Consider the following 57,671-nt stretch of genomic DNA (forward strand, 5'->3'; position numbering starts at 1 on the left):
AGTGGAGCCAGAAAGGGCTGGGGTACATTATAACACCACTGTTTTGCATCCTGTTGATCCGGCTGATTTACATAGAAACCAAAGTGAAGTCCCGTCTTATTTTGTAAATAATCTGGTGGTTGACCCAGGGTATGATTTTGAGGGAGGAAATACTTGGAAACAAAATAAAGAAAGCTATTTTGACTTTAATGAAAGGGATACTAGGGATAGTTTATTAACTAATATCTATTCTAACATCATGACGCGCCAAATAGATACTTTAGGATTAACAGATGTCTTAAACAACGATTTTAGTCCCTCTTCTTCTGCTTCTGATGTTGTTGATGCAGGTTCAAGTGTTACTTCTTGGGGGATAACTTTCGATATGGATAATGCATCACGACCTTCTGGCAGTGCTTTTGATGTGGGAGCATATGAGTTTCAGTCTAGCGGGACTCCTTTGAAAGCCCAATTAACGGAAGATGTTGACCTGTTTGATGTACTTGTTGAAGAGCAAGCACAAACATTGTTTTACCCTAATCCCACAAGCTCTTCTTTTAGATTGGAAAATAGTAGTTATGAGGACGTTGTTATTCAACTAATAACTACCGAAGGAAGAATTATTCATACAGGTAATTATAAGATAGGAACAGCTTTTAATGTTGAAGAATACACTGCTGGACTTTATTTTTTGAGATTGATTACATCAGATAAGACTGAAGTGCACCGTTTAATAATTAGATGATAGAAAACAAAAACTCCCTAAAAAAATGCTTTAGGGAGTTTTCTATAAAGGGTTTGGTTGGGTATTTAAATTTAAACTCTTGGCAAATCACCATCACCTTTTAAAGGCAAATTTGATTTCCCCATTAGGAAATTGTCTACATGGTGAGCGGCCTCTCTTCCTTCAGATATTGCCCAAACGATTAAGGACTGTCCTCTCCTTTGGTCACCAGCAACAAAAATACCTGGAACATTGGTTTTGTAATCTTTTACTGAGGCATTAATATTGGTTCTAGTGTCCATTTCCAACCCCAACTGATCAGCTATCGTTGTTTCTGAACCTGTGAAACCAAGTGCAAGAAGTGCTAAATCGCATTTCCATTCTTTTTCCGTTCCTGCTACTTCTTTTAAGATAGGTCTTTGTCCTGGTACTTTTTCCCAGAAAACCTCAGATGTAACTAGGCCTTTTAAATTACCATTCTTATCACCAATAAATTTTTTGGTTGAAATGCTAAAGACACGTTCAGCACCTTCTTTGTGGGATGTGCTTGTTCTCAAGCGCATAGGCCAAAATGGCCATGGCTGCCCCTCAGGTCTTGCTGTGGTTGACTTGGGCATAATCTCAAAATTTGTTACCGAAACTGCTCCATGCCGAATTGAAGTTCCAATGCAATCGGAACCAGTATCCCCGCCACCAATAACAACCACTTTTTTTCCTTTGGCAGAAAGTTCCTCTCCTTCATATGGAATACCGTCAACTTTTCTATTGTTTTGCGGGAGAAAATCCATGGCTTGTACCACACCTTTTAAATCAGAACCGGGTATTGGAAGGTTTCTTCTAACTGTAGCGCCACCACAAAGGACAATGCTGTCATATTCCTTTTGAAGCTCATCCGCTTTAACGTCAACCCCAACATGGACACCAGTTTTGAAAATGATTCCTTCTTTTTCCATGACTTTGAGGCGTCTGTCAATTACATTCTTTTCCATTTTGAAGTCTGGAATTCCATAACGTAACAGTCCACCAATTTTTTCATCACGTTCCAAAACAGTAACGGAATGCCCTGCTCTATTTAATTGTTGAGCCGCGGCGAGTCCGGAAGGACCAGACCCTACGACTGCTACTTTTTTACCTGTTCGGGTTATAGGGGGTTCTGGTTTTATCCAGCCGTTTTTAAAGGCGGTTTCAACAATATTTTTCTCAATATTCTCAATGGAAACAGGGTCCTCATTAATACCCAATACGCAAGCCTCTTCACAGGGAGCTGGGCATAATCTACCGGTAAACTCCGGGAAATTATTAGTTGAATGTAGAATCTTAGTGGCTTTTTTCCACTTGCCTTGATATACGGCATCATTAAAGTCGGGAATAAGATTGCCTAATGGACAACCACTATGGCAAAATGGAATGCCACAGTCCATACATCGTGCGCCTTGATCCTTTAATTCCTTTTCTTTTAAGGGAACAGTAAATTCCTTATAGTTTTTGATTCTTTCCTTAACAGGTGCATAGGCTTCATCCTTCCTGTCAAATTCCATAAATCCCGTCGTCTTTCCCATGGCTCAAATTATAAGGTTTGTACTTTTTCTTTTTCTAATCGTATTAATGCTTGACGGTATTCTTCGGGAAAAACTTTCACGAATTTTGGTAAACATTCTTCCCAATTTTCAAGAATGTCTTGGGCTAAAGGACTCAATGTAGCATTGTAGTGGTTTTCAATGAGTTCTTTCAATTGTTTGACATCATTGTCTTCTTCAACAGATAATAAATTCAGCGTCTCGCCATTACATCTTTTCTCAAAAGAGCTGTCTTTGTCAAAAACATAAGCAATTCCGCCACTCATTCCTGCTCCAAAATTTCTTCCAACAGCCCCTAAAATTACCGCAACTCCTCCTGTCATATATTCACATCCATGATCACCAATACCTTCTACTACGGCTTTGGCTCCTGAATTTCTCACACAGAAGCGTTCACCAGCTTTACCATTAATATAAGCTTCTCCTGCGGTAGCTCCGTATAAAGTGACATTTCCGGTTATAATATTTTCCTCAGGTTTCAGTGTAGATGTATAGGGTACTTTAATGATTAGTTTTGCTCCTGAAAGTCCTTTTCCCAGGTAATCATTGGTGTTTCCGTTTACTGCCATGGTAAGCCCTTTTGTTGCAAAAGCGCCAAAACTCTGCCCGGCCGAGCCAGTAAAATTGAGTTTTAATGTGTTTTCAGGTAGACCGTCCGCACCATAAATTTTTGAAATTTCATTACTGATGATGGCTCCAACAGCACGATCTGTATTGTAAATTGGGAAATCCAACGAAATCTTTTCTTTTCTGAACAAAGCGGGATGTGCTTGGGCTATGATATCAAATTCCACGGATTTTTCAATGCTATGAACTTGCTTCTGAGTATTATGGAATTTGGTTCCTTCAGGAACATCCACTTGATAAAGGATAGGACTTAAATCAATACCAGCAACCTTGTAGTGTTCAATCGCCTTTTTCCTATCTAACTTTTGTACTTGACCAACCATTTCATCAATAGTCCTGAAGCCGAGTTTGGCCATAATCTCTCTTAATTCTTGGGCAACAAAATACATGTAGTTGACTACGTGCTCTGGTTTGCCTTTGAATTTTTTACGAAGCTCTGGATTTTGGGTAGCGATGCCCACCGGGCAGGTGTTTAGATGGCATACACGCATCATGATACACCCTGAAGCGACCAAAGGCGCCGTAGCAAAACCGAATTCTTCTGCCCCTAAAAGACAAGCTATGGCAACATCTCTTCCCGTTTTTAGCTGTCCGTCACATTCTAGAACTATACGGTTTCTTAAATCGTTCAAAACCAAAGTCTGTTGCGCTTCGGCAATTCCCAATTCCCATGGAAGTCCCGCATGTTTTAATGATGTAAGAGGAGATGCTCCTGTGCCTCCATCAAATCCAGATATAAGAATAACATCCGCTTTTGCTTTTGAAACTCCGGCCGCAACGGTGCCTACGCCAACTTCAGATACTAATTTTACATTAACCCTTGCCTCTCTGTTGGCAGATTTTAAATCGTAAATTAATTGGGACAAATCTTCAATGGAATAAATATCATGATGTGGCGGTGGGGAAATTAAACCAACATATGGGGTGGAATTTCTCGTTTTTGCTATTTCAGGATTCACCTTTGGACCTGGGAGTTGACCTCCTTCTCCTGGTTTAGCCCCTTGGGCCATTTTAATCTGAATTTCTTTAGCATTGGTCAGATAGTTGGAGGTAACTCCAAACCTACCTGAAGCAACTTGTTTTATGGCGCTGTTCCTCCAGTCGCCTGTTTGATTTTTATAAAAACGAGCCGAATCTTCTCCACCTTCACCAGAGTTGCTTTTTCCACCAATTCGGTTCATGGCAATCGCTAAATTTTCATGGGCTTCCTTGCTTATGCTTCCATAGGACATGGCACCGGTCTTAAACCTTTTTACAATTTCGGTCCATGGTTCTACTTCCTCAATAGGAATTGGGTCATAGTTTGAAAATTCAAACAACCCGCGGATGGTCATCAAGTTTTTTGATTGCTCATTAACCAATTTGGAATACTCTTTATACGTATCCGGCTCGTTATTGCGCACCGATTTTTGAAGTTTGGCAATACTTAATGGATTGAACATATGTTTTTCACCATCCCTTCTCCAACGATACTCTCCGCCAATCTCAATATCAAGATTGGCTGCTAACTCCTGAGTTTTGAATGCTTTTTTGTGGCGTTTTGCTATCTCCTTTTCAATTTCATACAAACCTATTCCTTGAATACGGGTTGGCGTATTGGGAAAGTATTTGTCTACCACTTTGGTATTTATACCTATGCATTCGAATAATTGGGAACCTCTGTATGAATTCAAAGTTGAGATTCCAATTTTATTCATCACTTTTAATATTCCTTTTCCAATGGCCTTGTTGTAGTTTTTTATAGCCTCATCAAAAGTGTATTCGGTAATATCATTCTCTTGAATTTGTTCCCCAATGATCTCATTGACCAAATAAGGGTTTATGGCACTTGCACCAAAACCGAAGAGCAACGCAAAATGATGTACTTCTCTTGGTTCCGCAGATTCAATAATGATACTGAGTTTAGAACGTTTTCCTAGTTTGCTAAGCCCACTATTTACGAATGAACAAGCCAGCAATGCAGGTATTGCTGCCATTTCGGTACTTATCATCCTATCTGAAAGAATAATAATGTTGGCTCCTTCATCTATAGCCAATGAAGCTTGATCCAAAATAGAATTTAGAGCTTCTTCCAGTCCATTGTGGCCTTTGTCAATTTCATAAAGAACAGAAATGGAGACTACTTTGTAATCTGGACTTGCATCGTAGTTTTTGATTTTGTCCAAATCCTCTTTGGAGATGACGGGATTTTGAATCTTTAGTTTTCTACAGTGATATTCTGATATGTTAAAAATATTTTGATCACTACCTAGTGTTAGGCTAATATCGGTAATTAATTCTTCCCTAATTCCGTCCAAAGGCGGATTGGTTACCTGTGCAAATAACTGTTTAAAGTAATTGTATATGAGTTGTGGGCGCTCAGACAATACTGCAATAGGGGTATCTGAACCCATAGATCCAATAGGTTCCTTGGCATATTTTGCCATTGGCAAAACAATAGTATTAATATCTTCTAAGGTATAACCAAAAGCAGCTCTTCGGGTTTCAATAGGGAACTCTCCATAAAAAACAGGACAATCATTATAAGGAATATCCTTTAGATGAACAAGATTGCTTTTCAACCATTTTTTATAAGGATGCTTTTTGGCAATGGCTTCTTTAACTTCTTCATCATTGATTATGCGGCCTTCTTCCATATTTACCAAGAACATTTTTCCTGGCTCCAGTCGTCCATGAAATTCAATATCTTCTGGCTCCAACTGAACAACCCCGGTTTCGGAGGACATGATTACATACCCTTTTTTGGTGACCGAATATCTAGACGGGCGCAATCCATTTCTATCTAAAACAGCACCTATATAATTGCCATCAGTAAATGGAATTGAAGCAGGTCCGTCCCACGGTTCCATTACACATGAGTTATATTCGTAAAATGCCCTCTTTGATTCTGACATTTCCGTGTTTTTCTCCCAAGCTTCTGGGACCAGCATCATCATGACTTCCGGAAGGGAACGACCAGTCATTAATAGCAATTCTACAACCATGTCCATACTGGCAGAATCTGATTTTCTAGGTAAAACTACCGGAAGTATCTTTTTGATATCCTCACCGAACCAATCACTTTTTAATAGTTCTTCTCTGGAACGCATTCTAGATACATTTCCTCTAAGGGTATTTATTTCTCCGTTATGGCACATATAACGGAAAGGCTGCGCTAAATCCCAAGTTGGAAATGTGTTTGTAGAAAAGCGTTGGTGAACTAGTGCTAAACGGGTAACCACTCTAGGGTCTAGAAGGTCTTCGTAATATCTGCTTATGTCATGAGGGACCAATAGCCCTTTAAAAATGATAATCTTGGTGGAAAGGCTTGGTAGGTAAAAGAATTGACTCTGTGAAAGCTTACTTTTGATGATGGCATGTTCTGTAATCTTTCTTGCGATAAAAAGCTTCAAATTGAATTGAAAATCATCTACAGAATCACCTTTTCCAACAAATACCTGCTTTACAAACGGTTCTGTTTCGGCTGCAATTCTTCCGGGTATGGAGCGGTTTACTGGAGCATCTCGCCATCCCAATAATTGTAATCCTTGATTTTTAATGTTTTCTTCAAAGGTTGAAACACAGAAATCTCGTTGGTTATCTTTTTGTGGCAGAAAAACATTGCTTACGGCATAATCACCAGCTTCTGGTAAATCGAACTTACATACTTCGGTAAAAAAGTCATGGGGAATATCAATTAGAATGCCGGCGCCATCACCAGTTTTACCATCTGAACTTACGGCACCTCTATGTTCTAGTTTATCTAATATCTCTAAAGCCTTATGAATAATATCATTGGACTTTTTTCCCTTTAGGCTACAAATGAAACCTGCACCACAGTTATCATGCTCAAATTCTGGTAGATATAATCCCTGTTTCTCTAACGTCATCATTATGGTATTTCTTCAAAAATATCATTTTATGTGAGTAAAATACAAGGTTTTGGTTCAATTGTAGATAAATCATCAACGTTTGGAATGAAACGTTAAAAAATATTCAAAATCAAAATTTGGGCATTGTTAATTTATGATTATCTCAAAAACACTAGTTGAAAATGGAGTTGCCTAAAGAAAAGAAGGGGTTGTTTTGAGTATACACTCAAATAAACTAAGTCGACCTCAGTTCTAACAGGGCTATAACTTAGAAAAAGAAAAAATAATCAAAGATGACCTATGATTTTAAAGGGTATAAGAAATTACAATGTTTTCTAATCTTTCAATATGCTTCTGGAAATCACAACTTTTTGAATTTCTGAAGTACCTTCATAAATCTGGGTGATTTTTGCGTCGCGCATCATTCTTTCCACATGATAATCCTTAACAAAACCGTTACCGCCATGTATTTGGACAGCTTCAACGGCGGTTTCCATAGCAACTTCGGAAGCATAGAGTTTGGCCATGGCACCGGAAAGCGTGTAGTCATTTCCATTATCCTTGTCACAGGCAGCTTGATAAACCAAATGGCGAGCTGCTTGAATTTTGGTATGCATATCGGCCAATTTAAATGCTATGGCTTGATGATTTGCAATTTCTGTTCCGAAGGCTTTACGTTCCTTTGAATATTTTTTGGCAAGTTCATATGCTCCAGCTGCTATTCCAAGTGCTTGTGCAGCAATGCCTATTCTACCACCGGCAAGGGTTTTCATGGCAAATTTAAACCCGAAACCATCCTCACCAATACGATTTTCTTTAGGTACTTTAACATCATTGAATAATAGAGAGTGTGTATCACTACCTCTAATACCCAGTTTATTTTCCTTAGGACCAATTTCAAAGCCATCCATTCCTTTTTCAACAATTAAGGCGTTTATTCCCTTATGTCCTTTTTCCACATCTGTTTGTGCTATAACCAAATAAACTTCTGCAGTACTACCGTTTGTAATCCAGTTTTTGGTTCCATTAACAACATAATGGTCACCTTTATCTATAGCGGTAGTTTTTTGCGAGGTTGCATCACTGCCCGCTTCAGGTTCAGAAAGACAAAAAGCCCCTATAATTTCTCCTGATGCCAAGCGAGTCAAATATTTTTTCTTTTGAGCTTCAGAACCAAAAGTTTCCAATCCCCAACATACTAAGGAATTGTTCACAGAAACTACTACTGAAGCTGACGCATCAACTTTAGATAGTTCTTCCATGACCAAAACATATGAAAGAGTATCAAGTCCACTACCACCATACTCTTCATTGACCATCATCCCTAAAAAGCCCAGTTCTCCCATTTTTTTCACTTGCTCTGTGGGAAATTTTTGCGCATCATCGCGTTCTATTATCCCGGGCAACAATTCATTTTGGGCAAAATCTTTTGCCGCTTGCTGTATCATTAACTGTTCTTCAGAAAGTGTAAAGTCCATGAAATTGAGAAATAAATAAAAATTGTATGCAAATATAGCCTTATGCTATGATTTTTTTGATAAACGGCATTAAAAAATGAGAATGATACAATGTTGTTCGTCGATTTATTAAAAGAGATGATTGTTTTTTGAATATTTTTCTAGGAATTAGATTATGTGGGAAAACTCATTTTGAATATCTTTAGCAAAGTAGACTGTTTTAAACAAAAGAAATTTCAACTAAATAAACCAACTAAACATGGAAACCATTCTCATTGCCATATTTGTTATTGGATACCTTGCCATTACCCTTGAACATAACTTAAAGATTGACAAGCTGATTCCCGCATTGGCAATGATGGCTATTCTTTGGGCAATGATGGCCTTTGGTATAGATGGGTTTACTACTTGGTTCGATTCTGGAAAACATGCTTTAATGGAAGGGTTCTCTTCTTTGGGGCATGAAGATAAAATGCATGTTTTGGAGGAGACGTTATTGCACCACTTAGGAAAGACCTCTGAAATATTGGTTTTCCTCTTAGGAGCCATGACCATTGTAGAGATTATTGATTATTTTGATGGTTTTGCAACTATAAAATCTTTTGTAAAAACAAGAAGTAAAAGAAAGATACTTTGGATTTTCGCTTTTCTGGCGTTCATTCTTTCTGCCATTATTGATAACCTTACCGCAACAATAGTTTTAATATCTATTCTACAGAAAATAGTTAAAGTTAGAAATGATAGATTATGGTACGCTGGTTTAATCATAATCGCGGCAAATGCTGGGGGCGCATGGTCTCCAATTGGTGATGTTACCACAACTATGTTATGGATTGGGAATAAAGTGACAACAGGTAAGTTGATAGGCTATCTGTTATTGCCATCCTTAATATGTATGTTGGTGCCAACCTTTATTGCTTCTTTTCTACCTGCTTTCAAAGGTAGTATTGATGTTGAGGAAACGGAACCTGCAAAATCAAAATTTGGAGCAACAATGCTGTATTTGGGACTTGGAGCAATAGTATTTGTTCCTATTTTTAAAACAATAACGCATTTGCCACCCTATGTGGGCATGATGTTGTCTTTGGCGGTAGTGGCAACTTTTGCAGAGATTTACAGCAATTCCAAGATTACCATTTCGTCTGTTGATCCTGAAAGCGATGCAGAAGCGCATCACAGTCCAGTACATAGTGCCTTAACTAAGATTGAGTTACCAAGTATATTATTTTTCCTCGGAATTTTAATGGCTGTTGCAGCTCTAGAATCCTTAGGATTGTTATTTAATTTTGCCGAAGGTCTTAAGCAAAGCACTCCCCTTATAGGAACTGAGATTGCGGGAACACAAATTTCGGATTTAGTTGTTATACTACTGGGTGTTGGATCAGCTGTAATAGATAATGTTCCACTTGTAGCTGCCAGTTTAGGGATGTTTTCTGAACCAGTGGATAACCCATTATGGCACTTTATAGCCTATTCTGCAGGGACAGGTGGAAGTATGTTAATAATTGGCTCCGCGGCAGGTGTTGTTGCCATGGGAATGGAAAAAATTGACTTCTTTTGGTACTTTAAGAAAATAGCATGGCTTGCATTCCTTGGATTTATCTCGGGAGCTATTTGCTTTGTTGTAATGCGATATTTTTTCTAAAAAATACTTTAGCTCAAAAATCTCCGTTATTATTGCAACTTAAATTGGGGATTTTATATGATTACTTTTCAAGATTTAGAAGAAGGGGCTGAGATGGGTGCATCTATTTCAGAAGAAAAAACCCTTTCTGTTATTGATTTAATAGTTAGTGGAGGAACGGGTAGTATCGTTATTATCATGGTGCTTTTTGTACTTCTCTTTGTGGCTATGTATATTTATTTTGAACGCATTTTCGCGATTAAAGCGGCTTCAAAAATTGACAAAAACTTTATGAATCAGATTCGTGATCATATCACGGGCGGTAAGTTGGAAGCAGCAAAGATTCTATGTGCACAAACAGATTCTCCCGTTGCCAGATTAACTGAGAAAGGCGTATCAAGAATAGGTAAGCCATTAGATGATATAAATACCGCAATAGAAAATGCCGGTACTTTAGAAGTATACAAACTAGAAAAAAACGTAAGTGTATTGGCTACTGTAGCCGGTGCAGCACCAATGATTGGGTTCTTAGGAACCGTAATTGGTATGATTTTAGCTTTCCATGAAATGGCAAGTAGCGGTGGCCAGGCGGAAATGGGTTCATTAGCTTCAGGAATTTATACTGCAATGACAACAACGGTTGCTGGACTTGTAGTAGGTATTATAGCCTATATTGGTTATAACCACCTAGTTAATAGAACAGATAAGGTGGTTCACAAAATGGAGGCTAATGCGGTTGAGTTTTTGGATTTGTTGAATGAACCTATCTAGAATTTCATTATGAAATTAAAAGGAAGAAATAAAGTAAGTCCAGATTTTAGCATGTCATCAATGACGGATATAGTGTTTCTGTTATTGGTATTTTTCATGTTGACTTCCAATGCTCCCAACGCTTTGGATTTGCTGTTGCCAAAAGCCAAGGGAAAGTCCACAAACACACAGAATGTTTCAGTAACTATTAATAAGAACTTGGAGTATTTTGTGAATAATGAACAGATAAACGAGGAATACATTGAAATTGAATTAAAAAAGGCACTTGAAGGTCAAGAAAAGCCTACAATCATTCTAAGAGCAGAAGAAAGCGTGGCAATTAAAGAGGCCGTCAACGTAATGGATATTGCTAATAGAAATAGTTACAAGGTTATCTTGGCTGTGCGGCCAAAATAATGTCATTTTTAGATACGAGACACAAGAAAAAATCATTCACGCTTACAACTCTTCTTTTAAGCGTGCTATTGCTATTGCTTTTTTATATTGGAATGACCTATATGGACCCGCCAATTGAAAATGGTATAGCCATAAATTTTGGCACCATGGATTTTGGTAGTGGTAAGGTGCAACCTACGGAAAAAGTACGTTCCGAACCCAAAAAGGAAGTGATAAAACCAATGAAAGAGGTTCAGGAGCAGGCTCAACCAAAAGAAGCTGCTCCAGAAGCATCGGTTGAAAAGGTATTAACCAGTGAGAACGAGGAAACCATCAGAATAAATCAACAAAAAGAGGCCAAACGTAAAGCAGATGAAATTGCTAAAAAAGCAAAGGCCAATGCTGAACGAGTTGAACGAGAGAAAAAACAAGCTGAGGAGCGAAAACGACAAGAGCAAGAATCAAAAAAGAAAAGCCTTGATGCCTTAATAGGGGGGATTGGAAAATCTGACGGAAAAACAACTGGAAGTGAAGGAGATGATGACAAGGCCGGGGACAAAGGGAAGCCAGATGGTGATCCGTATGCTACCAGTTATTATGGAGCCCCAGGAAGTGGGAGTGGAACAGGAGGATACGGATTAAACGGACGTTCTTTGATAAGTAAAGGAAAAGTGCAACAAGAATGCAATGAAGACGGTCGTGTTGTAGTAAGAATTGTGGTAGACAAAAATGGAAAGGTAATAAAGGCAACTCCGGGGGTAAAAGGAACTACAAATAATGCACCTTGTCTATTGGAACCGGCAAGAAAAACAGCATTTCTTCATAAATGGAACCTAGATTCCAATGCGCCATCCCAGCAGACTGGTTTTGTTGTTGTCAACTTTAAGTTAGGTCAGTAAATGACTTATAAAGAAACTTTGAATTGGATGTTTCAACAACTTCCAATGTATCAACAGAAAGGTGCGGAAGCCCTAAAAAACAAGCTGGACAACATTCTTTATTTTTCTGAAGTTCTAGGAAATCCCCATCAGAAATTTAAAAGTATACACGTAGCGGGCACAAATGGAAAAGGTTCTTGCAGTCACATGTTGGCGTCTATTCTTCAAGAGGCAGGATATAAGGTCGGCCTGTATACATCACCCCATTTAAAGGATTTTAGGGAACGAATCAAGATTAATGGGAAAACTATTGGCAAGGATAATGTAAAAAACTTCATAAAAACCCATCGAACCTTTTTAGAAAGCAATGAACTTTCCTTTTTTGAGATGACCGTTGGAATGGCCTTTCATTTTTTTGCGGAAGAAAAAGTGGATATTGCTGTTGTGGAAGTTGGTTTGGGAGGCAGATTGGATTCTACAAATATTATTGTTCCGGAAGTTTCCTTAATTACTAATATTGGGTTAGATCATACCCAAATCTTAGGAGGCACTTTGGAAAAAATAGCCTTGGAAAAAGCGGGTATAATAAAAAGAAACGTTCCCGTGGTCATTAGTGAAAGGCAGTCTGAAACTGAAGGGATTTTTAAGTTGATTGCTGCACAAAAAAAATCGGAAATTGTTTTTACTGATGAACTTCCAGCTAAAACGTATAAAACGGATTTACTGGGCAACTATCAACAGAAGAATATTCAAGGTGTAGTAGCTTCAATCAAAAAACTGAAAAATTTAAAAGTTGAAGACGCTCATATAAAAGCAGGGCTTAAAAGATGTGTTGATAATACCGGTCTTTTGGGAAGGTGGCAGATTCTTGGTAAAAAGCCAAAAATTATATGTGATACGGCACATAATAAAGAGGGGCTTAGCTTAGTGCTGGAGCAAATAGGAAAATTGGAACCTAGGCAGATCCATTTTGTACTTGGTTTTGTAAATGATAAAGCTTTAGATGATGTACTTTGTTTGTTTCCTAAAAATGCAGAGTATTATTTTGTAAAGCCCAATGTGCCAAGAGGTTTACAGGCTAAAGATTTAAAAGGTCGCGCAAGAAATTTTGGACTTATGGGAGAAATCTCTACATCTGTAAAAAAAGGTTTGGAGAAAGCATTGTCCAATGCTAAGGATGATGATTTAATTTATGTTGGGGGTAGTACGTTTGTAGTTGCCGAAGTGGTTTAGATATTTTACGTTTTTTCTTTTTGGTAACCAAAAAATGATGCTATATTTGCACTCCGTTTTAAGAACGGGCGCGTAGCTCAGTTGGTTCAGAGCACCTGGTTTACACCCAGGGGGTCAGGGGTTCGAATCCCTTCGCGCCCACAGTTAGAAACCCACCTCGAAAAGGTGGGTTTTTTGCGTTTTATATACTTGGTGGTCATTAGCAATCATACAATTTCTTCACTATTTTATAAAAACTACTTCCTTTTTTGTGTTCTTTCATTTACGATCTCTTTTCTATTTGTTTTCAGGATTTTAAAGATTAATAAGTAAGCAATCCCGATAAATATTTACGTAAACCCTTATCGGATAAAACTATAATATGCTGTTTTTGTGGTAATTATATAAAGTTTAATCTAACAATCTAAACATGAGAAAACTTATTCAACATTTTTTCTCTGCATATAAAACCCAACAGGAAGAGTGCAACGATGGATTAACATGTAAATATGTGAAATCTGGACTAACTCTTCAGGAGGCCACAGAGATTAAGCAGAAGATAGAGGAAGCTTTTGAACATGATAAGGTCTACAAGAATAATACAATATGCCTTAATGAGCTTTCATTGCATATAGCAAGGGATAGATATAAGGTTTCACAAGTACTAAATGAATATTTGGCAAAAAACTTCTATTCTTTATTAAATCATTACAGAGTAAAGGAGGCAAAAGATCTGCTTATATCTCAGCCATTTCTTAGTGTTAAAGCGATAATGTATGAAGTGGGTTTTAATAGTAAGACCAGTTTTTATAGTGCATTCAAAAAGGATACCGGTTTAAGCCCAAATGACTTCCGCAGTTTGGCAGTGTATGCTTCCTAAAGCAATTTTCGTTAAACTTTCCGATCTCACATCACCTCATCCATTTCTTTGTTCAAACTAAAATTTTGTTTTCTTATTTTTTAAGTAAAAATTTCCCAACCTCTAGAAATCTTACTCAATGGTTCGGGTTGATTCAATTAAATACTTAAAAATCAAATAGATAATATCATGTTTGTTAAATTTTAACAAACCTTTTAATCACTAAGTCGAGGTAATTAATTGTTAAAAAGGGTATTTCCCGTTGGGCTTGAATTATTTTATTGTTCGTCCCGTTGTAGAAGTACTTTAAATCTTAGGGCATATGATTGTTTTGTGGTTGCAATTGTAAAGGTAAGGCGGTGAGAGGCCTTACTACCTTAAAATAGAGACTTTCCAATAAGTTTTGTTTTCGTACTAGGGAGTATTATTTGAATTAGCTATCAAACACCTTATCCCGCCTGCCTTTCTCAGTTGCGCTAACTCATTAATTACTAACAAAACTTTTAACTCTATGAAAGTAAAGAAGCTATTTGGGACGCTCGTGTTCATGTTATTTTGTATGGCATTTGCTCGGTCTCAAGAAAAAACGATTACCGGTACAATCATTGATCAGACAGGGATACCACTACCTGGGGTCAATATTGTAGTCGACGGTACTACAAATGGAACCCAATCTGATTTTGATGGTAACTATTCCATTGTAGCAAGTATTGGTCAAACATTGGTGTACACTTACCTTGGTCAAAGACCGGCAAGGAGGCTTGTTGGATCGCAAAGTGTTATAGATATTCAAATGGAGGAGGACGCACAGGCTCTGGAAGAGGTAGTAGTGACGGCATTGGGTATTAAGAGGGAAAAGCAAGCCTTAGGATACGCAGTTGCCTCAGTTTCTTCAGAACAATTGGAAGAAAAAGCTGAAGGAGATCTAGGAAGAGTCTTAATAGGTAAAGCTTCTGGTGTTAATATTACACAGCAGAGTGGACTTTCTGGATCAGGAACAAACATTATTATTAGGGGATATAGTTCCTTTAGCCAAAGTAATCAACCTTTATTCATAGTAGATGGTGTTCCTTTTAATGGAGATACCAATGCTTCAGGTAGACAGGGATCCAGGCAAGATTTTATCAACGGTAACAATGGATCTAGTAGGTTTTTAGATTTAGACCCCAATAGTATAGAAAGTGTCAACGTGCTAAAAGGTTTGGCTGCATCTACACTTTATGGGTCCTTGGGTAGGAATGGTGTTATTTTAATAACAACTAAAGCTGGTGCTGGCGGTCAAGGTGCTAAAAAGACAGAAATTACAGTAAACAGTTCTTTGTTTTTTAACGAGATTGCCTCTACTCCAGAGTATCAAAATCAATATGGAAATGGTTTTGACCAGTCCTTTGGATGGTTCTTCAGTAATTGGGGACCTAGTTTTGATAGGGACGGAGTCTCTGGTTGGGGAAACAGTGCGGCTTTTGATGCCAATGGAACACTTCCACACCCTTATTCAACTTCCACTGCAGGGCAACAGGCTTTTCCAGAATTTGCTGGTGCAAGATATGAGTGGAGACCATATGATAGTTTTGGGGATTTTTTTAAAACCGGAACGGTTACTAACCTATCTATAAATGCAACTGGTAGTTCAGATGATGGTAAAATATCCTACAATGCCAATTATGGTCACTTAAAGGATATCGGGTTTACTCCGGGTAACAGTTTAAACAGAAACAATTTTGGTATTGGTGGTAGAGCGGTTCTTAGTAACAAGTTCACTATTACAGGGGCGTTAAATTTTGCAAGAACAAAGTTTATGTCTCCTCCGGTGGCCTTGAGTCAGGGTAACGGAGCAACCGGTTCAGGTTCTTCGGTATTTGGAGATTTATTCTTCACACCAAGGAGTATTGATGTACTTGGACTTCCTTTTCAAAGTCCAATTGATGGTAGAAGTATTTATTACCGTGACGGTAACGATATTCAACATCCATTGTGGACTGCTAATAATGCGGGAACAGAACAAGAAACTAACCGGGTTTTTGGTAACATGGGCATACAATATCAATTTAACGACAACTTAAATCTTATTTATAGGGTTGGTATTGATGTTTATAGCGAAAACAACCTGAATTTTCAAAATAAAGGAGGAATCAATGGAAACGTTCCACAGCCTAGATTGGCCAGTGGTATTTATGAAACATGGAACAATACCAATACTATTTGGGATCATAACCTGGCAATCAACGGAGATTACGACATAACTGAAAAGGTTGGAACAACATTTAACGTTGGTGTCAATGGAAGAAGAGAAGTGTTTAATCAACAGGGTGTTGCAAGTGATGCGCAGCAGGTTTTTGATGTTCTAAGACATTTCAACTTCCTAAATCAGAATGAGATTCAACAAACTTCACAACGTAACCTAGTTGGATTTTACGGACAATTGGAATTTGATTATGATAACTATCTGTATGTAACCTTAGCAGGAAGAAACGATTGGGTTTCCAACCTATCAACTGCTAACAGGTCACTTTTTTATCCTAGTGCCAGCATTTCTTTTGTGCCAACAAAGGCTTTTGATGGTCTTAAAAGTGAAAATGTACTCAACTATTTGAAAATAAGAGCTGGGTATGGTACTTCTGCTGGATTCCCGGATGCGAATTCCGATAATTTCCCGGTTTCTAACAGATTAGTTTTGGATACGCAAGATTTTCAAGATCCAACAGGGACCAACGTTGTAACAAATACAAGTCCATTAACACTTGGAAATCCAAATTTAAAGCCTGAACAAGTTTCAGAAATAGAATTAGGAGTTGAAACTAGATGGTGGGATGGTAGAATTACACTGGATGCCTCAGTTTATGAGCGTACAACCACAGATTTGATAGTTCAGCAGCCTTTGGATCCTTCCTCTGGTTTTTTCCAAACAAACACCAATGTTGGTGAAATCAAGGGAGAAGGAATTGAAGTAGATCTAGGGCTTAACTTTTTTAGAAGTCAAGAAGAAGGAGGTTTTAACTGGAATACCAATTTAAACTTTACTGCCAATGAGTCTGAGGTTATAGACCTAGGGCAGGAAACAGATTTGATCGTATATTCTGGTTTTGGTAACCTAGGAAACGCAGCAATAGAAGGACAACCATTAGGGGTAATATATGGAACCCGTATTCTAAGAGATGCGAATGGCCAATTTGTGGTCAATAGTATTGGAGACTTTGTTCAAGATCCGCAAGATGGGGTGATTGGTGATCCAAATCCTGATTTTGTAGCGAACATCAACAACACGTTCTCTTATAAAAATTTCAGCTTTGGATTTCAGTTTAACTGGACCCAAGGAGGAGATATCTGGTCCAGTACTATTTCTACCTTATTGGGTAGAGGCCTTATTGTTGAAACACTTGATCGTGAAAATACATTTGTACTGCCAGGTGTTCAAAGTGATGGCAGCGTGAATGATGTACAGATAAACAACTCGGATTATTTTTTCAATAACATTTTGGGAAATATTTCGGAACTACAAGTGTTCGATGCTACCGTACTTCGTTTACAGGAAGTTACATTAGGATACTCTTTGCCCAAGAAGTTTTTGGAAGACACACCTTTTGGTGCGCTTTCTTTCACTGTTTCCGGATTCAATCTTTGGTATGATGCAATCAACACTCCTAATGGTGCCAATTTTGACCCCAATACCTCGGGTACAGGAGTAGGTAATGGATTTGGATTCGATTTCCTTAATGGACCAAGTTCAAGAAGATATGGGTTCAGTGTAAAAGCAACATTCTAAGATGACTAAAAAAGATAGAAAAATGAAAATAAGAAGCAAACATATAGCAATGAGTCTCTTTACCGGACTCTTGATGATGACCTCTTGTGAAGTCACTGAGCTAGATATAACAAACGATCCAAACTTTCTAACGCCTGATTTAGCAGCTCCAGATTTCTTTATAACTTCTATACAAGAAGATTTTGCCAGACAATTGGACGGTGATGTTTCAGGTGATCCAAACGACAATTTTGTAAGTGGTGGTTTTCAATTTGGTGATGGGCTTTCACCCTTGGGAATGGAGCTTACCAGAGTAATGCAAATGTCCAGTAGGGATTATGAAAGTACTTACCAAGATAGTGATGTTGATGATGAATGGGATAATGCCTATAGAGGAATCCTTTTTGATATCAGATTAATGACGCCATTGGCGGAAGAAGCTGGGCAAACACGTCATTTAGGTATAGCTCAATTTATTGAAGCATATACGATTTCTTCGTTGGTAGACTTTTTTGGTGATATTCCTTATACGGAGGCAGTTCAAGCTCCAGAGATTGTTAATGCAACTTTAGATAGTGGTTTATCGGTCTATGAAGCAGCGCTTGCACTTTTGGATCAGGCGATCATCAATTTCACCAATACGTCATCTACCAATCCGCCTGTGGAGCTTTTTTATGGAAATGACTATACAAAGTGGGTTAAGGCAGCCAATACCTTAAAAATGAAGCTCTACCTTCAAACTAGGTTGGTAGATCCCGGAGCGATAGATGCCTTCGAAGCAATTGTCGCTTCAGGGGATTATATTACCGATACCGCGGATGATTTTGATTTTGTTTGGCCAGGTACTAGTGCCGCCCAACCAGATAATAGGCATCCAAGATATGGACTGAACTATGTTTCCAATGGTCCAGGCGATTATGCTTCCAATTGGTTGATGAACAAAATGCAAACAACCAATGACCCTAGAATTAGGTATTATTTTTATAGACAGACCAATGAGGTTCCTGGGCAGGAGATTCCGGCAGATGAGCAAACGTTGAGATGTTCACTACAAACCCCGCCATTGCATTATACTACAGGAGGATTTACTTTTTGTAATCTTCCAAATGGCTATTGGGGTAGAGATCATGGAGATGATGAAGGTGCTCCACCAGATGGTCCCCTAAGAACAACATGGGGAGTATACCCAGCAGGTGGACGTTTTGATGATGACAGTTTTAGTGCTGTAGCACAACCAACAGACCCTCTATCTAATGGAGGTGGGGGCGCAGGAGTCACTCCAATTTTGAATGCTTTTATGGTGGATTTTTGGAAGGCTGAGATAGAATTGGTAAAAGGCAATGCTGGATTGGCTCAAGGTTTCTTGGAAGCTGGAATTACAAAACAGATAGCAAAAGCAAGAAGTTTTGTATCAGTAGACCCAAATGCTGACCTCTCTTTTGAACCTCTGACATCAGATGTAACAGATTTTATTAATGGAGTGGTTACGGATTTTGGATCGGCAACAGGAGATGATCAGTGGAATATCTTGGCAGAAAGTTACTTTGTTGCTCATTACGGAAACGGAATAGAAACATATAACTTTTATAGAAGAACTGGATTTCCAAATAGTTTACAGCCTAATAGAGAGTTAGATCCAGGAAGTTTCCCAAGATCTATGTTCTATCCTAATCAGGCGGTGACTTCAAATTCCAACATAACGCAAAAGGCAAATCTTGCTGTACAGGTGTTTTGGGATAATAATCCAGCGGGACCTTCATTCCCTAATTCGAACTAATTAAAGCAATGACTGATAAAAATAATATTATGAAAAAAATAAGAACATACATATTATTCGCTATAGGGTTGATGACAGCTGTTTCCTGTTCGGAGGAAAAAATAGTGGATGACGTACAAGCAACAGTGGCGCGTGGTTTAGTATTAAGGACAGTAACCACTTTAGGGGATAATTTTAATATTTTGGACACAAGTTCAGTGTGGGGAAGGACTTTGGAAGCACAAGACGCTGAAGGTGGTGCCCTACTTTCGGAAATAAGAGTCTTTGTAACATTTGTTGACAATACCATAGAGGATGGTGACCCTGATTTAAGTACAGATGAAGCTTCTCTGCCAACTGTATCAGCTTCTAGCTTTACTGAAGGACCATTTGGATTTCCAAGAGGAGACGTGAGTGCGACTTATTCGGAAGCAATTGCTGCTACTGGTATAGATTTTGACGACATTGATGGAGGGGATGCTTTTAATTTTAGATTAGAAGCGGTACTTACAGATGGTCGTGTATTTACTAACAACGCTGCAGGTACAGTAGCTAATGGGTCATTTTTTAGCTCCCCATTTGCATATACTTCTCCTGTAGTTTGTCCGCCAACAGTTCCTACAGCAGGTGATTGGATAATAAATTTTCAAGATTCCTTTGGAGATGGTTGGAACAACGCAGCTTTTAGAGTTAGTATTGATGGCACCGAAACTGACTATACCTTAGCCAATGGTTTTGATGGTTCAGAGACATTTGTGGTTCCTGGCAGTGCACAGGTAATCTCTGTCATTTTTATATCAGGTGATTTTGACGGTGAAGTGACCGGACAGGTTATTTCGGCCAATGGAAATACAGTGGTAGATATTGATGGCGTTAATGGGACTATAACAGCAGAGGCAGAACTCATTGATTATTGTTTAAATAATCTATAGTTTAATTATATTATTTATTATAAATGGGGTCGTTCCAGAACGACCCTTTTTTATTATGCAAAAAACTGTGTTGAGTCCTATCTTTTTATTTGCTTTGCGGTATGATTGCCACAATTTGTAGAAAAGCACATTTTAATGCAGCGCATAGACTGCATAATCCTAATTGGAGCGATGAAAAAAATGTTGAGGTTTTTGGTAAATGCAATAGCCCTAACTATCATGGTCATAATTTTGATTTGGAAGTAAGAATTAGGGGAGAGGTAAATCCAGATACAGGTTTTGTAATGGATTTAGCGGTTTTAGGCACCCTGGTCAAAGAAGAAATTGAAGACAGGTTTGATCATAAGAATCTAAATGAAGATTGTCCAGAGTTTGCTGAGATACTGCCTACCACAGAATATTTTGTAAAGATTATTTACGATATTTTGAAACCGGAACTGGAAAAAAATCAACTACTGCATATTACGCTTCATGAAACTCAAAAGAATTCTGCAGAGTATGGGGATTGGTGACAATTTTACGATATTGCACTTCCTTTCTTAAAGGGATATTAGCTCAGTTGGTTTAGAGCGCTGCCTTGACAGGGCAGAGGTCACTGGTTCGAATCCAGTATATCCCACTTTTTCAGAGACTTATAGTACAGGCCTGAGATTTTCCAAACCATTTCACCCTGTTTTTAGAAGCAAGATTATAAATAGTATCTCTTATGATTCTGGGAATAAATGCCAATAGGGCCGAAACCAATCGCCATTTGGGTATTTTAGAAATAATTTTTAAAAAACCATCAGAGTGTGTGTGTTTTCCATGCTCATCAAAAAGGATTACGGTTTCCAACTGATTTATTGAGAATCCATATTGCTGCAACAAGTTTTGGCCTTGTGGAGATTGAAAAGGCACAAATTGAAAAATGTCTTCAGGAGCAAATTTTAATAACCACCCTACTACGCCATTACATAGGTTACATTCCCCGTCAAAAACAATTACACTTTTTTCCATGATCTATTTGGTTTGTTGATTACTATGTCGCATAAAACAAAAGGACATTTCAAGAAACCTAGCAATAAATGCCTGATTTTATAAGTATTATGATTTATTTATGACTTTGTTATAGAAAATCAAGAACCCGTTCAAGTGCCATTCCGCGAGATCCTTTAATCAGCAAGGTGCCTTTCTTTATAGAATTTTGAATTAGCTCTTTCTTTAAGTCATCAAACGTTTTGAATTTTTTGAAAGAAGTACTGGTTTTATAGAAATTTTCACCAACAAAGTACACATTCTTAAAGGCTATACTTTTTGCTAAATCTGCAATTGCTTGATGTTCCTTTTCTGCATCGACGCCAAGTTCAAACATATCTCCAAGAATGAGAGTCTTGTCTTTTGCATCCATTAGTTTCAGGTTTTCCAGAGCCACAGTCATGCTTGATGGGTTAGCATTGTAAGCGTCAAGAATGATTTTGAATCCATTTTTATCAATAATCTGAGAACGATTGTTTTGCGGTTGATATGATTCTAATGCTATTTTAATTTCCTCAAGGGGAACATTGAAATATTTGCCCATCAAAATAGCTGCGCAGCAATTGGGAAAGTTGTATTTGCCAATGAGTTGTGTTTCTATCTTTTTGTCTTCAACCTCAATAACCACAAATGGATTGGCTTCAATGAATTTTATATTGTAATAATCTGGACGTTCTGTACTGAATCCAAACTTTTTGATATAATGGCCTAGTTTATCTCGTTGTATATCATCATCAGCATTTAAAAAAGCGTGCTTATCATTGAAAATGAGATAATCATAAAGCTCGCTCTTTCCTTGGATTACGCCTTCCACACCTCCAAAGCCTTCTAAATGAGCTTTTCCAAAATTGGTGATGTAGCCATAATCGGGTTGGGCAATACTGCTTAAAAGTGCAATTTCTCTTTTATGGTTAGCTCCCATTTCAACAATAGCTATTTCTGTATCCCTTTTAATGGACAAAAGTGTGAGTGGCACACCAATATGGTTGTTTAGGTTTCCTTTTGTTGCTATGGTGCTGTATTTTCTTGAAAGAACCTCATTAATGAGTTCCTTGGTTGTTGTTTTACCATTACTACCCGTAAGAGAAATAACTTTAGCGGAGCAATGATTTCTATGAAATATGGAAAGTTTTTGTAACGTCTCCAATACATTGTCAACTAGAAAACAATTCTCTACATCTTCATCTTGCTGTTCATCAACAATGGCATATGCTGCACCTTTTTTAAGTGCATCTTCAGCAAATTTATTGCCATTGAAATTTGGGCCTTTTAGTGCAAAGAACAGGCAGTTCTTGGTTATTTTTCTTGTGTCTGTGCAAATAATTGGGTGCTCTAAAAAGAGCGCGTGAAGTTTTTCCAATCTCATAAATCGAAGATAAAAAAAAGCCCTGATTTTAGTCAGGGCTTTTATAAAATACTATTTAAAGTATTATTTTGCTTTTTTGTGTCTTACGGTTTTATTCTTGGTTTTAGACTTAGAACCTACTCTGGACATTGCACATCTGAATCCAACATCGTCAGTTGCCATGTATTGGGGCAGGTATCTACGTTGAGCTGGATCTAACCAAAAAGCTCTGTCTCTCCAAGAGCCTCCCTTGTATACTCTTACTTCATCATTAATTAAAGATGTTCTGTAATTGGAAGTATCATACTGACGAAGGATTTTACCTGTGGAATCACGCTCCACTTTATGTTTTGGAGCATCGTACATTTTTCTGCTATCAGATTCATCACTAAATCTTTCAAAAAACCTGGAAGAGCCTGGGTCACCATCACGGTATCCACGGTTGTCACTAGAAGAGAAATTAGTTCTTAAATAAGTTTCTTGCTCATCTACTGGTACTTCTTTAATTTCTCCAGGAAGATTCAATGCTACAATTTTACCGTTTGGTAATGTATCATATACAATTTCATCTTTAAGAATTTCAACTTTCCCGTCTTCGCCAATGGCTTTCTTTAAGAAAATATTTCCACGGTAATAGTTAAAGTCACTTATTTCATCATCCACAATTGGACGATATACATCGGCAACCCATTCGGATACGTTACCGGCCATTTCATAAAGTCCAAAATCGTTTGGTTTGTATGATTTTACTTGTGCTGTAATATCAGCTCCATCATCTGACCATCCTGCTATTCCGCCATAATCACCTTTGGCTTGTTTAAAGTTGGCCAACTGATCACCACGACCTACGCGCTGTCCATTTCTGGTATAATCACCTTCCCATGGATATTTCTTTCTACCTCTGTAGTTGTTATATTCTCTAGATCCAATAAGGGCTTGGGCCGCATATTCCCACTCAGTTTCCGTAGGAAGCCTATATTCTGGCATTATGATGCCACTACTTCTTTTGGCAAATGAATTAATTGAATCTTTTTTCTGCTTTCCTTGTAGTGAATCTATTTGACCTTCATAAACTGATTCAGGGTTATTCAAATAAGCTTCTGTGCTAAAGGTTCCTCCAATTTCTCCATTCAACACTTTGTATTTTGCGTCTTGAGCCAAGAAACCTTCTTTTTCAAGCATGGCCTCATTAACTCTATCTGTTCTCCATTCCGCATATTGAGAAGCTTGAACCCAATTTACACCAACCACTGGATATTCAGCATATGCAGGGTGTCTTAAATAGTTATTGGTCATGGTTTCATTAAAACCTAATCTGTTTCTCCATACTAAAGTATCTGGCAAAGCTCCGCTATAAATATTTTTATAGTTAGGGTTTTCCGGAGGATATACTGATTTAAGGTAATCCAAGTACTCTAAATACATTACATTGGTTACCTCGGTCTCATCCATGTAGAATGACTGAACATGTTGTTGCGTGGGAGTATTGTTCCAATCGTGCATGATATCATCTTGAACTTTACCTTTGGTAAATGTTCCACCTTCAATGAATACAGTTCCTGGGGGAGTTACTTGCTCCTTAAAATCAGAATTGTATTGAAATCCACCTTCTTTGGCATTTATTTTCCATCCTGTGGCTCTAGAAACATTCTTGGAAGAAGAGGATGAGGAATTTTTACAACTAGAAAAACTTCCCACTATAACAGCGCAAGAAAGTACAACTTTGATAAAGTGTTTTTTCATAATTTGGGCTTGAGTACTTTAAAACCTAGGGTTTCATCCCTAGCTACTTTAACTTGATTTGATTTATTAAAATCTTTGTATTGGCAATAAAACGATGTTTTAACCATAATATTTTGTGCTTGCAAAATAATTATGACAACTATCTAACAAACACTTGCTACGATTTAAACGCTATAGGTTTAAAAATAGTATGAATTGATTAGGGTTTTAACGGTTTAATCTTTCAGGTTAGGGTCCAATTTGCCTAGGAACATGAATGTCATCTTAAAGGTTGGTTAAAAAAAAAGGTGTTAATCACAAGAATTTTTGGAAATGTTCGTTTACATGTAATACGTCTAAGGGTATTCTATACTTTTTAGATGCTCTGAACCTTAACATTTACTAAACGCTAAAAATGAAAAAGTTACTGATATTGGCAGTGTTACTTGTCATAGTCCCGCAGATAAGTGCACAACAAGAAAGAGTAATTACAACAGCTGTCCCATTCTTGACTATTGCTGCAGATGCAAGAGCTTCTGGTATGGGGGACATGGGTGTTGCAACTTCTGTTGACGCATTCTCTCAACAATGGAATCCAGCAAAATTTGCTTTCGCAAACCAAAAAATGGGGATTGGAGTAAGTTATACGCCATATTTGGAAAGTATTGTGAATGATGTTTCCCTTTTAAACGCCAACTTTTATAACAAGGTCAATGATCGTAGTGCGTTTGCTGTAAGCATTCGTTATTTCGGTTTGGGAGAAATAGAACTTCGTCAGACAATAGATGAGGATGCTACCTTGGTAAAACCTAATGAATTTGCTATAGATGGATCTTATTCCTTAAAACTTAGCCAAACATTTTCTATGGCCGTTGGTGGACGATTTATCAGCTCAAACCTTAGATTTCAAGATGGAACGCAAGATTCCCAAGCTGCCAATGCTTTTGCTGTGGACATTGCAGGTTTTTTCCGTTCAAGAGAAATAGCCTATAACAGTTTTGATGGCCGTTGGAGAGCAGGATTTAACATCTCTAATCTAGGTGGAAAAATCCAATATGATGCTGGTGGTCAAGAAAACTTTTTGCCTACAAATTTAAAATTTGGAGCTGGTTTTGATTTTATACTAGATCAAGACAATGTATTGGGACTTACTTCTGAATTCAATAAACTTTTGGTGCCGACACCAAGGGATTTTACAGGAGATGGCTTAATCACTGCAGAGGACAACAACGAATACCAACAAATAGGTTTCTTAAGCGGAGCTTTTGAATCGTTGGGGGATGCTCCTGATGGTTTTGGAGAAGAGTTAAAAGAAGTTACCTGGGCATTAGGAGCAGAATATAGATACCAAGAAGCATTTATGTTGCGTGCTGGATACTTTAATGAAAATGAGGAAAAAGGCGCAAGACAGTTCTTTACTTTAGGTGCTGGTTTTAAGTTTAAGGCAGCTCAGATAGACCTTTCTTATTTATTCTCTACTTCTCAGGTTAGGAATCCTTTAGAAAACACATTACGATTCTCACTTACCTTTAATTTTGGTGAGGAGTATGTAAATGATTAAGAAAGACAATAAAATTATAAGAAAACCTGTCCATCGACAGGTTTTCTTATTTTTGGTCAATACCTAACAACAGAATGAAGAAACAACATATTGGTTTTGAGCTTTCCGTTTACAATAGGGAAGAAGATCTGTCACAAAACGAACAGAAATTGTTAAGTGATGCAGAACATGCTAGAGAAAATGCATACGCGCCTTACTCCAATTTTAAGGTAGGTGCTGCGGTTTTACTGGAAAATGGAGAAACGGTCATTGGTAACAATCAAGAAAATTCATCATACCCTTCTGGACTTTGCGCAGAACGCGTAGCCATATTTCAGGCGGGAGCAAAATACCCAGGTATTTCCATCAAATCTATAGCCATTAGCGCAACCTCAAAAGATTATGTGGTCGATTCTCCGGCTGGCCCATGCGGTAATTGTAGACAATCGATAATAGAGTATGAGCAGAAACAAAAGTCACCTATTTCCATATTGCTTAGGGGCGAAATAGGGGCTATTTATAAATGTGATTCCATAGCTGACATTTTACCTTTGGCATTTAGTAGTTCATTTTTGAGCGATTCTTAAACCAAATCTTTTTACAAAACAGATATATATGTATTTTTGCTTTTCTCCGACGCTGGAGAATTTCATATAATACAACCGTTGATGAAAAAAATCACCAAAGAAGTTTACCTAAAATGGTATGAGGACATGTTGTTCTGGAGAAAGTTCGAGGACAAGTTGGCCGCAGTATATATTCAACAAAAAGTTAGGGGTTTCCTTCACCTATATAATGGCCAAGAAGCAGTTTTGGCAGGTTCATTGCACGCAATGGATTTGACCAAGGATCGAATGATTACTGCATATAGAAATCATGTGCAACCAATTGGTATGGGTGTTGATCCAAAGCGTGTAATGGCCGAGCTTTTTGGAAAAGTAACGGGCACATCCAAAGGTATGGGGGGTTCCATGCATATTTTTTCCAAAGAACATCGTTTTTATGGAGGTCACGGTATAGTTGGTGGACAGATTCCTTTAGGCGCTGGATTGGCCTTTGCAGATAAATACTTTAAAAGAGATGCGGTAACACTCTGTTACATGGGTGATGGTGCAGTTCGTCAAGGTTCTTTGCATGAAGCTTTCAATTTGGCTATGCTATGGCAGTTGCCAGTAGTGTTTATTTGCGAAAACAATGGATATGCTATGGGAACTTCGGTAGCCCGTACATCTTATTCCACAGATATTTGGAAATTGGGACTTGGATATGAAATGCCCTGTGGTCCAGTCGACGGAATGGATCCTGCAATTGTCGCTAAAGAAGTGGATAAGGCCGTAGAGAGAGCGCGCACAGGTGGCGGACCTACTTTCTTAGAGATGAAGACGTATCGCTATCGTGGACATTCCATGTCTGATGCACAACATTATCGTACCAAAGCAGAAGTAGAGGAGTACAAGAAAATAGATCCGATAAGCCAGGTCAAAGAAATTATTCTTGAAAAAGGACATGCGTCTGAGGATCAAATTAAAGAGATTGACAAAAGGGTTAAAGATTTGGTGGCAGAATGTGAGAAATTTGCGGAAGAATCAGATTTCCCTCCAGTACAGCAGATGTATGATACCGTTTACGAACAAAAAGATTATCCATTTTTACAACATAAATTATAAGTAGATGGCAGAAGTAATCAACATGCCTAGATTGAGTGATACCATGGAGGAAGGCACTGTGGCAAAATGGCTCAAGAAAGTAGGGGATAAAATTGAAGAAGGTGATATTTTGGCCGAGATTGAAACGGACAAGGCCACAATGGAATTTGAATCCTTTCATGAAGGAACACTTCTTCATATTGGTGTAGAAGAAGGAGATGGCGCTCCTGTTGATTCACTTTTAGCTATAATAGGTGAAGATGGTGAGGATATTTCTGGATTATTAAATGGAACGGCAACACCTCCAGTTATAAAGGAAGAAGCTGTAATTCCTGAAGTAAAAGAAGAATCTGTAGCTACACCAGTAGCTGTTGCAGCTATTCCAGAAGGAGTTGAAATTATTACAATGCCACGCCTAAGCGATACTATGGAAGAAGGTACCGTAGCAGCTTGGTTGAAAAAGGTAGGAGATACCGTAGAGGAAGGTGATATTTTGGCCGAGATTGAAACAGATAAGGCTACTATGGAGTTTGAATCTTTCTACTCAGGTGTCTTATTACATATTGGAATTAAAGAAGGAGAGTCCGCACCAGTGGATGATGTTTTGGCCGTAATAGGGCCAGAAGGAACAGATGTGAACGCTGTACTTAGTGCTCCATCAGGTTCTAGTGCCAACGATAGTGCTCCAAAAGCGGAAGAAAAAGTAGCCGAGTCCTCTAAAACGCAAGAAGCAACAGCAGGAATGGTTCCTTCACAAAACGGACAGCGTATTTTAGCTTCTCCCTTAGCAAAGAAAATCGCTAGTGATAAAGGAATCAATTTATCAGATGTTACTGGTTCGGGCGATCATGGTAGAATTGTGAAACGAGACGTTGAGAATTATCAACCCTCCACTACAGTTGCACCTGCCGCTACTGCACCTTCAGAAACCGAAGTAGCTGCTCCAATGGCACCGGTTAATTTGCCAGTTGGAGAAGAAAGTATGGAAGAAGTAAAGAACTCTTCCATGCGAAAAGCAATTACAAAGCACTTAGGTGCATCAAAATTTACCGCGCCACATTTCTACCTTACTATAGAGGTGGATATGGACAATGCAAAAGCGTCAAGAGCTCAGATAAACAATCTGCCAGATACCAAGGTGTCTTTTAATGATATGGTATTAAAGGCCTGTGCTATGGCACTTAAAAAACATCCGCAGGTTAACACAACATGGACAGATGAAGCTACTATTTTCAAACACCATATTCATATGGGAGTTGCGGTAGCAGTAGATGAAGGGTTGGTTGTTCCAGTAATAAAATTTGCTGATAACCTTAGTCTAACCCAACTTGGTGCCTCAGTAAAAGATTTGGCGGGAAGGGCAAGATCCAAAAAGATAAAACCAGATGAGATGGAAGGCAGTACCTTTACTGTATCCAACCTTGGAATGTTCGGAATATTGGAATTTACGTCAATTATCAATAAACCAAATTCCGCAATCTTGTCTGTAGGGGCAATAGTGGAGAAACCGGTTGTAAAAAATGGTGAAATTGTGGTTGGAAGCACTATGAAAGTTACATTGGCTTGTGATCATAGAACGGTTGATGGTGCCGTTGGTGCTCAGTTTTTACAGACACTTAGGGCTTACCTGGAGAACCCAGTTACCATGTTGGCATAAAAGAGTCGGTTCCAAAGGTAGTCACGAACAATTAAATATAGAAGCATCCTTTTAAGGATGCTTTTTTTATCTTTAAAAACATAAATTAATTAAGATGAGCAAAGTATTAATCCTTTTCGTGACAGCATTGTTGTTAAACTGTGGATCTGCCCAATTGGTAGAGACCACAACGGCCAATCCGCCATCCACACCTTCTGGCCCAGAAGGAGTAAAAGGTAGTGTTAAAGAAGTTTCGGAAGTAAAGGTTTCAAATGATTCCGAAGCTACGTTTACAGATGCAAAGCAGATTGAAACGTTAATGAATTACTTGGCTTCGGATGATTTAAAAGGACGGGATTCAGGTAGCGAGGGCATTGAAATGGCAGCAAAGTATATTGAAAACCATTTCAAAGCACATGGTGTTACACCTTATTTTAAATCCTATAGAGATACACTTTCTAATTATAAAAAAACGTCATATAACGTTGTTGGAATTGTAGAAGGAAACGACCCAACATTGAAGAACGAATACATTTTGGTTGGGGCGCATTATGATCATATAGGGATTATTACTATTGATAAGGGAGATGCAATTGCCAATGGAGCTAATGACAATGCTTCTGGAACCGCTACCGTAATGGAATTGGCTCGTTACTTTGGAACAAAAAAAACAAACAAACGAAGTTTGATTTTTGCTTTGTTCAGTGCTGAGGAAAAAGGATTGTTGGGTTCAGGGCATTTAGCAAAAAAGCTGAAAGCACAGAATTTAAATTTATACACCATGTTAAACTTCGAGATGACTGGAGTACCACTTAGGGGAAAAGACTATTTTGTCTATATCACTGGCTATAAAAAATCTAACTTGGCAGAGATTAGTAACGGCTATGCAAAGGAAAAACTTGTTGGTTTTTTACCTACCGCTAGAGAGTATAGTTTGTTTCAACGATCGGACAACTACCCATTTCACAAAGAATTTGAAGTGCCATCCCATACGTATTGCACTTTTGATTTCACCAATTTTGACCACTATCATAAAGTGGGGGATGAATTAAGTCTTATAGATTTTGACCATATGGCGACCTTAGTTAACAAAATGCTACCGGTCTTGGAAGGAATTTCCAATGCATCTGGACAAGAAATTAAGATAAATTAATAACCCATTATTGTCATCCGGAGCTTGTTGAAGGAATAGAATAGAAAACTTTTGTATGGCCAACATCATCATAACAGGAACAAGTAGGGGCATAGGTTTGGAACTTGTAAAGCTATTTGCCCATGAAGGGCATCAAGTTTTAGCACTGTCTAGAAACGAAAAGCCAGTTGCTGACCTAAAACTTTCTAATGTTCACAGTTTTTCTTTTAATCTAGGAAATTCCGCCCATTTTGAAAAAATAACTTCTTTTCTTCAGAACTGGAATACTGTAGATGTGCTCATTAACAATGCTGGTAGTTTACTGAACAAACCTTTTTTAGAAACTGCCCAAGAAGAATTTGAAGCAGTGTACAAAGTAAATGTGTTTGGGGTGGCAGAAATGACCAAAACGGTTTTGCCAAAGATGGAGAAGACAGGACATGTGGTCACCATTAGCTCTATGGGTGGAGTTCAGGGCAGTATGAAATTTCCAGGACTATCCGCATATAGTTCAAGTAAAGCCGCTGTGATTACACTTACAGAACTCTGGGCAGAAGAATTTAAAGAAACCGGCCCCAGTTTTAATGTATTGGCTTTAGGAGCCGTGCAAACCGAAATGTTGGAAGAAGCTTTTCCAGGTTACGAAGCTCCAGTGACCGCCTTGGACATGGCAACATATATTAAAGATTTTGCGCTTACCGGCCATAAAATATATAATGGAAAACTGTTGCCGGTATCCTCTTCAACACCCTGATTTTTTTGAATTATCCTTTCTTATAAATATAGAAATCGGCAAATGAAGTTGTTTTGTGGTTTTTTTCATCAAAAGGAAATTTATTGGGAATGTGTTCGATCAACCTAAAATTGGGCTTGTGTTTTTCTACCCAATCTGTAAATTTTCTATGTTTTACATGTACGGCCGTTTTTTCATTTTCCGTGGTGTTTGAAGCGTAGACAATAACATAATTTGAAGACGCATTGAACAAATTGTTCATGTATTCATAAAAGGTTTCATCCTCAATCAAGTGATAAATAACGTCTAGACTAAGCGAAAGGTCAAATATCTGTTGTTGGTATTCGCTAACATGAAAGAATGAAGTAGAAGTGTCATTTTTGAACATTTCCCTACACTTTTCAATAATTGTATTGCTTACATCATAAGCCGTGTAGGATTTAAATTTAAAAAGCTTCAATTGGTTTCCATCACCACAACCAAACTCTACAATCGTTTCCACATTGTTTTCAGCAACAAATTGATTGATGATTTCAGCCTTAAACTCAGCAAGTCTATTATAAGACCCTGCTCCTGAATTACCACCACTGTTGTAGCGATCTTCCCAGTATTGCCTGGACGTTTCAAACTCAATATTTGTTGGGCCCTTTTTTTTGAAAAGAGATGAAAGCATTTGCAGTATTTTGCTCATGTTTTTATGATTTTTAACTGGGGAAAAGTAGTTATACTTCTGTTTCCCACCAAAGAGATAATAAGGTATTTTTATGATACTATTTAGATTGCATGATGATTTTCAAATAAACTATTTTTGACTAGATGGATGATGTCCTACAAAAATACCTTCCAGAGCTTGCAGTTGCGCCCTCTTTTGCCTTGATAAAACAACATGGGGTGCACTTGAAAATTGTTAACCATAGGGTGACCCGTCATGGTGATTATAGGAAATTGCCCAATGGATTACACCAAATTACCGTCAACGCTTCATTAAACAAATATCGTTTTTTGATTACACTGGTGCATGAAATTGCCCACTTGGTTGCTTTTGAAAAATATGGACGTTTTATTAAGCCCCATGGAATTGAATGGAAGCGGACGTTTCAACATTTAATAATTCCTTTTATAAGACCGGAGGTCTTTCCTTCTAAATTATTGCCTGTCATAGCCAATCACTTTAAAAACCCAAAAGCTAGCAGTAGTACAGATGCACGTTTGTCAATAGCGCTAAAAACTTTTGATGTAGAAGAAAGAAAAAACAGTTACGTATTTGAATTGCCAATGGGTAGTACTTTTAGGTTGTATAACGGCCGCTTGTTTAAAAAAGGAAAAAAAAGAGTAAAACGTTATGAGTGCATCGAATTGTCAACAGGTAGATTATATTTGTTCCAACCCAACGCGGAGGTCGAATTGATTCAGGATGCCCACATAGAGCCGCCATTTTAAAATAAAAATATATAATGAACATGAACAAGGACTATTATGCAGTATTAATGGCTGGAGGGGTAGGTTCCCGGTTCTGGCCTGTAAGTACATCGTCTTACCCCAAACAGTTTCATGATATGTTGGGCACAGGTAAAACGCTGATTCAGAAAACATTTGACCGTCTTAACCGGTTCATTCCTACGGAGAATATTTTAATTCTTACCAATGAGCGTTACAACAGTTTGGTTTTGGAACAGCTGCCCATGGTTAAACAAGAACAGGTTGTTTTAGAACCTGCAATGAGAAATACAGCGCCATGTATTTTGTATGCTTCTTTGAAAATTCAGAAAATGAACCCAAATGCGGTAATGATTGTGGCTCCAAGTGATCATTGGATTGAAGATGAGCAGGCCTTTGAAGATGATGTTAAGGCGTGTTTTGATAAATGTGAGAAAGAAGAGGTGCTTTGCACATTGGGTATTCAACCTACATTTCCCAACACTGGTTTTGGTTATATTGAATTTGAAAAAGGGAGTGACGAAAAACTAAAAAAAGTGTCTCAATTTAGGGAGAAACCAGACTACGAAACGGCAAAGGAGTTTTTGGAGCAAGGTAATTTTCTTTGGAATGCTGGAATATTTATGTGGAGTGTATCTACAATTGTAAATGCTTTCAAGAACCTTCAACCTGATCAATTTAAGTTGTTTCAAGATGGAATTTCATGCTACAATACTGTTGATGAGAAGTCATTTATCGAGGAAAACTATGCCAAGGCGGAAAACATTTCAATAGATTATGCTATATTGGAGCAATCTAAATCCATTTTTACGCTACCTGCTACTTTTGATTGGAATGACTTGGGGACATGGGGTGCTCTTTATGATAAATTGGACAAAGATGAAGCGGAGAATGCCGTGGTCAATAGCAAAGTACTCTTGCAAGACGCTAAAGGAAACATGATTCGTTCCCCCAAAGGAAAAATTGTTGTTGTTGATGGATTGGAGGATTACATTATAGTAGACAAAGAAGAAGTTCTGCTTATCTACCCAAAATCTAAACAACAGGACATTAAGACAGTGCTTGGTCAGGTAAAAGAAGAATTTGGCGAGCAATACACATAAATATGAGTGAACATTTGTTTGGAGGGAACGATACTCCCAATCAAGATAGTGGGGATGAAGTAAAAAAAGACTTTAAAGGGCTACTGGGCAGCGTGCGCAAGTTTCTTTCCGAACTTCTGGAAATAAGAACAAATACTGATGCTGTTGCCACTAAAGAATCCATAATCGCAGATATTCCTTTTAAAGGGCATACTTCCTGGATCCTTATCTGTTCCATCTTTATTGCATCCATAGGGCTTAACGCAAACTCTACAGCCGTTGTTATTGGAGCGATGTTGATTTCGCCTTTAATGGGACCCATTTTAGGCATGGGGCTTTCTTTGGCAATTAACGATATTGATACACTACGCAGATCGATGAAAAACTTCGCGGTGATGGTAGTGTTGAGTGTAATTACGGCTTTCTTGTTTTTTTACCTGTTTCCACTACGTGATGAATCTTCAGAACTTTTAGCAAGAACTAAACCAGATATTAGGGATGTTCTAATAGCATTTTTTGGTGGATTGGCCTTAGTGATTGCCAGAGCTAAAAAAGGAACCATAGCCAGTGTTATTTTTGGTGTTGCCATTGCAACCGCGCTTATGCCACCATTATGTACGGTAGGTTTTGGGTTGGCCATAGGCAAACCTTGGTATGCAGCGGGTGCTATGTATTTGTTTACCATAAATACCATCTTTATTGGTTTGGCCACTTTTTTGGTAATCAAGTTCTTAAGGTTTCCAATGGTGCGCTATGCAAATTCCCAAAGGCGGCGATTTATAGCACGAGTAGCTTCAATTACCGGTATTTTGGTTATGATTCCTGCAGGATTTACCTTTTACCAGGTATTCCAGGAATCGTTGTTTAAAAAACAGGCGCAGGAATTTTTACAAGAGACGATTGAGGTATATCAATTTACCGCATCGGGTCGTTATGTGGATAACCTTACCAAAATTCAGTATGTGGATGATGGAACACCTCTAATAGAATTGGTCTGTATGGGAGATGAGTTAATACCAGAAAACATCATCAATACATGGAGAGTGCAAAAGAATGAGTATTCAAGGTTAAAAGATGCTGAGTTCAGAATTTTACAGGGAGGTAAGGATGATTCTCAAGAGAAGTTCAACTATGTTAGCGAGCTTTATGAAAAAAATAAGGCTGAGCTTTTAAACAAAGATGAGCAGATAAGATTGTTGGAAGAGGAAGTTGCCAGTTTGACCAAGAACGCGGGTAAACAAATCCCTTTTAGAAATATAAGTGCAGAGGCAAAAGCGAATTATGAAAATGTTGCTGGATTGGGTTTCTCCTATCAAATACAAACCGATTTTAATAAGTTGGACACCGTTCCTGTTTTTGAAGTGAAATGGAAAGATGGAATTAAAAAGAACCAGAAAGACATTGATGCCAAAAAGATGACAACTTGGTTAAAACTTAGGATTCAGGATAGTACACTAGTGGTTAAAGAAGTGGAATAAAACTCCACCGCCCAATACTAATTCCTTTCTTCAATATACATCTGACGTACTTTTTTAAAGAGTTCTGAAGAGTAAACAAAGTTGGTCACGGCTTCATTGTCAGTCTTAAAGATTTCTTTATTGGTGCCTTCCCATTCTTTATGACCGTCTTTTAGAAAGATAATCTTCTCACCAATTTCCATTACCGAGTTCATGTCATGTGTATTGATGATGGTAGTAATGTTGTATTCTTTGGTTATTTCTTGGATAAGGTTATCAATTAATATAGCGGTCTTGGGATCTAGACCAGAGTTGGGTTCGTCACAAAACAGATATTTTGGATTCATCACAATAGCTCTAGCAATGGCAACTCTTTTTTTCATTCCCCCTGAAATTTCTGAAGGATATTTTTTATGAGCATCAATAAGGTTTACGCGCTCCAAAACAAAATCTACCCGTTCTTGCATTTCAGCTTTAGACTGTTTTGTGAACATACCCAATGGGAACATCACGTTTCCTTCAACGGTCATGGAATCAAATAGGGCACTTCCTTGAAAGACCATTCCCATTTCCTGCCTTAAATCACGCCTTTCATTATTGGATAGTTCAGAATAAAACTGCCCATTATAGCAAATTTGACCTTCTTCGGGCTCAAATAGGCCCAGTAGACATTTTAAAAAGACTGTTTTCCCAGAACCACTTTGCCCAATGACCAAATTTGTTTTTCCATCTTCAAAAGTTGTACTAATACCCTTAAGTACATGGGTGTCTCCAAACGATTTATGAATGTTTTCAACTTCTATCATCAGCCTAGCATTAGTTGTGTAAGGGTATAATTCAGAATAATGATTACCACACTAGTCCATACAAAGGCTGTTGTGCTGGCCTTTCCTACTTCTAACGCTCCACCTCTCATGTAAAAACCATGATAAGATGGCACTGTGGCAATAACAAAGGCAAAAACCAAAGTTTTAATAAAAGAATAAGTAACGTGAAACGAATCAAAATCTAACTGTAATCCCTTAATAAATTCTCCGCTGGGGGCATAACCACCAAAAACCGCAGCAACCCAACCGCCAAGAATACCTACATACATGGCAATTGCCACAGCGAAGGGATACATTAGCATGGCAATTATTTTAGGGAAAACCAGATAATTCAAAGAATTCACTCCCATGACCTCTAATGCATCAATCTGCTCCGTTACTCGCATGGTACCTATACTGGAAGTGATATAAGAACCAACTTTACCGGCCATAATTATAGAAGTAAAGGTTGGGGCAAATTCTAGAATTACCGACTGTCTTGTGGCAAAACCAATCAGACTTTTAGGTAAGAACGGACTGTTAAGATTTAAGGCGGTCTGTATAGTAACAACCCCTCCAATAAAGAAGGCAATAAAAATGATAATGCCCAGAGAGCCAAATATTAACTCATCGATTTCTTTTAAAATCAGGGATCTCATGATTGGCCACTTGGTTGGTTTTTTAAAAACCTCCCATATCATGATGAAGTATTTTCCAATCGCTTCAAGATAGTTCATGCACTAAAAATAGACTTGCAGCCATAAAAATAACAATATTGAGGTGTATTTAACCTTCATTTAAAGTTTTAAAAATATAAATGAATAGTTTTGATGCTATTTACCTATAATTCTAATCATGAGAAAAACAAACCTCTTAGTTATACTACTTGTTTTATTTACTGCCGGCTCCTCATTTGCGCAGCGGAAAGGGAAAAAAGTAACTCCAGAAAAACCCAAGGAAATAGCACATTCCCCAAAATTAGTAGTGGGGATTGTTGTGGATCAGATGCGCTATGATTACCTGACCCGATTTTGGAACCACTACGGTGAAGGGGGATTTAAGCGTTTGGTAAATGATGGGTTTAACTGTGAAGACCACCATTTTAATTATGCGCCTACGAGTACGGGCCCGGGACATGCCTCTGTTTATACGGGTACTACTCCGGCCACTCATGGAATAATAGGAAATAATTGGTACGATAAAACACAGGACAAAAGCGTGTATTGTGCAGGGGATGATACCTACCAATCTGTCGGTACTTCTTCAGATGCGGGAGAAATGTCTCCGCATCGTATGTTGACCACGACCATAACGGATCAATTACGATTACATACCCAAAAAAGAGGTAAAGTTATTGCAGTGTCCTTAAAAGATAGAGGTGCTGTATTGCCCGGGGGACATGCTGCCAATGCGGCTTATTGGTTTGAGGGCGCTGATCAAGGTAAATGGATCAGTAGTACTTATTATATGCAACAACTTCCTAAATGGGTTACTGATTTTAATGGGTCTGGTAAGATAAAAGCATACAAAAAGGCATGGACTACTATAAAAGATATTGATTTATACTTGGAAAGTGGTAACGATAATAATGATTATGAAGGCCTGTTTGAAGATGAAACTACGCCGACTTTCCCCCATAGTACACCAAATTTGCTAAGTAAAGAGAAGGATTTTGAAATTTTGAAATACACTCCTTACGGAAACAGTATTACAGCTGATTTTGCTCTAGAAGCACTCGAAAAGGAAAGTTTAGGTACCGATGCTATTACCGATTTTTTAGCCATCAGCTTTTCCAGTACCGATTACATTGGCCATAAATTTGGCGTGAATTCTAAAGAAATTCAAGATACATATTTACGATTGGATGTTGATTTAGAGCGAATTTTGAACACCCTGGATCAAAAAGTGGGTGAAGGTCAATATACAGTATTCTTGACAGCGGATCACGGGGCCATCAATGTTCCGGCTTATCTAAATGATCAAAAGATTCCGGCTGGATATGTAGAAATGGATGCGAATAAAGAAAAGTTTGATGAATTCTTAAAATACAAATATGGAACCACGGACATTGTCAAGGGAATAAGTAATCATCAATATTTTTTGGATAGAAAAGTGATTGATAACCTTGATATGGATTTGGAGGATGTACAAGAGGAAATTGCATTTGAATTATTGGGATATGAAGGCATTGCCAAAACCTATACAGGTTATCAAATGTGGCAAAATGAATATACTAAAGGAATATCGAGCATTATACAAAATGGATGGAATCAAAAACGTTCTGGTGATGTGATTTACGTGTATAAACCTGGTTTTATCTCATATCATAGAACTGGTTCTACCCATGGCTCACCTATGATTTATGATACTCACGTACCATTGTTGTTTTACGGGAATGGCATCAAAAAAGGAAGTACAACAAACCGTACAGAGATTCCTGATATTGCACCTACGGTGGCAACTTTATTGGGGATAGCATTCCCAAATGGAACTACAGGTAAACCGATAGGTGAAGTTTTGGAATAGTTAAATGTGATGGATGAAGCACGGAATAGAGATAGTAAATAGTGGCTATTGATGAGTTAGATCATCTTTGAAAAAATACCTTTCCAACGATATGTTCTAATAAAGGCACCTTCTTTATGATCTACATACCTTGCAGGTTGGTTGATGATGGCTTTTAGGTAACCAAGAATCATTTGAATATATAAGTATGGGTTTTTGGATTGCCAAGCCATTTTTAATGCCGCTATTTTGGTGAGAACAATACCATACCGCATTTTATAGAGCGCTTCTCCTTTAGCTTGATAGTTTTTGATACTGTAACCATGACCGGTGTGGCGTAAATGCTGTACATGCAATGTAGAATCCGTTAAGGTTTCAAAATCGTGGTATTTTGCTAAAAGGACATCCACGGTATCCCATCCTACCCCGGGGCGTAAACCTTCTATTTTAGCAAAGCAAGCTTTGTGGTACAATTTTATGGGACCGCGGATATGGTTTTTATCTGCAATGTGCTCATACACCCAATCTTTTCCTTTTTTCACATAAAGTAAGCCAGAACACATTCCCAATTTCCAATTGCTTTGAAAATGGTTTAATATGGTTTCAAAATAATTGGTAGGGAGAATAATATCTGCATCAAACTTGCCTATCAAGTTATAATTTGAGGCATGTTTCAATCCAAAATTAAATGTATCCACCACTTTTTTTCCTGGAATATGCTCATCTGCTGACTTTCGTTGTAAAACGGTTATCCAATTAAACCTTTCGCTATAATCTGAAGCAATTTTGAAGGTAGCATCACCGGAATTATCATCTACCACGATTACTTCATCTGGGGTACGGGTTTGGGCAACAAACGAATCCAGACAAGCAGAAAGATAGGACGCTTCGTTATGTGCAGGGATGATGATGCTTATTCGCATGAGTCAAAATTCCAAAAAACAATGGAGATAAACTAATCATTTGTCATTTCTGAATGACCTAAACTATCATTTACGTTCTGCGTAAACCATGTAATACCTAGGGGTGAAAAACCGTAGAATTGGTCGTATCCCTAATTTTTTAGTAGGATTGGTCCATTTAGTAGAATCTTTAATTGTCCATCCTGCCTTTTCCAAGAGCCAATCAAACTGCCAATCTTCAAACTCATGATAATGTCTGTCCCAAGGGTCGGTTTTACTTCTATATGCAGATGAAAACCACAATCGCATGGGGATGCTTGCAACTAGTTTCTTTGCTTTTATTTCCTTCAAAACATTAAAAGGAGCTACCAAGTGCTCAAAAATTTCAAAGGCTGTGATGACTTCAGCTTCAGAATTACTGACTTTTTCAAAATCAATATCCAAATCCTCGCCTCCAGTATTATCCACCTGATATCCGTTGGATTTCATGATTTCAGAAAATGGATTTTCTACCCCTAAATCTAAAATGGATTCAGAAGTATTAATGTGTTTTTGTAAAAAAGCTATGGTATGCCTGTAGCGTTTGTTTGGAAAGTTGTTTTCGTACATCTAATATTTATAAACGATGGCATTGATATTCATACCAGCGCCAACGCTTGCAAAGATAATAACATCTCCCTTTTTTACTTTATGATGCTCAAATTCTCCTTTGCTCACCAAATCATAAAGAGTGGGTACTGTGGCAACAGAACTGTTACCCAATTTATGTATGCTCATGGGCATAATGTCTTCAGGGGCCGCTTTATCATACAATCGATAAAACCTTTTTATGATGGCTTCATCCATCTTTTCGTTTGCTTGATGAATAAAAATTTTCTTTACTTCATCTATCTGAACACCGCTTTCATCTAAGCATGAGGCCATTGCCTGCGGTACATGGGTACATGCAAATTCATAGATTTTACGTCCATGCATTTTTATATATCGGGTATCTGGACATCCTTCGTTATTGTAGGTCTTATCAAAAAACAGATAGTAAGCTTCCTCATTAGCGTATGTTGCCGAAGTGTGTCCCAAAATTTCCCCTGAAGCTGCATTTGCCTCAATAATAGCAGCTCCGGCACCGTCTGAATAGATCATACTGTCACGGTCATGCTCGTCCAACACCCTAGAGAGTGTTTCTCCACCGATTACCAAACATTTTTTGGCCATTCCACTTTTAATAAATGCATAAGCTTGAATAACACCTTCTATCCAACCGGGGCAACCAAAAAGCATGTCATAAGCCACACATTTTGGGTTTTTGATTTTAAGTAGATGTTTTACCCGTGTCGCTAGACTTGGTAGGGTATCTCCTTGATTTTTTCCATGGGTCAGATCTCCAAAATTGTGTGCGAAAATGATATAGTCAATGTCTTCTTTATCAATTCCAGCATCTTCAATGGCTTTTTCTGATGCAAGGTATCCTAGGTCAGATGTTTTTAGCTCTGGATTTGCATATCGTCTTTCTGAAATTCCAGTAATTGCTTTAAATTTTTCTATGATTACGGCATTATCATTTCCAAAAGTGGTTCCATCCGTTCCAAGAAATTCATGTTCTAAAAAATCATCATTTTTTGTTACGATTGATGGAATATAACTTCCTGTGCCTGTTATGCCAATTTTCATGCTGAGGTTTTAAAATTTAAATATAATTGTTTACAGCTCCCGTTACTATGCACGCATAATAATTGCTACGATGTTCAAGTTTGGTTTTACATTTCTGCAAACAAAAAAAAGCCTTGGGTTATGGACTAAACCAAGGCCTTTTACTAATAAATATAATGTTTTGCTACACTTCTGCGTATGCTTCTATTGGTGCGCAGGTACAAATCAAATTACGATCCCCAAAAGCTTCATCTGTTCTTCGGATGGTAGGCCAGAATTTATTTTCTGAAACAAAGGGTAATGGGAATGCAGCTTTTTTCCTACTGTATAGGTAATCCCATGTGTCGCTAGTGATCATTTCCAATGTATGAGGTGCATTTTTAAGGACATTGTGTTCATCTTCTGAACTTGCTTCATCAATTTCTTCGCGTATGGACAACATAGCATTGCAAAACCTGTCCAGTTCTGCAAGACTTTCACTTTCAGTAGGTTCTATCATAATGGTTCCTGCCACGGGAAAAGATACCGTAGGAGCGTGGAATCCGTAATCCATTAGCCTTTTGGCTATGTCCGTTACTTCCACTCCATGCGCCTTAAAAGGCCTACAATCAATAATCATTTCGTGGGCAGCTCTTCCCTTTTCACCAGCGTATAACACATCAAATTTTCCTTTTAATTTGTCTTTGATGTAGTTGGCGTTTAGGATGGCTATTCTAGTGGCATCTGTTAGCCCTTCGGCCCCCAACATTTTAATATATCCATAGGAAATTAAACAAGCCAAAGCGCTTCCCCACGGAGCTGCTGATATGGCTGTAATTGCTTTTTCTCCTCCAGTTTCCACTACTGGATTGGTTGGAAGAAAAGGCACCAGTTGTTCTGCAACACAAATAGGGCCAACTCCAGGGCCACCACCACCATGTGGGATGGCAAAGGTTTTATGAAGGTTAAGGTGGCATACATCTGCTCCAATAACCGCTGGATTGGTTAAGCCTACTTGGGCATTCATATTGGCACCATCCATGTAGACTTGCCCGCCGTGCTCATGGATTAACTTGGTTATATGAATTATAGAAGATTCAAATACCCCATGAGTTGAAGGGTATGTTACCATTAAGGCCGCAAGGTTTTCTGAATGCAACTGAACTTTTTCTTCTAAATCGACAACATCAATATTTCCTTTTTCGTCAGTTTTGGTGACTACTACTTTCATGCCTGCCATAACTGCGGAAGCTGGATTGGTTCCATGTGCAGATGCAGGAATGATACAGATGTTCCTGTGTCCTTCTCCTCTAGATGCATGATAGGCCCTTATGGTCATTAATCCAGCATATTCTCCTTGCGCTCCAGAATTTGGTTGTAATGATGTAGCTGCAAAACCGGTAATCACATTTAATTGTTCTTCAAGTTCTTTTAGAACTTCTTGGTATCCTTCTGCTTGATTTAATGGTACAAAGGGATGAATGTTTCCCCAATTTGCCCAACTCAACGGGAGCATTTCTGAAGCAGCATTCAATTTCATTGTGCAACTACCCAAAGAAATCATGGAGTGGTTTAATGCCAAATCCTTGCGCTCCAATTTTTTAATGTAGCGCATCAACTCAGTCTCGGAATGATACGAATTGAAAACTTCGTGTTCTAAAAAGGGAGTTTGACGTTGTAATGTGTTAGGGATAGCTACTTTTATGTCCGTTGTCTGAGAAATAACTTGGGACTCCGTAAAACAAGAAACTAAAAGTTTGAAATCATTATCCGAGAAAGCTTCATTCAAGGAAATTGATACCGTTTCAGTATCAATGTAGTTTACATTTATGCCTTTGCTTTCTGTTACTTCCCTAAGCTGTTTTGCATCTGGTACACTAACATTTATTGTATCAAAAAATGCAGTGTTGGTTTGTTTAAAACCAGATGCTTCAAGGGTTTGAGAAAGCACTTTGGTTTGGGCATGAACCTTGTTTGCAATATATTTTAATCCATTAGGGCCATGATAAACAGCGTACATTCCAGCCATTACCGCCAATAATACCTGTGCTGTACAGATGTTGGAAGTGGCTTTGTCTCTTTTTATGTGTTGTTCCCTTGTCTGCAATGCCATACGCAACGCAGGATTGCCATCAGTATCTTTTGTAACCCCAATAATTCTACCGGGAATATTTCTTTTATAATCTTCTTTTGTAGCAAAAAAGGCTGCGTGAGGCCCACCATATCCCAATGGAATTCCGAAGCGTTGCGTGGTGCCCACTACCACATCCACTCCCCATTCTCCGGGAGGTGTAAGTAATACTAGGCTTAAGATATCTGCTGCTACAGCAACTTTGATATCATTGGTTTTGGCTTTTTGCACAAATTCAGCATAATCATGCACCTGTCCATGCTTGCCCGGATATTGCAATAAAGCTCCGTAGAAACCATTTGAGAAATCAAATTCTTCATGGTTTCCAATGACCAACTCTATTCCTAAAGGTGTAGATCTTGTCTGGAGTAGGCTCAATGTTTGGGGAAGTACTTCTTCAGAAACAAAAAACTTTAATGTGCCATTTTTCTTTTGTTGTCTTGAACGAATGTCAAAAAGCATGGTCATAGCTTCGGCTGCTGCAGTACTCTCATCCAATAGAGATGCGTTTGCCAATTCCATTCCTGTTAAATCACACACCATCGTTTGGAAATTCAACAAAGCTTCTAAACGTCCTTGTGCAATCTCCGCCTGGTATGGCGTATAGGCCGTATACCACCCTGGATTTTCAAGAATATTTCTTTTGATTACAGAGGGAGTCAGGCTTTCATGATACCCCAAACCAATATAGGATTTGAAAACCTTGTTCTTCTCAGATAATTCCTGAAGGTGTGTCAAAAATTCATGCTCGCTTATACCTTGAGGGAGTTTCAATGGTTCTTTGAGCCTGATATCATCCGGAATGGTTTCATAAATCAACTGTTCCAAGTTTTCTGCACCAACCGTTTCACACATAGATTGGAGGTCTCTTTCTGTAATCCCAATATGCCTTGAGGCAAACACTTCTGTATTCATATTCAATTCAATAAAGTCCACAAAATTAGGGATTAATTCAATGAAAATAAGCAATTTTGACAATTGCCAAATCAAAGTTGTTAACCATGAATCAACCTTTTTGTTTGGTAACCAGATTCTGTTTAATGCGAACGTTGCGAACCATTTTTGATTTTTACCTAGATGCCAGTATTCATACAGCTTTGGCGGTGGTTTCTTTGGTTTTGGTAACAGTACTTCTATTAAACATTCCTGTTGATTTTTCTTTGATTGGGTTTATTTTTTGCAGCACTATAGTCTGCTACAATTTTGTAAAATATGGAGTAGAGGCAAAGAAGTATTTGATTGTGTCCAATGTTTACCATAAAAACATTCAAATTTTTAGTTTTCTGGCCTTTGTATTTGCCCTTTATTTTTTAGTAGACCTTACTAAGGAAATCTGGTTGGCCGTTGTTGGATTAGGCCTGCTTTCAACTTTATATGCTGTTCCATTTTTGCCTAAAGCTAAAAACTTGAGAAGCTTGGGCGGGTTTAAAATTTATGTTGTAGCCATTGTTTGGGTAGGGTTTACAGTACTATTACCTGTTTTAGAATCCAAAACTCCCATTACCTGGGATTTGTGGGTTTTGTTCAGCCAAAGATTTGTTCTTGTGTTGATTCTAATCCTTCCTTTTGAAATAAGGGACCTACAATGGGATGATAAGCGTTTAAAGACATTGCCGCAAGTAATAGGGAGTCAAAAAACTCGGGTAATGGGCCTTCTATTAATTGTTTTATTCATTCTTCTCACTTTTTTAAAGGACGAATTATCTGTTAGAGAAATTATAGCACGCTTTTTTGTGGCCATTCCCTTAACAGTGGTTTTTCTTTTAAAAAATAAAATGGAGGATAGCTATTTCGCTTCATTTTGGGTTGAAGGAATACCTATTCTTTGGGCAAGTTTTTTCTTATTGATAAATGAGCTCTATTAAAGGTGTTTTTCTAAATCCTTGCGCATTTCTTCTTTATCACTTTCTGAAAGTACATTAAGGCCCGCACGGTCACATAGAGAAGTGAGCGCGGTGTTTTGCTTTGTGAATTTTGCGCAAGCTTTACATGAGAGAATGTGCAAACGGAGTTTTAGAATTTCCCAAAATCCAGCTTCTTTATATTGTGATTTGTTGCATATATTCGATGCTTCATCACATGAAATCTTCATATCTAATACCAATTTTGATTTAGGCAACCCATAAGGGCTGTTCGCGCTCTATGGATCATTACCCACAAGTTGGACGGATTAATTCCTAATTCATTACAAATATCTTCAGTACTCATTCCTTGAATGGTCTTCATATTAAAAACCAAGGATTGTTTTTTAGGCAATTTTGAAATACACTCTTGAATGGCCAACCCTAATTCTTCATTTTCCAATGTGTTGTCACCATCTTTGCTAAAAGGATCTGCTACTTGCTCCTCTAGCCAATCACCTTCGGAATCTGCATTAGCATTGTAATTCATACGAACCTCTGCTTTACCCTTTTTAGAGTTTATCTTTCTGTAATGATCAATAACCTTTCTTTTTAGGATAGCTATCAACCACGTGCGTTCTGCCGCATCTCCTTTGTAATTTTTAGCTGAGTTAAGTCCTGCAAAAAAAGTTTCTTGTACTAAATCTTTTGCTATTTCCGCATCACTGACGCGAGCCACTGCAAAGTTGAACAAGTAATCTGCATATTGATCTACCCATGTTTCGGGTTTAAGTTCGTAAGCTGCCATATTTTTTTCAAGAAGTACCAAATGTAATAGATTTTAGTTAATGATTTCATGCTTTGTCTATTACAAACGACTTTAAAAAGTATCACGAAAAGTTCATGAAAGTAAAATTTAGCTTATTGTTATGACTTTTAGAAATCAACAAACACGAAAAAATTATGCGTATACCATTGATATCGTAAACTTTTGAATGCTATTTGTCTCTAAAGTAGTCCTATTTGGTACAAGTGATTATATAATAGCCAAAACTTTGCATGTGCAAACCTGATAACAACGCATAAAAAGAACCTTTTAAGTTGTGCAGACTTTCCTTTTTAAGAGACCCATTTTCCCAAAGTTTTTTGAACATAAAACCTGTTATTGCAAATGGTACATGAAGTACTGAAGGGGCAACACGGAATGATATGTCCTCAACCTTTACGTTTTTATACCCTATTTTTTTCAAATCAGATGCCACCTTTTTTATGTCACCTAACTTTTCCAAACTCCAATGGTCGCAAAGTTTTTGGTAAGCAAATGCGCTTCCATGACAAAGTTCTTGAGCTTCTTTTTTTAGAAAAGCATCTGCTATAATCAGTTTTCCACCAGATTTTAGAATACGATGTGCTTCTGAAAATGAGGATTTGTCATGCCCAGAATGACAAAAGCTTTCTATTGCTATTGCTCCATCACATGAATTTGTGGCTAAAGACGTATGGTTGTAGTTTTCTTTTAAAATAACAGCATTTAAGTCATTCAAAAGTTTGTTCCCTTCATTGACTTGAAATTCTGATAATGTAACCCCTATGGCAGAAAGATTTTGGTTTTTCTTTAGTGCATACCTGATACTGCCGCCCATACCACAACCTAAATCCGCCAATAGTCCTTTACCCTGATTTAAGTTCAATCTATTTAAAACTTGTTTGTTCATTTCATTCAGCATCTCATCTCTTTTAAAAGGATTTGTTCTAAATGGAGCATAATACCCAAAATGCATGTTAAAGTCCTTACTCCAAAACTCATAGTCTTCTGTGGCTTCGTCATAAAAATCAATAATATCTACCTCATTTTTTTCTTTTTCTTCAATGGGATAGTACTTCTTCTCAAACACTAAATCTTTCATAATAAACGCTTTTAAGAATTAGAATACAGGATGAAATTGTTAATGAACAACCAGGTAAACACCACAGAAAACAGAATGAACAGGGCATTCATGAGATAGCTGCCAATTTTAAACAATGGTTTTTGAGGAATGGTGTACATAGGGTAATATGCTATTTGAGTAGCTACTTTGCCTATCCAATAAGCACCTATTAACCCGGTGATGGCAATTGCCAATTTTGTTCCGTTTTGTAAATCATTGGTCAAGAGAATTGCAATACAACCAAAAGAAAAGTTGAGACCTTGAATATATCTGCCGTATGTTTTCGCAATTTCTTGGTTTAATGGTTTTAACTGCTTTACATCATTATACCAATCAAATACTTTATGCCTGATGTATGGATAAATAAGAGCAGTAAATATTTGACCAATACCTCCTAAAACAATCAACCAATTTGGAACATTATATATCATAGTTATGTATTTTTAAAGTTTCAGAAAACATTGAAATTTGTAATTAAAAAAATTATTTTATTATTTTCAGCAGCGCACTACTTACCCAGTTCTGTTTATGAGTTATTGCCTTATCCAAAAGTGAATTTGCCGTTTTGGCCAAATCATGGAGAGCCTTTGTTTGTTTAATGAGTTCTTTTGTGTTTTCCGTACCATCATCTTTTATGGAACTGATTTCTTGCAGTGTTTTGATAACGGGTTGTATTTCTCTTCTGCTGCGTTCTTCAGCAATAATGCGGGCGAGTTCCTGCACATCTTTCTCAGTAGAAAAGTATTCTTTGCGTTCCCCTGCTTTCAACTCTTTTTTCACAATTCCCCAGTCAATTAACTGACGAACATTCATGCTGGTATTACCTCTGGAAATTTGAAGGGCTTCCATAATTTCTTCAGTAGTCAAGGATTTTGTGGAAATAAAAAGTAAGGCTTGTATCTGGGCCATAGCTTTGTTTATGCCCCATAAAGTACCCAGACTGCCCCAGGTACTAATAAATTTATCTTTTGCTTCTTGGTATTCCATGAAACAAAGATAGTGTTATTTTTGTAATTTCAAAAATTATTGAAAGTTAAAAAACATTAACCAACTTTCTTTATCAACCCAGCCCGTTCTAATAAAGGTTCAATTTTAGGTGCTGCACCTCTAAAACGTTTGTAAAGTGTCATAGGGTTTTCTGTACCTCCCTTGGAAAGTACATGTTCCTTGAATTTGGTTGCGACTTCCTTATTGAAAATTCCTTTTTCTTTAAAATACGCAAATGCATCAGCATCTAAAACCTCTGCCCATTTATAGCTGTAATATCCAGAGGAATACCCTCCCTGAAATATATGGGAGAATGCTACGCTCATGCATGTTTCAGGAGTTTCAGGAAATAGATTGGTGCCTTCAAATGCTTTGGATTCGTAATTTTTTACTTCCTCAATTTTTGATGGGTCTTTTCCGTGCCACGCCATATCCAAGAAGCCAAAGCTTAATTGACGAAGTGTGGCCATACCTTCTTGAAAGGTTGCAGATTCTTTTATTTTTTGAACCAATTCCATAGGAATCAATTCCCCGGTTTCATAATGAAAGGCAAAAAGTTCCAAAGCTTCTTTTTCATAGCACCAATTTTCCAATATTTGACTGGGAAGTTCTGCAAAATCCCAATAGACCGATGTGCCTGAAATACTTGGATAAGTAGTATTGGCCAACATGCCATGCAGCGCATGACCAAATTCATGGAACAGCGTGGTTACCTCATTGAAGGTAAGAAGCGATGGTTTGGTGCTTGTGGGCTTTGTAAAGTTGCAGACATTTGAAATGTGAGGTCTACTATTTTTACCTTGCAATGTGTATTGTGGTTTATAGGAAGTCATCCAAGCACCGCCGCGTTTTCCGGGTCTGGGATGAAAATCTGCATAGAAAAGCGAAACCAAGTTTTGTGAGCTGTCGTAAACCTCAAAGGTTTTTACATCGTCATGGTATTTTTCAACATTGAAAACTTCTTTAAAGTTGAGGTCAAATAGTTTTTCCGTCACTTTAAAAACACCATCAATTACATTTTCCAGTTTAAAATAGGGCTTTAGTTTTTCATCATCCAAATTGAACAATTTTTGCTTCAACTTTTCAGAATAATATGCACTGTCCCATTTCTCCAGTTGAGCAATGCCGTCCAGTTCTTTTGCAAATGCTTCCAATTCTGCAAACTCTCTTTCAGCAGCTGGTTTTGCCTTCTCCAGAAGCTCGGTCAAAAAGCTCTGCACTTTTTCGGGAGTTTCCGCCATTCGTTCTTCCAAGACAAAGTGTGCATGGGTTTGATACCCTAGCAAATTGGCCCTCTCATGGCGAAGTGATACAATCTTTAAAACATTTTCTTGATTATCCAGCTCGTCTTTATGAAACCCTTTACTGCCAAATGCTAGGGAGAGTTCTTTTCGTAACGCCCTATTTTTAGCGTATTTCATAAATGGAATGTAGCTTGGGTAATCCAATGTAATCAACCAGCCTTCCTTCTCCTTTGATTTTGCCAATTGTGCCGCGGCTTCTTTTGCTCCTTCTGGTAATCCATTTAAATCTTCTTCTTTTGTGAGCAATAGTTCATACTTGTTGGTTTCTGCCAACACGTTTTCACCAAACTTTAATTTTAGTTTGGACAGTTCGGCGTCAACCTCTCTAAGGCGTTTCTTTGCGGCATCCTCTAGATTAGCTCCGTTGCGACTAAAGCTTTTGTACCTTTTCTCCAATAAGGTTTGTTGTTCTGTGGTAAGGTCAAGGTGCCCTCTTTGTTCGTAGACCGATTTTATCCTTTTAAAGAGCGCTTCGTTCAATGTGATGTCATTACCAAATTCTGACAATAAGGGAGAGACTTCTTGCGCTATTTTTTGAATCTCATCATTGGTTTCAGCTGAGTTGAGATTGAAAAAAATACTGGAAACCCTATCCAATTGCCTTCCAGAAAATTCCAAAGCTTCCAACGTATTTTCAAAAGTTGGTGCCTCGGTATTCTCAACCAAGGCATCTATCTCTTTTCTGGCATTTTCAATTGCCTCTAAAAAGGCTGGTTTAAAATGTTCATTTTTGATTTGTTCAAAAGGAGCTTTGTCAAATGATTTGAGAAGAGGGTTATTCGTAGGCATATGCGGATTTCTTTTTATAATTTGGAATTTTTGACAGATGATTTTTGGAAGTCACTTTCGATAGACCCAGTATGACAGGTTGGACGAAGAATCTCTAGTTCTTATTTCGCACTTCTTCGGCTCCTTTGATGACTTTTTCTTTAAGCCCTTGTTTATAGACTTCAACTTTGTCTAAGACACATTTATCAGAAGATCCAATAATCTGGGCAGCCAAAATACCAGCATTTTTTGCGCCATTAAGTGCTACCGTTGCTACGGGAACCCCACCTGGCATTTGAAGAATGGAGAGTATAGAATCCCAACCGTCAATAGAATTGCTGCTTTTTACTGGAACTCCAATAACTGGCAAAGGAGATAAAGAAGCAACCATTCCAGGTAAGTGGGCAGCGCCACCAGCGCCGGCGATGATTACAGTATATCCATTCTTATGGGCATTTTTACTAAAATCGAACAGTTTTTCTGGAGTTCTATGGGCAGAAACAATGTCTACATCAACTTCAATATCAAACCCTTTTAAAATATCAACGGCTTCTTGCATAACAGGAAGGTCACTGGTACTTCCCATAATTACGGCTACTTTGCTCATAATGCTATTTGCTTATAACTTTAATCGTTTCTTTTACTTGTTGTGCCACTTTTCTTGCTTTGGCCATGTTTTCATCTACAATGGTCACATGTCCCATTTTACGAAACGGGCGTGTCTGTTTTTTTCCATAGACATGAGGAGTTACACCATCCATTTCTAAAATGGAATCTATATTTTCATAAACAACATCTCCAGTATGTCCTTCGTCACCTACCAAGTTTACCATTACTGCGGCTACTTTGCTGTCCGTTTTTCCCAAAGGTAAACCAAGTATTGCTCTTATATGCTGTTCAAATTGATTGGTATAACTGCCTTCAATACTATAATGTCCGCTGTTATGGGGTCTTGGTGCTACTTCGTTAACCAAAATTTCACCGTCTTGTGTTTGAAACAATTCCACAGCAAGCAATCCAACATGCTCCATATGTGATGAAACTTTTAAAGCTACCTCTACTGCCTTTTGTGCAATGGATTTTTCAATACGTGCTGGACAAATAACATATTCAACTTGATTGGCTTCAGGATGAAATTCCATTTCAACAACAGGATACGTTTTTACTTCTCCGTTGGTATTTCTAGCAACAACAACGGCCAGTTCATTTTTAAAATCGACCATTTTTTCCGCGATGCATTCCACATTGGGTAGACCCTTAAGGTCTTCTAAAGAGCGCACCACTTTAACTCCTTGTCCATCATATCCAAACTGAGCACTTTTCCAAACAAAAGGAAATTCCAGACCGCCATTAGCAATACTATCCTCAATTTCGGAGGTGTAGGCAAATCGGGTAAATGGAGCAGTTGGTATATTGTTATCGGTATAAAACAGCTTCTGTGTCGCTTTATTCTGAATAATCCGTAGCGCGTTGGTAGGGGGGTATACTTTTACACCTTCACTTTCCAATTTTTCCAAAGCGTCCACATTTACATTTTCAATTTCAATGGTCAAAACATCAACATCTTTTCCAAAAGTATATACATCATCAAAATCTAGAAGACTGCCCTGCACAAAATGATTACAGGCTATTTTACAAGGAGCTTCTTTGGAAGCGTCCATTACCTTAGTATAAATGTCCCATTTTCGGGTCTCATAAAGTAACATTTTGCCCAATTGGCCACCACCTAGAATACCGAGTTTAAAATTGGAAGAGAAAAAATGCATTGATCTGTTAATTGGAATGAAAGCAAAAATACATGAATTCCTCGAAGGGATAAAAGCTCAGAGGGTAAAGCGCACCTAAAAATGTTATCTTTGCCAACCTATTAAAATTGATGACGACTTGATCAAGCTCCATGACAAAGTTTTTAAGCCCTATTTAGGGGAGGCACAAATTTTAGCTGCCGTTGAAAAAATAGCGGCTGAAATAGCCAGGGACTACCAGAACGAGACTCCTATTTTTGTTGGTGTACTCAATGGAGCATTCATGTTCGTATCCGATTTTTTGAAGGCATATCAACACCCATGTCAAGTTTCCTTTGTGCGGTTAAGTTCCTATCACGGATTAACATCCACTGGTATTGTAGAAACTTTATTGGATGTTCCGGAAGATATAGATGGAAGAAGTGTAATTATTTTAGAGGATGTTATTGATACGGGCCGAACATTGAAGCAATTAGTGCATTTGTTCTCTCAAACCAATGTGAAAGAGTTTAAAATAGCTTCGTTGTTTTATAAATCTGATGTGTATTCAGGTGAATATTCAATTGACTATGTGGGAATGGAAATTCCTGATAATTTTATTGTAGGATATGGCCTGGATTATAATGAATTGGGCAGAAACTTAAGAGAAGTATATCAACTAAACCAGAATAATATGATCAACCTTGTGCTTTTTGGAAAGCCGGGAGCGGGAAAAGGAACCCAAGCTGGGTTTTTAAAGGAAAACTACAATTTAAAACACATTTCTACAGGAGATGTTTTTAGATATAATATTAAAAACGGAACGGAACTGGGCAAATTGGCCAAATCTTATATAGATAGGGGCGATTTGGTTCCTGATGAGGTAACGATAAGCATGCTGAAGGATGAAGTGGACAAAAATCCAGATGCGGCAGGATTCATTTTTGATGGGTTTCCAAGAACAACAGCACAGGCAGAGGCATTGGACAATTTTTTAGAATCCAAAAACATGCAGATAGACGCCACCATTGCGCTAGAGGCCGATGATGATGTTTTAGTGGCTCGCTTGCTGGAACGTGGCAAGGAAAGTGGCCGTTCAGATGATCAGGATGAAAATAAAATCCGAAATCGGTTTGATGAATACAATGAGAAAACAGCTCCTTTAAGAGCTTACTATGAGAAACAAGGGAAGTTTCATTCTGTTAATGGAATAGGGGAAATAAATCAGATTACAGAGCGACTCAGTACTGTTGTAAACGACCTTTAATAAGGTAGTTCAAAAAAACTATAGAAAATCTAAATGAATTTTGATTTACAGCCAATTCTAGAGAATGATTTGGTAAGACTAAGACCCTTGTTGTCAGAAGATTTTGATTTGCTATATAAGGTTGCATCGGATCAATTAGTTTGGGAACAACACCCAGACAACAAAAGATATACTTTATCTGGATTCACTAATTTTTTCAATGAATCAATAGCTTCTAAAGGAGCAATTGTAATTATCGAAAAGCAATCAGGTAATGTGATTGGCAGTTCACGATTTAATTTAGTTCCCAAGTATAAAGAGGCCGTGGAAATTGGATGGACATTTTTGTCAAGAGCATATTGGGGAGGTAAGTTCAATTCGGTATGCAAACAACTAATGATGAATTATGCATTTCAGTTTGTAAATGAAATTGTATTTTTTGTAGACAAGAACAACATTCGTTCTCAAAAAGCAGTGGAGAAATTAAGCTCACTAAATAAGAATAAGTTGACCATTGAGCAAAGTTCTGAAAATCGAGGAAACGACTTGGTTTATAGGATTGCAAAAGCATAGTATTAATTGCGAAAACGCACACCATGACAGAAGGTAATTTTGTTGATTATGTAAAGGTTTATGTAGCTTCTGGAAAAGGGGGCAAGGGTTCTGTGCACTTGCATCGTGAAAAATATATTACCAAAGGTGGTCCAGATGGTGGAGACGGTGGACGCGGCGGTCATGTAATTGTTAGAGGAAATAGTAATCTTTGGACATTGGTCACCTTTAAGTTCAAGAAGCATTTTAAAGCAAGTCATGGAGAGCATGGCAGCAAAAATCGTAGTACGGGTGCAGATGGTAAAGATGTCTATATGGATGTGCCCTTAGGTACTATAGTAAGAGATACCGAAAGCAATGAAATTCTCTTTGAGATTACCGAGAATGGAGAAGAAAAAATAGTGGCAGAAGGAGGAATGGGAGGTCGTGGCAACTGGCATTTTAAAAGCTCCACCAACCAAACTCCAAGATATGCGCAACCAGGAATTCCCGGTCAAGAAGCTCAAATAACGCTGGAATTGAAAGTATTGGCGGATGTTGGCCTTGTTGGCTTTCCCAATGCAGGTAAATCCACGCTACTTTCAGTGGTGACCTCTGCAAAACCAAAAATTGCGGATTATGAGTTTACAACGCTAAAACCTAATTTGGGTATAGTTGAATACCGAGATTTTAGGAGCTTTGTAATGGCTGATATTCCCGGTATTATTGAAGGGGCAGCTGAAGGAAAAGGTTTGGGGCATTATTTTTTGAGACATATTGAGCGTAACTCAACCTTACTTTTTTTAATACCTGCAGATAGCAATGATATTTCAAAAGAATATGAAATCCTGTTGGACGAACTAAGGCGTTACAATCCTGAACTACTGGATAAGGAAAGGATAATCGCAATTTCTAAATCCGATATGCTGGATGAAGAACTTATGGCAGAAATGAAGGTTGAATTGGACAAGGACTTCAAAAATATCCCATATCGATTTATTTCGTCAGTTGCGCAACAGGGTATCCAAGAACTTAAGGATGACCTCTGGAAGTTATTGAACGAATAACATCATTTATTCTCCTTCTGAAACCAAATATTGATTAATTTTAAAGGTATTCCCAAGAACAAATGCGATATCTTTTTTCCATACTGTTTATATGTTCACTGTTATCCTGCAGTGGAGTCCGGGTAAATTACGACTACGATAAAGCCACTAATTTTTCCAACTACACCAGTTATAATTACTTCTCGGATATAGAATCCGGTTTAAGTGAATTGGATGAAAAACGATTGATGCGGGCTCTTGATTCTACATTACAGGCAAAGGGTTATCTTTTGGTAGAGGAACCTGATTTTTTCATCAATATACTTAGCAATGAATACAGAAGTGCCCCAAACAATGCTGTAGGCGTTGGTATTGGTGGAACAGGCAGAAATGTAGGTGGAGGAATTTCCGTAGGTCTACCTTTAGGTAATTCAGGGATTCAGCGTCAGATTCAGTTTGACTTTGTAGATGCCCAAAAAGATGCGCTATTCTGGCAGGCTTCAAGCGAAAGTGGTTTTAGAGAAAATGCTTCACCGAGCGTTAGAGAAGAAAGGTTAAGAGCACTGGTAAAAAAGGTATTCTCCAAATTTCCCCCAGAAAAGAGATAATCTCCGTTAGCCAAAGCTAATTTACCGTTTGTCATATTCTATTTTCATGGGCACGGGTTCCAATGCTATTTTTGATTGAATAAAATGTAACAAAAGCTTTCTAAACGAGTCTTATTTAGAAGATTAACTTCAATTTTAATCAAAAGCTATTAATTCAAACACTTATGAAAACATTAAATTTTAAAACTGTTTGTGGTATTGCCTTGTTTTTACTCATAGGAACGACCTCATACGCTCAGGAGAAAACTGTTCCTGGAAACCCAAGTTTGGTTAGTTCAAACGACGAACTGATTTCCCTTGCATCTTTAGATGAGGGAGATTACAGGTACACCGTGGAAGATTACTTTGCAAACCCAAAGGCCTTTACTTTTAGATTTTCACCTGATGGAAAATACTTGTCCTACAGAGAAAGTAACGTAGAGGGGAAACGGCATATTTATGTAAAGAACCTTAAGACCAATGAAATAAAAAGAGCAATTGAAGAGAAAGAAGAGCTTGTTAGAACCTATGGATGGGTTAATAATGGGAGATTGTTCTATTCCATGGATAAAGGAGGGGATGAAAACTATCATATTTATGCGGTGGATTTAGATGGGAGCAATCAAAAAGACCTTACTCCTTTTGATGGCGTAAGAGCTCAGTTTACAGAACTGCTAAAAGAGGACAAAGACCACATTATTGTTGCTTTGAACAAAAACAATCCACAGGTTTTTGAACCTTATAAAGTAAACCTTAATACAGGAGAGTTAACACAACTATACTCCAATGAAGATGCAGCAAACCCTATTGCTGGTTACAACTTTGATAAAAATGGTAATCTTAAGGCCTTTGCCAAAATACGTGATGGAGTAGAGCAAGACATTTATTATGAAGATGGCAATGGAAGCTATAATGTCATAAAAAAATTAAACTGGAAAGATTCTTTCAATATTCTTGATTTTAACTATGCAACTGAAAATCCGCATGACGCATATGTTATTTCCAATTTAAGTAGTGACAAAGCAGAGATAGTGCTCTATGATTTAATGGAAGATAAAGTAATTGAGAAAGTCTTTACAAACAATCAGTATGATGTCCAGAGCATGGGGCTTTCCAGAAAAAGAAATTATGAAATAGATTATTTCTCCTATGAAGGGGAAAAGAACATTGTGGTACCAATAAGTGATTCATACAAAAAATTGGATAGCAAGATTAAAAAAGAACTTCCTGGAAAGCAATACAGTGTTTTAGATACTACAGATGATGAAAACCTTTATATGGTATATGTGGACAGTGATCGCCTGTATGGAGCATATTATGCTTTCAACGTTCAAAAAAATGAACTCAAGGAACTTTATAATACCATGCCTCAACTTAAGGAAGAGGATATGTCAGAAATGAGACCCATTACTTTTAAAAGTAGAGATGGCCTTACATTACATGGTTATATTACTTTGCCCAAAGCAGCATTGGCTGGACAAAAGGTTCCTGTAATTGTAAACCCACATGGAGGCCCGCAGGGAATACGTGATTCATGGGGCTTTAACCCAGAGTCGCAATTGTTTGCAAGTCGCGGGTATGCTACACTTCAAGTGAATTTTAGAATTTCAGGAGGCTACGGAAGAGAATTTTTAGAGTCTGGCTTTAAACAAATTGGAAGAAAAGCAATGGATGATGTGGAGGATGGATTGCAATACGTTATTGACCAAGGTTGGGTAGATGCGGACAAAGCCGCCATATATGGTGGTAGTCATGGTGGATATGCTGTTTTAAGAGGATTGACCAAAACACCGGATTTATATGCTTGTGGAGTGGATTATGTTGGAGTTTCAAATCTTTTCACTTTTATGAAAACCATTCCACCTTATTGGAAACCTTACTTAAAGATTATTAAGGAAATCTGGTATGATGAGGATGTGGCCGAGGAGAAGGCAATAATGGAAGAAGTTTCTCCAGTATACCAAATGGAGAAGATTAAAAAACCACTGTTTGTGGTGCAAGGTGCCAATGATCCTAGGGTAAATATAGATGAGTCTGATCAAATTGTAAGCGCTTTAAGAGGAAAAGGATATGACGTACCCTATATGGTAAAATATGATGAAGGACATGGTTTTGGTAAGGAAGAAAACAGAATTGAACTGTATAAGGCCATGATGGGCTTTTATTCCAAACATTTAGGAAAGCAAGAAATACCTGCACCTTTAAAAGATTAAATGAAACATCATCTGTGTGTATAGTAAAAAGGAGCTTTTAAGCTCCTTTTTTTATTGCCCAAAATTTAGGATACCGTTCGCACTTTCAATTTTACCACTGGTCATAATCTGCTTCTTTCTGGAAAGGTTGTTGGGTATTTTCGATGTGTAAACAATTAGAATCTAAAAACATGATCGCTTTAGCCAAGTTAATTATCACTTTACTAGTTCACATTTTTATCTAATCAACCAATAGGTTAAACTTTAAAACACAACAATGAAAAAACTAAGCACATCACAAAGGATAGTATTGGCCTCAGGAATTATAGGAACGCTTATTGGGCTTTATGGAAAGTTTAATGGGTGGGAATACGATGATTACTTCATCTTTTTTTACACGGGAATATCACTTACTTGGGTGGCCTTCTTAAGAACGGAT

General features: G+C 37.9%; 49 protein-coding genes and 2 tRNA genes (2 of these 51 running past the window's edge). 30 read left to right on the forward strand and 21 right to left on the reverse strand.

Going from position 1 to position 57,671, the window contains the following annotated elements:
- On the forward strand, positions 1-724 hold the end of the coding sequence (locus LV704_RS12160; RefSeq protein ID WP_163423653.1) for a T9SS type A sorting domain-containing protein. It extends 1,010 nt beyond the left edge of the window; 724 of the gene's 1,734 nt are visible here — the last part of the coding sequence; its start codon lies beyond the left edge, outside the window; it ends in the stop codon at positions 722-724.
- Between the two features lie 71 nt (positions 725-795).
- Here LV704_RS12160 and LV704_RS12165 read toward each other — a convergent pair whose 3' ends face one another.
- The 3 genes from LV704_RS12165 to LV704_RS12175 all read right to left on the reverse strand — a co-directional run bounded on the left by LV704_RS12165 (position 796) and on the right by LV704_RS12175 (position 8,236).
- Positions 796-2,262 (reverse strand): glutamate synthase subunit beta, encoded by a 1,467-nt coding sequence (locus LV704_RS12165; protein WP_163423652.1) that lies wholly within the window; start codon positions 2,260-2,262, stop codon positions 796-798.
- An 8-nt stretch (positions 2,263-2,270) separates the two neighbouring features.
- Entirely contained in the window at positions 2,271-6,776 is a 4,506-nt protein-coding gene (gene gltB, locus LV704_RS12170; protein ID WP_163423659.1) for a glutamate synthase large subunit, read from the reverse strand.
- Between the two features lie 317 nt (positions 6,777-7,093).
- Positions 7,094-8,236, reverse strand: a complete 1,143-nt coding sequence (locus tag LV704_RS12175) for an acyl-CoA dehydrogenase family protein (RefSeq protein WP_163423651.1) — start codon at positions 8,234-8,236, stop codon at positions 7,094-7,096.
- A 238-nt stretch (positions 8,237-8,474) separates the two neighbouring features.
- Here LV704_RS12175 and nhaD point away from each other — a divergent pair, with 238 nt between their 5' ends.
- The 12 genes from nhaD (at position 8,475) to LV704_RS12235 (ending at position 20,983) form a co-directional block, all read left to right on the forward strand.
- On the forward strand, positions 8,475-9,860 hold the full coding sequence (gene nhaD, locus LV704_RS12180) for a sodium:proton antiporter NhaD (RefSeq protein ID WP_163423650.1): 1,386 nt from the start codon (positions 8,475-8,477) through the stop codon (positions 9,858-9,860).
- A 57-nt stretch (positions 9,861-9,917) separates the two neighbouring features.
- The gene (locus tag LV704_RS12185) at positions 9,918-10,610 is read left to right on the forward strand and encodes a MotA/TolQ/ExbB proton channel family protein (protein WP_163423649.1); all 693 of its coding nucleotides are present in this window, start codon (positions 9,918-9,920) and stop codon (positions 10,608-10,610) included.
- A 9-nt stretch (positions 10,611-10,619) separates the two neighbouring features.
- On the forward strand, positions 10,620-11,006 hold the full coding sequence (locus tag LV704_RS12190) for a biopolymer transporter ExbD (protein ID WP_163423648.1): 387 nt from the start codon (positions 10,620-10,622) through the stop codon (positions 11,004-11,006).
- Positions 11,006-11,884: an energy transducer TonB gene (locus LV704_RS12195; RefSeq protein ID WP_163423647.1), complete on the forward strand. Its 879-nt coding sequence runs from the start codon at positions 11,006-11,008 to the stop codon at positions 11,882-11,884. Before LV704_RS12190 ends, LV704_RS12195 begins: the two co-directional genes overlap by 1 nt.
- Positions 11,885-13,096, forward strand: a complete 1,212-nt coding sequence (locus LV704_RS12200) for a folylpolyglutamate synthase/dihydrofolate synthase family protein (protein ID WP_163423646.1) — start codon at positions 11,885-11,887, stop codon at positions 13,094-13,096. It abuts the gene before it with no gap.
- A 66-nt stretch (positions 13,097-13,162) separates the two neighbouring features.
- A tRNA-Val gene (locus LV704_RS12205) sits at positions 13,163-13,237 on the forward strand.
- Between the two features lie 268 nt (positions 13,238-13,505).
- Positions 13,506-13,955 carry a helix-turn-helix domain-containing protein gene (locus tag LV704_RS12210; protein ID WP_163423645.1) on the forward strand — a complete coding sequence of 150 codons (450 nt, stop codon included), beginning with the start codon at positions 13,506-13,508 and terminating at the stop codon, positions 13,953-13,955.
- A 490-nt stretch (positions 13,956-14,445) separates the two neighbouring features.
- Positions 14,446-17,697 carry a SusC/RagA family TonB-linked outer membrane protein gene (locus tag LV704_RS12215; protein WP_163423644.1) on the forward strand — a complete coding sequence of 1,084 codons (3,252 nt, stop codon included), beginning with the start codon at positions 14,446-14,448 and terminating at the stop codon, positions 17,695-17,697.
- Positions 17,698-17,719: 22 nt separating this feature from the next.
- Positions 17,720-19,453 carry a SusD/RagB family nutrient-binding outer membrane lipoprotein gene (locus LV704_RS12220; RefSeq protein WP_163423643.1) on the forward strand — a complete coding sequence of 578 codons (1,734 nt, stop codon included), beginning with the start codon at positions 17,720-17,722 and terminating at the stop codon, positions 19,451-19,453.
- Between the two features lie 29 nt (positions 19,454-19,482).
- Positions 19,483-20,364, forward strand: a complete 882-nt coding sequence (locus tag LV704_RS12225) for a hypothetical protein (RefSeq protein ID WP_163423642.1) — start codon at positions 19,483-19,485, stop codon at positions 20,362-20,364.
- Positions 20,365-20,465: 101 nt separating this feature from the next.
- Positions 20,466-20,876, forward strand: a complete 411-nt coding sequence (locus tag LV704_RS12230) for a 6-carboxytetrahydropterin synthase (RefSeq protein WP_163423641.1) — start codon at positions 20,466-20,468, stop codon at positions 20,874-20,876.
- Positions 20,877-20,908: 32 nt separating this feature from the next.
- Positions 20,909-20,983: transfer RNA gene (locus LV704_RS12235), tRNA-Val, on the forward strand.
- 5 nt (positions 20,984-20,988) lie between these two features.
- On the opposite strand, the gene LV704_RS12240 is transcribed toward LV704_RS12235, so the two are convergent.
- The 3 genes from LV704_RS12240 to gldJ form a co-directional block, all read right to left on the reverse strand.
- Positions 20,989-21,360: a thiol-disulfide oxidoreductase DCC family protein gene (locus LV704_RS12240; protein WP_163423640.1), complete on the reverse strand. Its 372-nt coding sequence runs from the start codon at positions 21,358-21,360 to the stop codon at positions 20,989-20,991.
- Between the two features lie 109 nt (positions 21,361-21,469).
- Positions 21,470-22,744 (reverse strand): UDP-N-acetylmuramoyl-tripeptide--D-alanyl-D-alanine ligase, encoded by a 1,275-nt coding sequence (gene murF / locus LV704_RS12245; RefSeq protein ID WP_163423639.1) that lies wholly within the window; start codon positions 22,742-22,744, stop codon positions 21,470-21,472.
- Positions 22,745-22,807: 63 nt separating this feature from the next.
- Positions 22,808-24,466, reverse strand: a complete 1,659-nt coding sequence (gene gldJ / locus LV704_RS12250) for a gliding motility lipoprotein GldJ (RefSeq protein ID WP_163423638.1) — start codon at positions 24,464-24,466, stop codon at positions 22,808-22,810.
- 394 nt (positions 24,467-24,860) lie between these two features.
- Here gldJ and porV point away from each other — a divergent pair, with 394 nt between their 5' ends.
- From porV to LV704_RS12280, 6 genes are all read left to right on the forward strand, one after another.
- Positions 24,861-26,006 carry a type IX secretion system outer membrane channel protein PorV gene (gene porV, locus LV704_RS12255; RefSeq protein WP_163423637.1) on the forward strand — a complete coding sequence of 382 codons (1,146 nt, stop codon included), beginning with the start codon at positions 24,861-24,863 and terminating at the stop codon, positions 26,004-26,006.
- A 74-nt stretch (positions 26,007-26,080) separates the two neighbouring features.
- Positions 26,081-26,572, forward strand: coding sequence for a cytidine deaminase (cdd, locus tag LV704_RS12260; RefSeq protein ID WP_163423636.1), 492 nt, complete (start codon positions 26,081-26,083; stop codon positions 26,570-26,572).
- An 81-nt stretch (positions 26,573-26,653) separates the two neighbouring features.
- A complete protein-coding gene (gene pdhA / locus LV704_RS12265; protein ID WP_163423635.1) occupies positions 26,654-27,652 on the forward strand; it encodes a pyruvate dehydrogenase (acetyl-transferring) E1 component subunit alpha in 999 nt (332 codons plus the stop codon).
- A gap of 4 nt (positions 27,653-27,656) precedes the next feature.
- Positions 27,657-29,288, forward strand: coding sequence for a pyruvate dehydrogenase complex dihydrolipoamide acetyltransferase (locus LV704_RS12270; protein ID WP_163423634.1), 1,632 nt, complete (start codon positions 27,657-27,659; stop codon positions 29,286-29,288).
- A 94-nt stretch (positions 29,289-29,382) separates the two neighbouring features.
- Positions 29,383-30,420: a M28 family peptidase gene (locus tag LV704_RS12275; RefSeq protein WP_163423633.1), complete on the forward strand. Its 1,038-nt coding sequence runs from the start codon at positions 29,383-29,385 to the stop codon at positions 30,418-30,420.
- Positions 30,421-30,475: 55 nt separating this feature from the next.
- The gene (locus LV704_RS12280; protein WP_163423632.1) at positions 30,476-31,153 is read left to right on the forward strand and encodes an SDR family oxidoreductase; all 678 of its coding nucleotides are present in this window, start codon (positions 30,476-30,478) and stop codon (positions 31,151-31,153) included.
- Positions 31,154-31,163: 10 nt separating this feature from the next.
- Here LV704_RS12280 and LV704_RS12285 read toward each other — a convergent pair whose 3' ends face one another.
- Positions 31,164-31,823 (reverse strand): methyltransferase domain-containing protein, encoded by a 660-nt coding sequence (locus LV704_RS12285; RefSeq protein WP_205597907.1) that lies wholly within the window; start codon positions 31,821-31,823, stop codon positions 31,164-31,166.
- Between the two features lie 125 nt (positions 31,824-31,948).
- On the opposite strand from LV704_RS12285, the gene LV704_RS12290 reads away from it, so the two are divergent.
- From LV704_RS12290 to LV704_RS12300, 3 genes are read left to right on the forward strand one after another with little or no spacing between them, the layout of a single operon-like run.
- Positions 31,949-32,572 (forward strand): SprT-like domain-containing protein, encoded by a 624-nt coding sequence (locus tag LV704_RS12290; RefSeq protein WP_163423631.1) that lies wholly within the window; start codon positions 31,949-31,951, stop codon positions 32,570-32,572.
- Between the two features lie 20 nt (positions 32,573-32,592).
- Positions 32,593-33,672 carry a mannose-1-phosphate guanylyltransferase gene (locus tag LV704_RS12295; protein WP_163423630.1) on the forward strand — a complete coding sequence of 360 codons (1,080 nt, stop codon included), beginning with the start codon at positions 32,593-32,595 and terminating at the stop codon, positions 33,670-33,672.
- A 2-nt stretch (positions 33,673-33,674) separates the two neighbouring features.
- A complete protein-coding gene (locus tag LV704_RS12300; RefSeq protein WP_163423629.1) occupies positions 33,675-35,129 on the forward strand; it encodes a DUF389 domain-containing protein in 1,455 nt (484 codons plus the stop codon).
- Between the two features lie 17 nt (positions 35,130-35,146).
- Here the strand turns inward: LV704_RS12300 and LV704_RS12305 are convergent, their stop codons facing one another.
- Positions 35,147-35,914, reverse strand: a complete 768-nt coding sequence (locus tag LV704_RS12305; RefSeq protein ID WP_163423628.1) for an ABC transporter ATP-binding protein — start codon at positions 35,912-35,914, stop codon at positions 35,147-35,149.
- Positions 35,914-36,651 carry an ABC transporter permease gene (locus tag LV704_RS12310; protein ID WP_163423627.1) on the reverse strand — a complete coding sequence of 246 codons (738 nt, stop codon included), beginning with the start codon at positions 36,649-36,651 and terminating at the stop codon, positions 35,914-35,916. Before LV704_RS12310 ends, LV704_RS12305 begins: the two co-directional genes overlap by 1 nt.
- Positions 36,652-36,769: 118 nt before the next feature.
- Between LV704_RS12310 and pafA the strand changes: the two genes are divergently transcribed.
- On the forward strand, positions 36,770-38,440 hold the full coding sequence (gene pafA / locus LV704_RS12315; protein ID WP_163423626.1) for an alkaline phosphatase PafA: 1,671 nt from the start codon (positions 36,770-36,772) through the stop codon (positions 38,438-38,440).
- 56 nt (positions 38,441-38,496) lie between these two features.
- Here the strand turns inward: pafA and LV704_RS12320 are convergent, their stop codons facing one another.
- The 4 genes from LV704_RS12320 to gcvP all read right to left on the reverse strand — a co-directional run bounded on the left by LV704_RS12320 (position 38,497) and on the right by gcvP (position 43,993).
- Positions 38,497-39,342, reverse strand: coding sequence for a glycosyltransferase family 2 protein (locus LV704_RS12320; protein ID WP_163423625.1), 846 nt, complete (start codon positions 39,340-39,342; stop codon positions 38,497-38,499).
- A 66-nt stretch (positions 39,343-39,408) separates the two neighbouring features.
- Positions 39,409-39,930: a class I SAM-dependent methyltransferase gene (locus tag LV704_RS12325; protein ID WP_163423624.1), complete on the reverse strand. Its 522-nt coding sequence runs from the start codon at positions 39,928-39,930 to the stop codon at positions 39,409-39,411.
- A complete protein-coding gene (locus LV704_RS12330; protein WP_163423623.1) occupies positions 39,931-40,989 on the reverse strand; it encodes a 3-oxoacyl-ACP synthase III family protein in 1,059 nt (352 codons plus the stop codon).
- A 163-nt stretch (positions 40,990-41,152) separates the two neighbouring features.
- Positions 41,153-43,993 carry an aminomethyl-transferring glycine dehydrogenase gene (gene gcvP / locus LV704_RS12335; protein WP_163423657.1) on the reverse strand — a complete coding sequence of 947 codons (2,841 nt, stop codon included), beginning with the start codon at positions 43,991-43,993 and terminating at the stop codon, positions 41,153-41,155.
- Between the two features lie 125 nt (positions 43,994-44,118).
- Here gcvP and LV704_RS12340 point away from each other — a divergent pair, with 125 nt between their 5' ends.
- Positions 44,119-44,943, forward strand: coding sequence for a hypothetical protein (locus LV704_RS12340; RefSeq protein ID WP_163423622.1), 825 nt, complete (start codon positions 44,119-44,121; stop codon positions 44,941-44,943).
- On the opposite strand, the gene LV704_RS12345 is transcribed toward LV704_RS12340, so the two are convergent.
- The 8 genes from LV704_RS12345 to LV704_RS12380 all read right to left on the reverse strand — a co-directional run bounded on the left by LV704_RS12345 (position 44,940) and on the right by LV704_RS12380 (position 51,672).
- Positions 44,940-45,170 (reverse strand): hypothetical protein, encoded by a 231-nt coding sequence (locus tag LV704_RS12345; RefSeq protein WP_163423621.1) that lies wholly within the window; start codon positions 45,168-45,170, stop codon positions 44,940-44,942. The genes LV704_RS12340 and LV704_RS12345 overlap by 4 nt on opposite strands.
- 2 nt (positions 45,171-45,172) lie before the next feature.
- On the reverse strand, positions 45,173-45,727 hold the full coding sequence (locus LV704_RS12350; RefSeq protein ID WP_163423620.1) for a sigma-70 family RNA polymerase sigma factor: 555 nt from the start codon (positions 45,725-45,727) through the stop codon (positions 45,173-45,175).
- Between the two features lie 211 nt (positions 45,728-45,938).
- Positions 45,939-46,826: a cyclopropane-fatty-acyl-phospholipid synthase family protein gene (locus LV704_RS12355; protein WP_163423619.1), complete on the reverse strand. Its 888-nt coding sequence runs from the start codon at positions 46,824-46,826 to the stop codon at positions 45,939-45,941.
- Between the two features lie 11 nt (positions 46,827-46,837).
- Positions 46,838-47,278, reverse strand: a complete 441-nt coding sequence (locus tag LV704_RS12360; protein WP_163423618.1) for a hypothetical protein — start codon at positions 47,276-47,278, stop codon at positions 46,838-46,840.
- Between the two features lie 52 nt (positions 47,279-47,330).
- Complete coding sequence (locus LV704_RS12365; protein WP_163423617.1) at positions 47,331-47,834, reverse strand: GbsR/MarR family transcriptional regulator; 504 nt, start codon at positions 47,832-47,834, stop codon at positions 47,331-47,333.
- Positions 47,835-47,890: 56 nt separating this feature from the next.
- Positions 47,891-49,927, reverse strand: a complete 2,037-nt coding sequence (locus tag LV704_RS12370; protein ID WP_163423616.1) for a M3 family metallopeptidase — start codon at positions 49,925-49,927, stop codon at positions 47,891-47,893.
- A gap of 94 nt (positions 49,928-50,021) precedes the next feature.
- Positions 50,022-50,513 (reverse strand): 5-(carboxyamino)imidazole ribonucleotide mutase, encoded by a 492-nt coding sequence (purE, locus tag LV704_RS12375; RefSeq protein WP_163423615.1) that lies wholly within the window; start codon positions 50,511-50,513, stop codon positions 50,022-50,024.
- A gap of 4 nt (positions 50,514-50,517) precedes the next feature.
- On the reverse strand, positions 50,518-51,672 hold the full coding sequence (locus LV704_RS12380; protein WP_163423614.1) for a 5-(carboxyamino)imidazole ribonucleotide synthase: 1,155 nt from the start codon (positions 51,670-51,672) through the stop codon (positions 50,518-50,520).
- A 118-nt stretch (positions 51,673-51,790) separates the two neighbouring features.
- Between LV704_RS12380 and LV704_RS12385 the strand changes: the two genes are divergently transcribed.
- From LV704_RS12385 to LV704_RS12410, 6 genes are all read left to right on the forward strand, one after another.
- The gene (locus LV704_RS12385) at positions 51,791-52,897 is read left to right on the forward strand and encodes an adenylate kinase (protein ID WP_163423613.1); all 1,107 of its coding nucleotides are present in this window, start codon (positions 51,791-51,793) and stop codon (positions 52,895-52,897) included.
- A 33-nt stretch (positions 52,898-52,930) separates the two neighbouring features.
- Positions 52,931-53,449, forward strand: coding sequence for a GNAT family N-acetyltransferase (locus LV704_RS12390; RefSeq protein WP_163423612.1), 519 nt, complete (start codon positions 52,931-52,933; stop codon positions 53,447-53,449).
- A 23-nt stretch (positions 53,450-53,472) separates the two neighbouring features.
- Positions 53,473-54,474 carry a GTPase ObgE gene (gene obgE, locus LV704_RS12395; RefSeq protein WP_163423611.1) on the forward strand — a complete coding sequence of 334 codons (1,002 nt, stop codon included), beginning with the start codon at positions 53,473-53,475 and terminating at the stop codon, positions 54,472-54,474.
- Positions 54,475-54,536: 62 nt separating this feature from the next.
- The gene (locus tag LV704_RS12400; protein ID WP_163423610.1) at positions 54,537-55,061 is read left to right on the forward strand and encodes a DUF4136 domain-containing protein; all 525 of its coding nucleotides are present in this window, start codon (positions 54,537-54,539) and stop codon (positions 55,059-55,061) included.
- Between the two features lie 164 nt (positions 55,062-55,225).
- A complete protein-coding gene (locus LV704_RS12405; protein WP_163423609.1) occupies positions 55,226-57,253 on the forward strand; it encodes a S9 family peptidase in 2,028 nt (675 codons plus the stop codon).
- Positions 57,254-57,509: 256 nt separating this feature from the next.
- Positions 57,510-57,671, forward strand: partial view of a hypothetical protein gene (locus LV704_RS12410; RefSeq protein WP_163423608.1) — the 5' portion only. Its footprint extends 42 nt past the window's final position; only the first 162 of its 204 coding nucleotides appear in the window; its start codon is at positions 57,510-57,512; its stop codon lies off the right edge, out of view.

This window comes from Flagellimonas sp. CMM7 (assembly GCF_021390195.1).
In the GTDB taxonomy this organism is placed as follows: domain Bacteria; phylum Bacteroidota; class Bacteroidia; order Flavobacteriales; family Flavobacteriaceae; genus Flagellimonas.

Coding starts and splice junctions, on each gene's coding strand:
- LV704_RS12370 (WP_163423616.1), bottom strand. CDS start 49,927: ATGCCTACGAATAACCCTCTTCTCAAATCATTTGACAAAGCTCCTTTT.
- LV704_RS12300 (WP_163423629.1), top strand. CDS start 33,675: ATGAGTGAACATTTGTTTGGAGGGAACGATACTCCCAATCAAGATAGT.
- LV704_RS12405 (WP_163423609.1), top strand. CDS start 55,226: ATGAAAACATTAAATTTTAAAACTGTTTGTGGTATTGCCTTGTTTTTA.
- LV704_RS12340 (WP_163423622.1), top strand. CDS start 44,119: ATGCGAACGTTGCGAACCATTTTTGATTTTTACCTAGATGCCAGTATT.
- LV704_RS12195 (WP_163423647.1), top strand. CDS start 11,006: ATGTCATTTTTAGATACGAGACACAAGAAAAAATCATTCACGCTTACA.
- LV704_RS12240 (WP_163423640.1), bottom strand. CDS start 21,360: ATGGAAAAAAGTGTAATTGTTTTTGACGGGGAATGTAACCTATGTAAT.
- LV704_RS12200 (WP_163423646.1), top strand. CDS start 11,885: ATGACTTATAAAGAAACTTTGAATTGGATGTTTCAACAACTTCCAATG.
- LV704_RS12185 (WP_163423649.1), top strand. CDS start 9,918: ATGATTACTTTTCAAGATTTAGAAGAAGGGGCTGAGATGGGTGCATCT.
- LV704_RS12295 (WP_163423630.1), top strand. CDS start 32,593: ATGAACAAGGACTATTATGCAGTATTAATGGCTGGAGGGGTAGGTTCC.
- LV704_RS12230 (WP_163423641.1), top strand. CDS start 20,466: ATGATTGCCACAATTTGTAGAAAAGCACATTTTAATGCAGCGCATAGA.
- LV704_RS12225 (WP_163423642.1), top strand. CDS start 19,483: ATGAAAAAAATAAGAACATACATATTATTCGCTATAGGGTTGATGACA.
- LV704_RS12275 (WP_163423633.1), top strand. CDS start 29,383: ATGAGCAAAGTATTAATCCTTTTCGTGACAGCATTGTTGTTAAACTGT.
- obgE (WP_163423611.1), top strand. CDS start 53,473: ATGACAGAAGGTAATTTTGTTGATTATGTAAAGGTTTATGTAGCTTCT.
- LV704_RS12400 (WP_163423610.1), top strand. CDS start 54,537: ATGCGATATCTTTTTTCCATACTGTTTATATGTTCACTGTTATCCTGC.
- porV (WP_163423637.1), top strand. CDS start 24,861: ATGAAAAAGTTACTGATATTGGCAGTGTTACTTGTCATAGTCCCGCAG.
- pdhA (WP_163423635.1), top strand. CDS start 26,654: ATGAAAAAAATCACCAAAGAAGTTTACCTAAAATGGTATGAGGACATG.
- LV704_RS12380 (WP_163423614.1), bottom strand. CDS start 51,672: ATGCATTTTTTCTCTTCCAATTTTAAACTCGGTATTCTAGGTGGTGGC.
- gltB (WP_163423659.1), bottom strand. CDS start 6,776: ATGACGTTAGAGAAACAGGGATTATATCTACCAGAATTTGAGCATGAT.
- LV704_RS12345 (WP_163423621.1), bottom strand. CDS start 45,170: ATGAAGATTTCATGTGATGAAGCATCGAATATATGCAACAAATCACAA.
- LV704_RS12355 (WP_163423619.1), bottom strand. CDS start 46,826: ATGAAAGATTTAGTGTTTGAGAAGAAGTACTATCCCATTGAAGAAAAA.
- LV704_RS12215 (WP_163423644.1), top strand. CDS start 14,446: ATGAAAGTAAAGAAGCTATTTGGGACGCTCGTGTTCATGTTATTTTGT.
- LV704_RS12280 (WP_163423632.1), top strand. CDS start 30,476: ATGGCCAACATCATCATAACAGGAACAAGTAGGGGCATAGGTTTGGAA.
- cdd (WP_163423636.1), top strand. CDS start 26,081: ATGAAGAAACAACATATTGGTTTTGAGCTTTCCGTTTACAATAGGGAA.
- nhaD (WP_163423650.1), top strand. CDS start 8,475: ATGGAAACCATTCTCATTGCCATATTTGTTATTGGATACCTTGCCATT.
- LV704_RS12165 (WP_163423652.1), bottom strand. CDS start 2,262: ATGGGAAAGACGACGGGATTTATGGAATTTGACAGGAAGGATGAAGCC.
- LV704_RS12290 (WP_163423631.1), top strand. CDS start 31,949: ATGGATGATGTCCTACAAAAATACCTTCCAGAGCTTGCAGTTGCGCCC.
- LV704_RS12330 (WP_163423623.1), bottom strand. CDS start 40,989: ATGAAAATTGGCATAACAGGCACAGGAAGTTATATTCCATCAATCGTA.
- LV704_RS12320 (WP_163423625.1), bottom strand. CDS start 39,342: ATGCGAATAAGCATCATCATCCCTGCACATAACGAAGCGTCCTATCTT.
- LV704_RS12270 (WP_163423634.1), top strand. CDS start 27,657: ATGGCAGAAGTAATCAACATGCCTAGATTGAGTGATACCATGGAGGAA.
- LV704_RS12175 (WP_163423651.1), bottom strand. CDS start 8,236: ATGGACTTTACACTTTCTGAAGAACAGTTAATGATACAGCAAGCGGCA.
- murF (WP_163423639.1), bottom strand. CDS start 22,744: ATGAGATTGGAAAAACTTCACGCGCTCTTTTTAGAGCACCCAATTATT.
- pafA (WP_163423626.1), top strand. CDS start 36,770: ATGAGAAAAACAAACCTCTTAGTTATACTACTTGTTTTATTTACTGCC.
- LV704_RS12350 (WP_163423620.1), bottom strand. CDS start 45,727: ATGGCAGCTTACGAACTTAAACCCGAAACATGGGTAGATCAATATGCA.
- LV704_RS12325 (WP_163423624.1), bottom strand. CDS start 39,930: ATGTACGAAAACAACTTTCCAAACAAACGCTACAGGCATACCATAGCT.
- gcvP (WP_163423657.1), bottom strand. CDS start 43,993: ATGAATACAGAAGTGTTTGCCTCAAGGCATATTGGGATTACAGAAAGA.
- purE (WP_163423615.1), bottom strand. CDS start 50,513: ATGAGCAAAGTAGCCGTAATTATGGGAAGTACCAGTGACCTTCCTGTT.
- LV704_RS12190 (WP_163423648.1), top strand. CDS start 10,620: ATGAAATTAAAAGGAAGAAATAAAGTAAGTCCAGATTTTAGCATGTCA.
- LV704_RS12310 (WP_163423627.1), bottom strand. CDS start 36,651: ATGAACTATCTTGAAGCGATTGGAAAATACTTCATCATGATATGGGAG.
- LV704_RS12210 (WP_163423645.1), top strand. CDS start 13,506: ATGAGAAAACTTATTCAACATTTTTTCTCTGCATATAAAACCCAACAG.
- LV704_RS12305 (WP_163423628.1), bottom strand. CDS start 35,914: ATGATAGAAGTTGAAAACATTCATAAATCGTTTGGAGACACCCATGTA.
- LV704_RS12365 (WP_163423617.1), bottom strand. CDS start 47,834: ATGGAATACCAAGAAGCAAAAGATAAATTTATTAGTACCTGGGGCAGT.
- LV704_RS12220 (WP_163423643.1), top strand. CDS start 17,720: ATGAAAATAAGAAGCAAACATATAGCAATGAGTCTCTTTACCGGACTC.
- LV704_RS12390 (WP_163423612.1), top strand. CDS start 52,931: ATGAATTTTGATTTACAGCCAATTCTAGAGAATGATTTGGTAAGACTA.
- LV704_RS12360 (WP_163423618.1), bottom strand. CDS start 47,278: ATGATATATAATGTTCCAAATTGGTTGATTGTTTTAGGAGGTATTGGT.
- gldJ (WP_163423638.1), bottom strand. CDS start 24,466: ATGAAAAAACACTTTATCAAAGTTGTACTTTCTTGCGCTGTTATAGTG.
- LV704_RS12285 (WP_205597907.1), bottom strand. CDS start 31,823: ATGAGCAAAATACTGCAAATGCTTTCATCTCTTTTCAAAAAAAAGGGC.